This window comes from Vibrio sp. LB10LO1, from assembly GCF_010092875.1.
In the GTDB taxonomy this organism is placed as follows: domain Bacteria; phylum Pseudomonadota; class Gammaproteobacteria; order Enterobacterales; family Vibrionaceae; genus Vibrio; species Vibrio campbellii.
The window spans coordinates 1-55,034 of the sequence record NZ_JAADJW010000036.1 but is presented as its reverse complement, the minus strand read 5'-3'; the positions used below and the strand labels follow the sequence as shown (position 1 = coordinate 55,034).

General features: G+C 46.3%; 54 protein-coding genes, 1 tRNA gene, 1 rRNA gene, 1 pseudogene and 1 riboswitch. Of the genes and pseudogenes, 19 read left to right on the top strand and 38 right to left on the bottom strand.

Going from position 1 to position 55,034, the window contains the following annotated elements:
- Positions 1 to 664: 664 nt before the first annotated feature.
- Entirely contained in the window at positions 665 to 1,120 is a 456-nt protein-coding gene (locus GXP65_RS20555; protein ID WP_045401052.1) for an RNA-binding protein, read from the top strand.
- Here GXP65_RS20555 and murI read toward each other — a convergent pair.
- The 3 genes from murI to GXP65_RS20540 all read right to left on the bottom strand — a co-directional run bounded on the left by murI (position 1,083) and on the right by GXP65_RS20540 (position 4,570).
- Entirely contained in the window at positions 1,083 to 1,889 is an 807-nt protein-coding gene (gene murI / locus GXP65_RS20550) for a glutamate racemase (RefSeq protein ID WP_105064538.1), read from the bottom strand. The two genes, GXP65_RS20555 and murI, sit on opposite strands and share 38 nt — an antisense overlap.
- A gap of 40 nt (positions 1,890 to 1,929) precedes the next feature.
- Positions 1,930 to 2,613, bottom strand: coding sequence for an adenine nucleotide alpha hydrolase (locus GXP65_RS20545; protein WP_162093603.1), 684 nt, complete (start codon positions 2,611 to 2,613; stop codon positions 1,930 to 1,932).
- Between the two features lie 82 nt (positions 2,614 to 2,695).
- A complete protein-coding gene (locus tag GXP65_RS20540; protein ID WP_162093602.1) occupies positions 2,696 to 4,570 on the bottom strand; it encodes a TonB-dependent receptor in 1,875 nt (624 codons plus the stop codon).
- Positions 4,571 to 4,627: 57 nt separating this feature from the next.
- Positions 4,628 to 4,829, bottom strand: a riboswitch (cobalamin riboswitch).
- A gap of 184 nt (positions 4,830 to 5,013) precedes the next feature.
- On the opposite strand from GXP65_RS20540, the gene trmA reads away from it, so the two are divergent.
- A complete protein-coding gene (gene trmA, locus GXP65_RS20535) occupies positions 5,014 to 6,123 on the top strand; it encodes a tRNA (uridine(54)-C5)-methyltransferase TrmA (protein WP_005430906.1) in 1,110 nt (369 codons plus the stop codon).
- Between the two features lie 65 nt (positions 6,124 to 6,188).
- Here trmA and GXP65_RS20530 read toward each other — a convergent pair whose 3' ends face one another.
- Both GXP65_RS20530 and fabR read right to left on the bottom strand, forming a co-directional pair.
- Entirely contained in the window at positions 6,189 to 6,554 is a 366-nt protein-coding gene (locus GXP65_RS20530; protein ID WP_005430908.1) for a YijD family membrane protein, read from the bottom strand.
- Positions 6,554 to 7,195 (bottom strand): HTH-type transcriptional repressor FabR, encoded by a 642-nt coding sequence (gene fabR, locus GXP65_RS20525; RefSeq protein ID WP_005430912.1) that lies wholly within the window; start codon positions 7,193 to 7,195, stop codon positions 6,554 to 6,556. The genes GXP65_RS20530 and fabR overlap by 1 nt, the downstream gene beginning before the upstream one ends.
- Positions 7,196 to 7,456: 261 nt before the next feature.
- Here fabR and sthA point away from each other — a divergent pair, with 261 nt between their 5' ends.
- Positions 7,457 to 8,887 carry a Si-specific NAD(P)(+) transhydrogenase gene (gene sthA, locus GXP65_RS20520; RefSeq protein ID WP_012126563.1) on the top strand — a complete coding sequence of 477 codons (1,431 nt, stop codon included), beginning with the start codon at positions 7,457 to 7,459 and terminating at the stop codon, positions 8,885 to 8,887.
- A 68-nt stretch (positions 8,888 to 8,955) separates the two neighbouring features.
- On the opposite strand, the gene dinF is transcribed toward sthA, so the two are convergent.
- Both dinF and GXP65_RS20510 read right to left on the bottom strand, forming a co-directional pair.
- Positions 8,956 to 10,299, bottom strand: a complete 1,344-nt coding sequence (dinF, locus tag GXP65_RS20515) for an MATE family efflux transporter DinF (protein ID WP_045421310.1) — start codon at positions 10,297 to 10,299, stop codon at positions 8,956 to 8,958.
- A gap of 55 nt (positions 10,300 to 10,354) precedes the next feature.
- Complete coding sequence (locus GXP65_RS20510) at positions 10,355 to 11,149, bottom strand: class I SAM-dependent methyltransferase (RefSeq protein ID WP_162093601.1); 795 nt, start codon at positions 11,147 to 11,149, stop codon at positions 10,355 to 10,357.
- 34 nt (positions 11,150 to 11,183) lie between these two features.
- Here GXP65_RS20510 and GXP65_RS20505 point away from each other — a divergent pair, with 34 nt between their 5' ends.
- A complete protein-coding gene (locus GXP65_RS20505) occupies positions 11,184 to 11,399 on the top strand; it encodes a hypothetical protein (RefSeq protein WP_162093600.1) in 216 nt (71 codons plus the stop codon).
- On the opposite strand, the gene lexA is transcribed toward GXP65_RS20505, so the two are convergent.
- Positions 11,361 to 11,981, bottom strand: coding sequence for a transcriptional repressor LexA (lexA, locus tag GXP65_RS20500; protein ID WP_005438488.1), 621 nt, complete (start codon positions 11,979 to 11,981; stop codon positions 11,361 to 11,363). The genes GXP65_RS20505 and lexA overlap by 39 nt on opposite strands.
- Before the next feature lie 368 nt (positions 11,982 to 12,349).
- Between lexA and plsB the strand changes: the two genes are divergently transcribed.
- A complete protein-coding gene (plsB, locus tag GXP65_RS20495; RefSeq protein ID WP_045372298.1) occupies positions 12,350 to 14,776 on the top strand; it encodes a glycerol-3-phosphate 1-O-acyltransferase PlsB in 2,427 nt (808 codons plus the stop codon).
- An 88-nt stretch (positions 14,777 to 14,864) separates the two neighbouring features.
- On the opposite strand, the gene ubiA is transcribed toward plsB, so the two are convergent.
- Both ubiA and GXP65_RS20485 read right to left on the bottom strand, forming a co-directional pair.
- A complete protein-coding gene (ubiA, locus tag GXP65_RS20490; protein WP_162093599.1) occupies positions 14,865 to 15,719 on the bottom strand; it encodes a 4-hydroxybenzoate octaprenyltransferase in 855 nt (284 codons plus the stop codon).
- Positions 15,720 to 16,259 (bottom strand): chorismate lyase, encoded by a 540-nt coding sequence (locus tag GXP65_RS20485; RefSeq protein ID WP_045372302.1) that lies wholly within the window; start codon positions 16,257 to 16,259, stop codon positions 15,720 to 15,722.
- A 153-nt stretch (positions 16,260 to 16,412) separates the two neighbouring features.
- Here GXP65_RS20485 and GXP65_RS20480 point away from each other — a divergent pair, with 153 nt between their 5' ends.
- On the top strand, positions 16,413 to 16,823 hold the full coding sequence (locus tag GXP65_RS20480; protein ID WP_162093598.1) for a flagellar basal body-associated protein FliL: 411 nt from the start codon (positions 16,413 to 16,415) through the stop codon (positions 16,821 to 16,823).
- A 105-nt stretch (positions 16,824 to 16,928) separates the two neighbouring features.
- Here GXP65_RS20480 and glpG read toward each other — a convergent pair whose 3' ends face one another.
- The 6 genes from glpG to ftsY all read right to left on the bottom strand — a co-directional run bounded on the left by glpG (position 16,929) and on the right by ftsY (position 22,431).
- A complete protein-coding gene (glpG, locus tag GXP65_RS20475) occupies positions 16,929 to 17,771 on the bottom strand; it encodes a rhomboid family intramembrane serine protease GlpG (protein ID WP_005430922.1) in 843 nt (280 codons plus the stop codon).
- The gene (gene glpE, locus GXP65_RS20470; RefSeq protein ID WP_010650540.1) at positions 17,771 to 18,091 is read right to left on the bottom strand and encodes a thiosulfate sulfurtransferase GlpE; all 321 of its coding nucleotides are present in this window, start codon (positions 18,089 to 18,091) and stop codon (positions 17,771 to 17,773) included. The genes glpG and glpE overlap by 1 nt, the downstream gene beginning before the upstream one ends.
- A 413-nt stretch (positions 18,092 to 18,504) precedes the next feature.
- Complete coding sequence (gene rpoH / locus GXP65_RS20465; protein WP_005535656.1) at positions 18,505 to 19,362, bottom strand: RNA polymerase sigma factor RpoH; 858 nt, start codon at positions 19,360 to 19,362, stop codon at positions 18,505 to 18,507.
- Positions 19,363 to 19,537: 175 nt separating this feature from the next.
- The gene (gene ftsX, locus GXP65_RS20460) at positions 19,538 to 20,506 is read right to left on the bottom strand and encodes a permease-like cell division protein FtsX (RefSeq protein WP_005430346.1); all 969 of its coding nucleotides are present in this window, start codon (positions 20,504 to 20,506) and stop codon (positions 19,538 to 19,540) included.
- Entirely contained in the window at positions 20,496 to 21,170 is a 675-nt protein-coding gene (gene ftsE / locus GXP65_RS20455) for a cell division ATP-binding protein FtsE (protein WP_005535654.1), read from the bottom strand. Before ftsE ends, ftsX begins: the two co-directional genes overlap by 11 nt.
- Before the next feature lie 22 nt (positions 21,171 to 21,192).
- Positions 21,193 to 22,431 (bottom strand): signal recognition particle-docking protein FtsY, encoded by a 1,239-nt coding sequence (gene ftsY, locus GXP65_RS20450; protein ID WP_162093597.1) that lies wholly within the window; start codon positions 22,429 to 22,431, stop codon positions 21,193 to 21,195.
- Positions 22,432 to 22,654: 223 nt separating this feature from the next.
- Between ftsY and rsmD the strand changes: the two genes are divergently transcribed.
- Positions 22,655 to 23,254, top strand: coding sequence for a 16S rRNA (guanine(966)-N(2))-methyltransferase RsmD (rsmD, locus tag GXP65_RS20445; protein ID WP_005430362.1), 600 nt, complete (start codon positions 22,655 to 22,657; stop codon positions 23,252 to 23,254).
- A 25-nt stretch (positions 23,255 to 23,279) separates the two neighbouring features.
- Positions 23,280 to 23,546 (top strand): DUF1145 domain-containing protein, encoded by a 267-nt coding sequence (locus GXP65_RS20440; RefSeq protein ID WP_005438504.1) that lies wholly within the window; start codon positions 23,280 to 23,282, stop codon positions 23,544 to 23,546.
- 63 nt (positions 23,547 to 23,609) lie between these two features.
- Here the strand turns inward: GXP65_RS20440 and GXP65_RS20435 are convergent, their stop codons facing one another.
- The 4 genes from GXP65_RS20435 to GXP65_RS20420 all read right to left on the bottom strand — a co-directional run bounded on the left by GXP65_RS20435 (position 23,610) and on the right by GXP65_RS20420 (position 26,604).
- A complete protein-coding gene (locus GXP65_RS20435; protein ID WP_005430358.1) occupies positions 23,610 to 24,194 on the bottom strand; it encodes a YhgN family NAAT transporter in 585 nt (194 codons plus the stop codon).
- A 112-nt stretch (positions 24,195 to 24,306) separates the two neighbouring features.
- Positions 24,307 to 24,528, bottom strand: coding sequence for a YecH family metal-binding protein (locus GXP65_RS20430; protein WP_162093605.1), 222 nt, complete (start codon positions 24,526 to 24,528; stop codon positions 24,307 to 24,309).
- Positions 24,529 to 24,597: 69 nt separating this feature from the next.
- A complete protein-coding gene (locus GXP65_RS20425; RefSeq protein ID WP_005430337.1) occupies positions 24,598 to 25,218 on the bottom strand; it encodes a lysoplasmalogenase in 621 nt (206 codons plus the stop codon).
- 1,020 nt (positions 25,219 to 26,238) lie between these two features.
- Entirely contained in the window at positions 26,239 to 26,604 is a 366-nt protein-coding gene (locus GXP65_RS20420) for a hypothetical protein (protein WP_005430355.1), read from the bottom strand.
- Positions 26,605 to 26,845: 241 nt separating this feature from the next.
- On the opposite strand from GXP65_RS20420, the gene GXP65_RS20415 reads away from it, so the two are divergent.
- Positions 26,846 to 27,175: a DUF2500 domain-containing protein gene (locus tag GXP65_RS20415; protein WP_005430363.1), complete on the top strand. Its 330-nt coding sequence runs from the start codon at positions 26,846 to 26,848 to the stop codon at positions 27,173 to 27,175.
- Position 27,176: 1 nt separating this feature from the next.
- Here GXP65_RS20415 and GXP65_RS20410 read toward each other — a convergent pair whose 3' ends face one another.
- On the bottom strand, positions 27,177 to 28,190 hold the full coding sequence (locus GXP65_RS20410) for an acyltransferase (protein WP_162093596.1): 1,014 nt from the start codon (positions 28,188 to 28,190) through the stop codon (positions 27,177 to 27,179).
- A gap of 250 nt (positions 28,191 to 28,440) precedes the next feature.
- Here GXP65_RS20410 and GXP65_RS20405 point away from each other — a divergent pair, with 250 nt between their 5' ends.
- A complete protein-coding gene (locus tag GXP65_RS20405; protein ID WP_038890530.1) occupies positions 28,441 to 28,821 on the top strand; it encodes a cystatin domain-containing protein in 381 nt (126 codons plus the stop codon).
- An 89-nt stretch (positions 28,822 to 28,910) separates the two neighbouring features.
- Here the strand turns inward: GXP65_RS20405 and arsJ are convergent, their stop codons facing one another.
- The 6 genes from arsJ to rhtB all read right to left on the bottom strand — a co-directional run bounded on the left by arsJ (position 28,911) and on the right by rhtB (position 34,242).
- A complete protein-coding gene (gene arsJ, locus GXP65_RS20400) occupies positions 28,911 to 30,128 on the bottom strand; it encodes an organoarsenical effux MFS transporter ArsJ (protein WP_162093595.1) in 1,218 nt (405 codons plus the stop codon).
- A gap of 258 nt (positions 30,129 to 30,386) precedes the next feature.
- Positions 30,387 to 30,881 (bottom strand): cyclin-dependent kinase inhibitor 3 family protein, encoded by a 495-nt coding sequence (locus tag GXP65_RS20395; protein ID WP_162093594.1) that lies wholly within the window; start codon positions 30,879 to 30,881, stop codon positions 30,387 to 30,389.
- Positions 30,882 to 30,892: 11 nt separating this feature from the next.
- On the bottom strand, positions 30,893 to 31,894 hold the full coding sequence (locus GXP65_RS20390; RefSeq protein ID WP_162093593.1) for an ArsJ-associated glyceraldehyde-3-phosphate dehydrogenase: 1,002 nt from the start codon (positions 31,892 to 31,894) through the stop codon (positions 30,893 to 30,895).
- Positions 31,895 to 31,937: 43 nt separating this feature from the next.
- Complete coding sequence (locus GXP65_RS20385; protein ID WP_162093592.1) at positions 31,938 to 32,273, bottom strand: metalloregulator ArsR/SmtB family transcription factor; 336 nt, start codon at positions 32,271 to 32,273, stop codon at positions 31,938 to 31,940.
- Between the two features lie 102 nt (positions 32,274 to 32,375).
- Positions 32,376 to 33,599, bottom strand: coding sequence for an EAL and HDOD domain-containing protein (locus tag GXP65_RS20380; protein ID WP_162093591.1), 1,224 nt, complete (start codon positions 33,597 to 33,599; stop codon positions 32,376 to 32,378).
- Positions 33,600 to 33,627: 28 nt separating this feature from the next.
- Positions 33,628 to 34,242, bottom strand: coding sequence for a homoserine/homoserine lactone efflux protein (rhtB, locus tag GXP65_RS20375; RefSeq protein WP_005430372.1), 615 nt, complete (start codon positions 34,240 to 34,242; stop codon positions 33,628 to 33,630).
- A 65-nt stretch (positions 34,243 to 34,307) separates the two neighbouring features.
- Between rhtB and GXP65_RS20370 the strand changes: the two genes are divergently transcribed.
- Positions 34,308 to 35,297: an alpha/beta fold hydrolase gene (locus GXP65_RS20370; RefSeq protein ID WP_005533650.1), complete on the top strand. Its 990-nt coding sequence runs from the start codon at positions 34,308 to 34,310 to the stop codon at positions 35,295 to 35,297.
- 171 nt (positions 35,298 to 35,468) lie between these two features.
- Positions 35,469 to 36,293, top strand: coding sequence for a Cof-type HAD-IIB family hydrolase (locus GXP65_RS20365; protein ID WP_005438534.1), 825 nt, complete (start codon positions 35,469 to 35,471; stop codon positions 36,291 to 36,293).
- A 70-nt stretch (positions 36,294 to 36,363) separates the two neighbouring features.
- On the opposite strand, the gene GXP65_RS20360 is transcribed toward GXP65_RS20365, so the two are convergent.
- The gene (locus tag GXP65_RS20360) at positions 36,364 to 36,834 is read right to left on the bottom strand and encodes an EVE domain-containing protein (RefSeq protein WP_005452022.1); all 471 of its coding nucleotides are present in this window, start codon (positions 36,832 to 36,834) and stop codon (positions 36,364 to 36,366) included.
- 41 nt (positions 36,835 to 36,875) lie between these two features.
- On the opposite strand from GXP65_RS20360, the gene GXP65_RS20355 reads away from it, so the two are divergent.
- Together GXP65_RS20355 and GXP65_RS20350 are read left to right on the top strand one after the other, a co-directional pair.
- Complete coding sequence (locus GXP65_RS20355) at positions 36,876 to 38,426, top strand: hypothetical protein (protein WP_162093590.1); 1,551 nt, start codon at positions 36,876 to 36,878, stop codon at positions 38,424 to 38,426.
- Entirely contained in the window at positions 38,426 to 39,022 is a 597-nt protein-coding gene (locus tag GXP65_RS20350; RefSeq protein WP_162093589.1) for a tRNA-uridine aminocarboxypropyltransferase, read from the top strand. The genes GXP65_RS20355 and GXP65_RS20350 overlap by 1 nt, the downstream gene beginning before the upstream one ends.
- A gap of 107 nt (positions 39,023 to 39,129) precedes the next feature.
- Here the strand turns inward: GXP65_RS20350 and GXP65_RS20345 are convergent, their stop codons facing one another.
- From GXP65_RS20345 to GXP65_RS20315, 7 genes and pseudogenes are all read right to left on the bottom strand, one after another.
- Entirely contained in the window at positions 39,130 to 41,616 is a 2,487-nt protein-coding gene (locus GXP65_RS20345; RefSeq protein WP_162093588.1) for an EAL domain-containing protein, read from the bottom strand.
- A gap of 139 nt (positions 41,617 to 41,755) precedes the next feature.
- Positions 41,756 to 42,472, bottom strand: a complete 717-nt coding sequence (gene yigB / locus GXP65_RS20340) for a 5-amino-6-(5-phospho-D-ribitylamino)uracil phosphatase YigB (RefSeq protein WP_162093587.1) — start codon at positions 42,470 to 42,472, stop codon at positions 41,756 to 41,758.
- A 13-nt stretch (positions 42,473 to 42,485) separates the two neighbouring features.
- Positions 42,486 to 43,427 (bottom strand): tyrosine recombinase XerC, encoded by a 942-nt coding sequence (gene xerC, locus GXP65_RS20335; protein ID WP_005533635.1) that lies wholly within the window; start codon positions 43,425 to 43,427, stop codon positions 42,486 to 42,488.
- Positions 43,393 to 44,124 (bottom strand): DUF484 family protein, encoded by a 732-nt coding sequence (locus GXP65_RS20330; RefSeq protein ID WP_346265910.1) that lies wholly within the window; start codon positions 44,122 to 44,124, stop codon positions 43,393 to 43,395. Before GXP65_RS20330 ends, xerC begins: the two co-directional genes overlap by 35 nt.
- Positions 44,118 to 44,948 (bottom strand): diaminopimelate epimerase, encoded by an 831-nt coding sequence (gene dapF / locus GXP65_RS20325; RefSeq protein ID WP_012126593.1) that lies wholly within the window; start codon positions 44,946 to 44,948, stop codon positions 44,118 to 44,120. The genes GXP65_RS20330 and dapF overlap by 7 nt, the downstream gene beginning before the upstream one ends.
- A gap of 10 nt (positions 44,949 to 44,958) precedes the next feature.
- Positions 44,959 to 46,212 (bottom strand): diaminopimelate decarboxylase, encoded by a 1,254-nt coding sequence (gene lysA, locus GXP65_RS20320; protein WP_005452029.1) that lies wholly within the window; start codon positions 46,210 to 46,212, stop codon positions 44,959 to 44,961.
- Between the two features lie 61 nt (positions 46,213 to 46,273).
- Positions 46,274 to 46,485 (bottom strand): annotated as a pseudogene (locus GXP65_RS20315) (lipoprotein).
- On the opposite strand from GXP65_RS20315, the gene cyaY reads away from it, so the two are divergent.
- Positions 46,465 to 46,779 carry an iron donor protein CyaY gene (gene cyaY, locus GXP65_RS20310; RefSeq protein ID WP_009695951.1) on the top strand — a complete coding sequence of 105 codons (315 nt, stop codon included), beginning with the start codon at positions 46,465 to 46,467 and terminating at the stop codon, positions 46,777 to 46,779. The pseudogene GXP65_RS20315 and the gene cyaY overlap by 21 nt on opposite strands.
- A 74-nt stretch (positions 46,780 to 46,853) precedes the next feature.
- On the opposite strand, the gene GXP65_RS20305 is transcribed toward cyaY, so the two are convergent.
- Positions 46,854 to 49,382, bottom strand: coding sequence for a class I adenylate cyclase (locus tag GXP65_RS20305; RefSeq protein ID WP_162093586.1), 2,529 nt, complete (start codon positions 49,380 to 49,382; stop codon positions 46,854 to 46,856).
- Between the two features lie 348 nt (positions 49,383 to 49,730).
- Here GXP65_RS20305 and hemC point away from each other — a divergent pair, with 348 nt between their 5' ends.
- Genes hemC through GXP65_RS20285 form a run of 4 tightly spaced genes read left to right on the top strand, consistent with a single transcriptional unit; the run spans position 49,731 to position 53,780 of the window.
- Positions 49,731 to 50,669, top strand: a complete 939-nt coding sequence (hemC, locus tag GXP65_RS20300; protein ID WP_162093585.1) for a hydroxymethylbilane synthase — start codon at positions 49,731 to 49,733, stop codon at positions 50,667 to 50,669.
- 2 nt (positions 50,670 to 50,671) lie between these two features.
- Positions 50,672 to 51,400, top strand: a complete 729-nt coding sequence (locus GXP65_RS20295; RefSeq protein ID WP_012126597.1) for a uroporphyrinogen-III synthase — start codon at positions 50,672 to 50,674, stop codon at positions 51,398 to 51,400.
- 17 nt (positions 51,401 to 51,417) lie between these two features.
- Positions 51,418 to 52,599: a uroporphyrinogen-III C-methyltransferase gene (locus GXP65_RS20290; protein ID WP_162093584.1), complete on the top strand. Its 1,182-nt coding sequence runs from the start codon at positions 51,418 to 51,420 to the stop codon at positions 52,597 to 52,599.
- Complete coding sequence (locus GXP65_RS20285; protein ID WP_009695955.1) at positions 52,599 to 53,780, top strand: heme biosynthesis HemY N-terminal domain-containing protein; 1,182 nt, start codon at positions 52,599 to 52,601, stop codon at positions 53,778 to 53,780. The genes GXP65_RS20290 and GXP65_RS20285 overlap by 1 nt, the downstream gene beginning before the upstream one ends.
- Before the next feature lie 840 nt (positions 53,781 to 54,620).
- On the opposite strand, the gene GXP65_RS20280 is transcribed toward GXP65_RS20285, so the two are convergent.
- Together GXP65_RS20280 and rrf are read right to left on the bottom strand one after the other, a co-directional pair.
- A tRNA-Ser gene (locus GXP65_RS20280) sits at positions 54,621 to 54,711 on the bottom strand.
- An 84-nt stretch (positions 54,712 to 54,795) separates the two neighbouring features.
- Positions 54,796 to 54,912 (bottom strand): 5S ribosomal RNA (gene rrf / locus GXP65_RS20275).
- Positions 54,913 to 55,034: the final 122 nt, after the last annotated feature.

The following is a 55,034-nucleotide window of genomic DNA, read 5'->3' as shown; positions in this document are numbered from 1 at the left end:
TGTTAGGCCTGCCGCCAGCGTTCAATCTGAGCCATGATCAAACTCTTCAATTTAAAGTTTTTGATTCCCTAAATAAATAGGGAGAGGCTCAATGAATACTGACTTCAAAACTACTTATGTAATTTTAAAGCTATTATCGTCCCAACAGAACGATAATGAATTGACTGTGCCAAGTCCTAAGACTTGATTGGTCACTTCGTTTCATTGAAACCTAATTTGATACCGAGGTATCTAATTGGATTATCATCAACGAGTGCCCACACAGATTGATAGGTCTATATTGTTAAAGAGCTTTTCTAACTAACTTGCCGCTTCAGCGCCTCGTCGTTAGGGGTGCGTATCTTACGCTTTCCATTTTGAGAGTCAAGCATTTTTTTCAAATTCTTTTTTCTCTTTTTCCGACTCGCTGTGTGACTTTCGTCTCACTCCGTGTCGGTGGATGCGCAGTATAGGGAATCCAGAAATGAGCGCAACTCTTTTTTTGAAAAAAACTTACCAAGCGGTCACTAATCCATCAAATGCGTTATATCTGCATATTTCTTCGTCACATTTGAGACATATCACAGCAATTGGTTGGAAAAACACCAACCATATACGTAAGATCCATGTGTCTATTTTGTTAATAGGCAGACAATCTCTTTATCATCTATATGTAGTAATCAAAATGACGTCTAAAAAAAATCTGACTTTGTGTGCTGGGTTGGCGGTCATTGGGGGAGTCATCTTCTCTCAGTTACCTGTGCCACCTGCCTTGAGCTTTGTTATCGGTGTTATCGCTACTGCTTTTCTTTTTTCACTTTCTAGCAAAACACCTGTTCTTCAATCTTCGGATTCCGATCCTTCAACTAAAACGCTGTATGTCGGCAACCTTCCTTATAAGGCTAATGAGAGTCACGTTCGTGATTTGTTTGCTGAGTACGGACAGGTTTACGCGGTACGCTTAATGAAAGATAAGCGTACAGGTAAAAGAAGAGGGTTTGGTTTCGTAGTGATGGCAGCGGCAGATGCAAAACCTGCTATCGCTAAACTTAATGAGAAGGAATATATGGAGCGTACGCTTAAAGTGCGTATTGCAAACGACCCTAAACACCCGGAAGGCGGTAAACCTGAACAGGATTAAAGCCTAAGTTCGCCAAACAGGTATTCAGTGCATCTTCTTGCCAAGGAGGTGCACTGGCATAAATCTTCTTACTCCCCTCTTCTCTACTCGCTTGCTTCATGTCACTAAGCAATAATGCTTTCACACGACGCGCGATGGCTTCACCCGAATCAACTAACGTTACTTCTCCACCCAATGCTTGATGTATTTCTTCTTTGATTAGAGGGAAGTGAGTACAGCCCAGTACTGCGACATCTACTTTATTACGCAGTGGGAGAAGAATACTTTCCAGCTCTGAAAGAGAAATGCGTTCACCGCGCAACTTTTCTTCTGCCATATCCACTAGTCGAGTCGAGCCTAATAACTCGACAGGTTTACCTTGAGCAAAGTCGCGGATAAGTTCATGGGTATATTGACGAGTCACGGTCGCTGGCGTAGCAATTAGCCCAACGCCTTGAGAAGCAAGTAGTGATGCCGGCTTTATCGCAGGAACTACACCAACAACTGGGATAGATAGATTAGCACGCAGTGAAGGCAGCACTATGGTACTTGCGGTATTGCAGGCGATGACCACGATGTCAGCTTGATGCTCTTCGACCAACGCTGCCACCAGCTTATTAACACGAGTAATCAGCACATCTTGATCGAGTTCGCCATACGGGTAGGCTTCGTTATCGAACAGATACAAGTAATCCATATGTGGCAGAAGTCGGTGGATTTCTTGGAAGACCGATAACCCTCCGACACCGGAATCAAACACTAGGACTTTTTTCTTACTTGATGCTCGCACGAGTCTTACCTGCAAATTAGAGACTCGGCGATCATACTGGTTAGATTTGTTTTGGCAATGCTTTGGCTTGGTATCTTTGATGACTGAATCGCTCCCCTATTTCCACTTCAAGCATAGTCAATTCTATATGTCCTTGAAATGAAGGGGTTGATGTCACCAATGTATGGAATTCGCCATTTTCTCCGCAGGGATCAATATGACCGGGGAATGACTCTATTAGTGCTTTGTCATACCAACGTCCACACCACTCCGACTGCAATAATTCTCCATCGGTCGTTACCAGCATGGTTTGAATGCCACGATCGACAATTTCAGTTGCTAACACCCTGCTCTCTTCTCCTAGCAAAGGGAAGACACACTCCCAACCAGCAGGCTCAATATAGCTGCGTCGATAATCGGCAATACCATTACAGAACATATCGCCAAACGCGACAGCTTCAATGTTTAGTCCACTACTATGTAATGCATGAACGATAGTCGATTGATAAATGTCGTTACTCGGGAAGACTTCTGGTAGTTCGATAGTTATGAGCGGAAGACCAAGTAAGTCAGCCTGCATTTGCACGACCTCAAGCGGGGTTGCTTGGAAAGGCACTTCTTTATCAACGTAGGTGGTGTACAAGCCAACCACCCGATAAAGCGGATTCTCGTTTAGTCGCTCCAACGTTAGCGTAGAGTCTTTACCACTCGACCAGCTGACCACGACACGTTTTGCTTTTGTCATTAACTTTCCTCGTTACCTATTTCCACTCGGACCTGACTCACAATAAGAAAGACCGCCGATGTGGCGGTCTTATTAGATTTGATTAGAAGCGGTAGTCTGCCGAAACAAAGTACTGGCGCCCTGGTGTCGCGTAGCCCACGTACATCTCGTAATCTTTATCAAAAGCGTTGCTTAGCTTCGCGTTGATATCCCAGTTTTGGTTTACTGCGTAAGAAGCCGTAAAGTTCCATAGGCTGTAGCTCGGCAACCTTGTGCTGCCATTAAAGCGTTCACCTTGGTAAAGATATTGCGAGCCCAACGTCCATTGGTCAAACGTCGCGTAAGCGTTCCACTTAGCACCACGCTTAGAGCGGTAAGCGAGTTGCGTATCTTCTGCGCCAGATTTATCGACAGGGTCTTTATAATCTAGGTAGAACTCATGAGATACGATATCTGTATCGAGTTTCACTTCTAGTTCGACACCCTTGATCTCAGCTTCACCAACATTTTGCATGCCAGCGCCTTCCCAAATCAACATGTTCTCAATTTGGTTGTAGTAACCCGTTACCGTCCAATCAACAATCGATACAGCACCAGATAGCGACAGCTCGGTATTTTCTGATTCTTCTGGTTTTAGGTTTGGCATTTCGTAGCCTGGGTAATACAAATCAACAAAGCTCGGCGCACGGAAAGCAGTACCATGGCTCAGGGTTAACTCATAACCTTCGTAAAAACTCCAACCCGCCGCAGTTTGCCACGTGGTGTTGTTACCAAACTGATTGTTGTCGTCATTACGTACACTTGCTTCTAACGTCCATACGTCATAAGCGTATTGAGCAATGGCGCTTATACCAAAGTTGGTTCTTGGGTTCTTTTCTGGATCGTAACTCTGGGAAGGTCCCCAATCACTTGGCGCAATGTAGCCCTTAGCGAGCTTTTCTGTGCGGTAGTCCAAACCACCACCAACGCTCCACTCTTCGTTTACGCTGTACGAGTTCAACCAAATCGCATTGAACTGCTCAATAGCAACGTGATCGCCGGTTGATTTGCTTTGACCTGATTTATGGTCATAGTTGTCTTGTTGGCCGTAAGCCAGTTTCAATTCAGATGAGTAAACGTCTTTGTTGTATTCCAACGACAGATCGGCGCCTACATACTCTACTTCACCGGTTTTCTTCTCGTGCTTATCAACCGTGCCCCATGCAGGATTACCATAGCTACTGTTGTCGTAGTCGTACTCATTGTTGTAAGCACTCACCCCAACATAACCAGATAAGTTGTCAGAAAAGTTTTGTTGGTAACCTAACTTCAGGTTGAGCGTTTCAAAGCCGTGCTCATCGCCATCATTTACACCCGGCAACGGTTTCACATTAAAACCATCGGTTTTCTCGTAACCTAGAACACCTTTAAAGTGTTTACCGTCACCTACCGGCTTAGAGACAACAAACGTCCCTTTCTTATGGTTATCCGACCCATAACCTGCGGTCACACGGCTCGCATCACTATCAATGTTCGCTCGAGTAATAATGTTGATTACGCCAGAAATCGCTTCTGAGCCATAAATAGAAGCACGTGCACCACGAATGTAGTCGATACGTTCAATAGAATTGATTGGAAACTGATTAAAATCGACGCCGCCCATAATCGCACGAGGCATACGAACCCCATCGACTAAAACAAGAACTTGGGATGAACTACCACCTCGCACATAAATAGAGGCGGATTGGCCACGCCCACCGTACTGGGCAACTTCAACACTCGGTAGTGTACGGAACACATCAAACAGACTGTTTGCTTGCAGGCGCTCAATATCTTCTTTAGTGACCGTAACGGTTTGTGCGAGAACCGCACCATCAATTTGCTGGAATCGGTTTGCGGTAACCACAACCGTTTCGTCTGCAGAGGCTTCTTGGGCCTGTAAATAAAAGGTAGGTGAAAGCAGCGATACACACGTGATCGCAAGAAGTGTTTTTCTCATTGTATTGTCCTAAATCGCGTAATTCCTACCGAGCCCTACTCATATTGAGCAGTCCAGTGCTGTGGCTCAGTTGCTGGCAGGTATTCGGACTTAAGAGCGAGATTACATCACCTACTTGCTCGACTTCCCACATAAACTAATGCAGTGTCTTGTTGAGCGTTCGTTCTCCTTTACCGCTGCGCGTCAGTTCTGGATTTCCACCAGATTCCCATTTCAGCCATCTAGATTGCTAGATAGCACCAGCTTGGGGCAAATACTATTAAGCTATTGATTATTTGTCCAGCCAATATTACCCCTGACAATTGTAACGATTTGGTTCATTGGTGTATCAACTGACACAGAACACACTATCTTTAAATCAATTAGGGTACAAAACTGGACATCCTATTGAGATTGAATAAAATCTGCGCTCTTAAATTGAATGCACCATAAAAGGTAAGATCATGGCTACTCTTGATGTAAACCCACAACGCTACCAAGAACAACTGGCTGAAAAAGTCGAACGTCTGAACGATATGTTCGCGCCATACAACGTGCCAGAACTGGAAGTGTTTGAATCACCAGAGCAGCACTACCGCATGCGTGCTGAGTTCCGTGTTTGGCATGAAGGTGAAGACCTTTACTACATCATGTTCAACCAAGAAACTCGTGAGAAATACCGCGTTGACCAATTCCCAGCAGCAAGCCGTCTGATCAACGACCTGATGCCACTATTGGTTGAAGCGATGAAAGACAACGAATCGCTACGTCGTAAACTTTTCCAAGTGGACTTCCTATCAACGCTCAGCGGCGAGATTCTGGTTTCACTGCTTTACCATCGCCAACTTGATGAAGAGTGGATTGAAAACGCAAAAGCACTCAAGCAGCGTTTAAATGATGAAGGCTTCAACCTAAACATCATTGGTCGTGCTCGTAAGATGAAGATTGTCTTAGACCGCGACTACGTAATCGAGAAGCTAGACGTAAATGGCCAGAGCTACATCTACCAACAAGTTGAAAACAGCTTTACTCAGCCAAACGGCAAAGTCGCAGAGAAGATGTTGGAATGGGCGGTTGACTGTACTCAAGAAAGTACGGGTGACCTACTAGAACTTTACTGTGGTAACGGTAACTTCTCTCTGGCGTTGGCTCAAAACTTCGATCGCGTACTTGCAACAGAACTAGCGAAGCCATCTGTGGTTTCTGCGCAATACAACATTGCAGCGAACGAGATTGATAACGTACAAATCCTACGTCTATCAGCAGAAGAGTTTACTCAAGCAATCGAAGGTAAGCGTGAATTCCGTCGTCTACAAGATGCAGGCGTGGATCTGAAGAGCTACAACTGCAATACGATTTTTGTCGATCCGCCACGCTCTGGTATGGATGTCGACACTTGTAAAATGGTGCAAGGTTACGAGCGCATCATGTACATCTCTTGTAACCCAGATACTCTGAAAGAGAACTTGGACATTCTATGTGAAACCCACAATGTGACGCGTTTTGCTCTGTTTGACCAGTTCCCTTACACACACCACATGGAAGCAGGTGTACTGTTGGAACGTAAAGCGTAATCCACCAGCCTAAGGCATAAAAAAAGCGAGCTCAATGGCTCGCTTTTTTGTTGGATTCGTTTTGCTTATTCAGCGGTGGTCTTCTTTTCCATGAAACCCAGTTTCTTACCGATCCACGCTAGGAGAATCATTGAAACCAGAATCGCGAAGAAGTTAGAGCCTGCTTCTGGGTATTGCGCTTTGATAAACGCAGAGTGACCAAATGCACCCACGAAGAAACACGCCAGACCAACAAGTGGGATATCTTCTGATACTGGGTTGTTAAGATATTCTTGGTAAAGCGCTTGTACAGCTAGCACGAGTGCAATCAGAGGGAAGATGGAAAAAGACACTTCGCTCATGGTCAACCATGACAACAAAGCATCACCACACATACCTGCAACCAGTGCCAAAATCAGCGTTTTCTTTTCAGATTTATTTCCATTCGACATTATTCTATTCCGCCTTTTAATCGGTTACGTTCACGTTCTTTGCGATACCAATAGGCCCCTTTGGCTATCATTCGCAATTGCATGATCAATCGCTCGGCGAGTTCATCGCGCTCACGTCGATCTAAATCTAAAGCTTCTGCACCGGAGCTAAACACCAAAGTGACCGACGCCTCAGCTTGAGTAAACGCCTCTTCTTTGGTCATGCCCGTGCTCATTAAGTACTCAGTTAATTCTGCCGCAAAATGCTGAATTTCTCGAGCGACGGCAGTACGAAATTCAGAAGAAGTGCCAGAGCGCTCACGCAACAATAAGCGGAAAACGTTAGGACTACTTTCAATGAATTCCATGAAGGTTTCAACTGAAGTTCGAATCACACTGCCTTCTTTAACAATACGCTGACGCGCTTGGCGCATCAGTTGGCGTAACAATAAACCGCCTTCATCCACCATGGTTAAGCCCAGCTCATCCATATCTTTGAAGTGACGGTAAAAAGAAGTTGGTGCAATCCCTGCCTCTCGGGCAACCTCACGCAAGCTGAGATTGGAAAAGCTGCGATCCGCACTGAGTTGATTAAATGCCGCATCGATCAACGATCGACGTGTTTTTTCTTTTTGCTGCGCGCGGATTCCCATCGATTTCATTCTTTAACTTGCTCTTTTTCTATTGGGTACGAGAGCTTCAATATAACGCATATCGCCCCCACGTATAAAGCGACGTTATCTACCGATAAGCGGCGAGCACGTTACTATTGCCATGCATCCAATTGCAATATTCTCGCTTCAAATAGTAGACATGCAGCATGCCAATTAGTTCTTTTGGGCGATTCTGCGTGATCACTTCCACTCTCTAGCAGGCATGACATGTTCCCAATAGAGTAAATGAGTTAAAATCCCGCTACAGCAATGTTAAGCAAATATAACAAGGAAGACATCATGGCGCATGCTAATCACTATGACGTGATCGTAATTGGTAGTGGCCCGGGCGGTGAAGGGGCGGCAATGGGATTGACCAAAGCCGGACTGAATGTCGCTATCGTAGAGAAGGAAAGCAGTGTTGGTGGCGGTTGTACGCACTGGGGAACCATACCATCCAAAGCATTGCGTCACGCGGTTAGCCGTATCATCGAATTCAATAGCAACCCTCTATTCTGTCGTAATAACACCAGCCTTCATGCAACATTTTCTGACATTTTAGGTCATGCGAAATCGGTCATTGATAAGCAAACTCGACTTCGCCAGGGCTTTTATGACCGCAATTCATGCACACTGTTGTTTGGTACTGCGCGCTTTATCGATAACTACTCCATCGCGGTGATGCAAAGTGACGGTACAGAAGAAGTGTACTCAGCAGATAAATTTGTTATCGCTACGGGCTCTCGTCCATATCAACCAAATGATGTCGACTTCTTGCATGAACGCATCTACGACAGTGACTCTATCTTGAGCCTGAAACACGACCCTCGCCACATCATCATTTACGGCGCGGGCGTGATTGGTTGTGAATACGCCTCAATCTTCCGTGGTCTAGGTGTGAAGACCGACCTGATTAACACTCGCGACCGCCTGCTCTCTTTCTTAGATAACGAAGTCTCGGATGCATTGTCTTACCACTTCTGGAACAGTGGCGTGGTAATTCGTAACGATGAAACGTTCGAGAAAATCGAAGGCACCGAAGATGGTGTTATCGTGCATCTTCAATCTGGCAAGAAGATGAAAGCCGACTGCCTACTGTATGCCAACGGTAGAACGGGTAACACAGACAAACTCAACTTACCTGCGGTTGGACTTGAAGGTGATTCACGCGGACAGCTCAAAGTGGATGGTAACTACCGTACAGAGGTGGAACACATCTACGCCGTCGGTGATGTGATTGGCTACCCTAGCCTAGCGAGTGCAGCGTATGACCAAGGTCGTTTCGTGGCACAAGCCATCACTAAAGGACAAGCTGACGGTAATCTGATTGATGACATCCCAACGGGTATCTACACCATTCCAGAAATCAGCTCAGTGGGTAAAACCGAGCAAGAACTGACTGCAGCGAAAGTGCCTTACGAAGTGGGACGCTCTTCATTCAAACATCTCGCTCGTGCACAGATTGCAGGTAAAGACATCGGCAGTTTGAAAATCCTCTTCCATCGTGAAACCAAAGAGATTCTTGGTATTCATTGCTTTGGTGAGCGCGCCGCGGAAATCATCCACATCGGTCAGGCCATCATGGAACAAAAAGGTGAAGCCAATACGATTGAATACTTCGTCAATACCACCTTCAACTACCCGACGATGGCAGAAGCGTATCGCGTAGCGGCACTGAACGGTTTGAACCGATTATTCTAATTCAATTGGGTTGCCATGATCCAAAAGCAAAAACAGCAGGTTTCGACCTGCTGTTTTTTTATGTGTAACTAGGCAAGAAAGCTTCCCTTGCGCCATTGATAGAAGAAGATAGCGCCGAGTCCAATCCCTCGCATTGCCATGAAACTGGTCATCGCAAACCACAGCGCATGGTTTTGCCAACCAGAGAACAAAAAGAAAATCGCAAAGAAACAGCACGTCGCTACGAACATACTGTTTCGCATATCTTTACCTTTCGTGGCACCAACAAAAATACCATCGAACAGGAAGCACCACATCGAGGCCAATGGCATGACCACCAACCAAGGCAGATACACCGAAGCTTGCTGCTGCACCGCGTCAATCGACGTGATCATGGCGATCAAGTGCGATCCCGCCAAACCAAATACCACAGTCAAACCTAAACAAATGATCAGGCTCCAAAAGAAAGTACCAATCAACGAAGCACTGAGTTGCGCTCGGTCTTTGGCACCAATCGCTTTGCCTACCATGGCTTCCATGGCGTAAGCGAAACCGTCCATGCCATAGGAAATCATCATCAAGAAACTCATCAATACTGCATTGGCCGCAACCACATCATCACCAAAGCTCGCGCCTTGGAAAGTCATAAAGCTAAACGTAGCTTGTAAACATAACGAGCGTAAGAAGATGTCGCGATTGAGTTTTACGAACCGCCCTAGTCCATGTTGAGTATCGGTGAGAAGGCTCTTAGGCGATGGCAATTGACGGGCATGCCATGTTTTCCACACACACATCAAGCCAAACGCCATACCTGAGTAATCAGCTATCACCGACGCAAGCGCTGCGCCTTCGACTTTCCAGCCCAAACCAATCACAAACAGTAAATCGAGCGCGATGTTGGTCACGTTAGTGATGATCACCATCCACATTGGGGCTTTGGAGTTTTGTGTTCCGAGCAGCCAGCCTAGCAACACAAAGTTCATCAACGCTGCGGGGGCGCTCCATACACGAATAGAGAAATATTGCATGCCGTAGTGCTTCACCTCAGCACTGGCATCACTCCAACCAAATATCAGATCCGCGATTGGGTTATGGGCAATAAGAAAGACTAACGCAAACAGCAATGCCATGAGTGAGCCTTGCATAAACACTAAAGCAAGTTGTTTTCGGTCTTCACCGCCATAGGACTGCGCCGCTAATCCAGTAGTCGACATACGTAAGAAGCCAAGTAACCAGAATGTCACACTGATCATGGTACTACCAAGGGCAACACCGCCTAGATACCAAGCGTGTTCAAGGTGACCGATCACCGCAGCGTCAACCAAGCCCAAGAGTGGAACAGTAATATTCGACAGCACCATAGGGATAGCGAGCGCTAACACTTGGCGATGCACTTGAGGATTCGATAAAGGAGAGAAGATAGAGTTTGTCACAGGCACCTCGTTGTTTAGATCAGCGAGTGTACCTGAGTGTCCAATACCTATCCAATTACCACTTGATGTGAACGAGGACTGGCGTGAGGCGATGTTTCAACATTGGGATCTTATTTAGCCAACGTTGCCATGCTTTCCAGCGTGAGCAGAATCGGTCGAATGGCGAGAAAGCTTTCACCCATTGTGCCCATGGTAACCAATGCAGTACTTGTTGTGCTGGTGCTTCAAAACCATGTGCATACGTATCTGAGCCGAGCTTCTGACCCCATTTACTTTCGGTTAGATCACCCGCTAATACCATGCACACTTCTGCCGAAACAAAATGGCGCCCCAGAGTTTGGATAAAGGTTGCGACGCGTGATTCATCACAATCGAGTAAAGCCATCTCACACAGAATCAATACTGGTGCTTTTTCGGGAATGCGTAGTTCATCTAACCAATTCATGTCTTCTACGTTGCCGCAACGATGCTCGTAACGTTCATTTTTGTGGAACAATCGCTGACGCCAAACTAGATTCTCAGTGACATCCAGTTCAATCCAGTGACAACGACCATTGTCCAAACGGTAGAAGCGTGTATCTAAACCTGCACCAACGTTGATGATCCAAGCGTCTGAGTGTTGTTGAAGAAAGTGACTGACCTGCTGATCGCACAGCTGAGTTAAGGTCACGTGCAATAGTTGCTTCTGATCGACATCACCACTAATACAATCTGGTGCCATCTTGCAGCTCAAACACGCTTTTGCGGCAATTGGATCGTACACCAAACCATTGTCGACCATGCTTTCGCGGCTGCGCAAAAACAACGGTTTCAACAGATGATTGGGTACGTGATGTTGAGGCTTGGACATGGGCATTTCCTTACGCCGAAAAGAAAATGATTAAATGGATTTAGATGATAATAAATCTCAATATCACTTGCAAGTTTTACAGCATAAACAAAATTCTCAACCGTTGGCGAGCGTAATAAGTTTGAAGGGAATGAAAACAAAGATAGAAAGCTTAGAAAACACAAAGCCCAGCAGTGAGCTGGGCTTTATTAGAATGCTTGAAGCAAGAAACCTACATCCAATCAGTGTTGCGGATGATGCCAACCGCTAGACCTTCAATCGTCAGGTGTTGCGACGTTAGGTCAACTTGGATTGGTGAAAATTCTTCGTTTTCTGCATGCAGCAGAACCGTAGAACCTTTGCGCTCTAGACGCTTCACCGTCACATCATCATCAACACGTGCAACCACAACTTGACCGTCGCGTACATCTTGAGTTTTGTGCACGGCCAGCAAGTCGCCGTCCATAATACCGATGTCTTTCATACTTTCGCCGTTTACGCGAAGTAGGAAGTCTGCTTTTGGTTTGAACATCGCAGGATCCACTTGGTAGTGAGACTCCACATGCTCTTGAGCCAGAATCGGCTCACCAGCAGCAACTTGACCAATCAAAGGCAGACCTTGATCGTCGTTTGCCGCATCTTCAAGTAGGATTCGGATCCCGCGAGATGCGCCTGGAATAATTTCAATCGCTTGTTTACGAGCAAGCGCTTTTAGGTGTTCTTCTGCGGCATTCGCAGAGCGGAAGCCAAGCTCACGCGCAATCTCTGCACGAGTTGGTGGCATTCCGGTGTCTTCGATTTTGCTTTTAATCAAATCGAAGACTTGTTGTTGGCGTGGCGTTAACGGCTTCATATGTCACCTGTCTTTTTATACAGTTAACTGTGAGTATATCCAGTAAATGGACAAATGAAAACCCAATTGGTTGTTTTTTAATTTATTTGCGCCAGTTTCAGATCCTACCCACAAACCTTAAGCGAACATGCGTTTTAAACACGAAACAACCAATTCGTCTAATGAAGGCAACAACCTAGGGGTTAGACTAATTTCCGCTCAATAAAATTAAAAGGTTTGACCAGTTTCTGGTATCCTTGCTGCGCTTAAAATTTATCGCCTAGGCTTATTTCTATTGCCGTATCTATTTCCTTTCCTATAGAAGATGGGGAAGCGGACGCAGAAATAAGGTTAGGCTTGTTTGAATACCTATTGAGGCTGTGAACTTTATGTCTTCTGGACAATCATTTTCACGTTCATTACTAAAACTACCTTTATCGGTAATGGTAAAGGGCACCACAATTCCATCGAATCCGATTGACGATCTCAACATCGACCTAGCGAAACCGATTGTGTACGCCTTACCGTTCCGTTCGAACGTGGATTTGCTGACACTACAAAAACAAGCTTTGAGCCTTGGTCTACCAGACCCGCTTAGCCCGCTAGAAATCAATGGCAAAAAACTGACTCGTTACGTGTTTATTGCCTCTCGTCCGACCGTGATGAGCAATGATAACGACGTACCGAGTGAGTCTGTTTCTCTATTTACTGAATTACTTGAACTGCACAAACTCGACAGTGAGCTAGACGTGCAAATGATCCCAGCAACCGTGCTTTGGGGTCGTAAGCCAGGTAAAGAAGAAAACCACAAGCCGTACCTGCAACCAATGAATGGTCCGCAAAAAGCAAAAGCGGTAATGGCAGCAGGTCGTGACTGCTTGGTGCGCTTTAGCCCAGTGGTTTCACTGCGTTACATGGCAGATTCTCACGGTACCGACAGCGCTATTGCACACAAGCTAGCGCGCGTTGCACGTATCCACTTCTCTCGTCAGAAGCTTGCGGCATCAGGTCCAAACCTGCCTCAACGCCAAGTGCTGTTTGCACGCTTAATGAAATCGCCAGCGATTGAAAAAGCGATTGAAGACGAAGCGCAAAGTAAAAACATTTCTATCGAGAAAGCACGCAAAGAAGCCCATGACATCATGGATGAGATTGCAGCGGACTTCTCGTATGGCTTAGTGAAGAACGGCGATCGTATTCTTGGCTGGCTGTGGACCAAGCTGTACCAAGGTCTGCACATCAACAACGCTTCGACCGTTCGTCGCTTAGCGCAAGATGGTCATGAGATCGTGTACGTGCCGTGTCACCGCAGTCACATGGACTACCTACTGCTTTCTTACGTTCTATACCATGAAGGTATGGTGCCACCGCACATTGCTGCGGGTATTAACCTGAACTTCTTCCCGGCGGGTCCAATCTTCCGCCGTGGTGGTGCATTCTTTATTCGTCGTAGCTTTAAAGGCAACAAGCTGTACTCAACAATTTTCCGTGAGTACCTATCAGAGCTATTTGCTAAAGGTTACTCGGTTGAGTACTTCAGTGAAGGTGGTCGTTCACGTACTGGTCGTCTGCTTCAAGCGAAAACCGGTATGTTGGCAATGACGATTCAAGCCATGCTACGCGGTCTAAACCGTCCAGTAACGTTAGTGCCTGTTTACATCGGTTACGAGCACGTAATGGAAGTGGGTACTTACGCCAAAGAGCTTCGCGGTTCTCGCAAAGAGAAAGAGAACGCGGGTCTTGTTCTGCGTACTCTACGTAAGCTGCGCAACTTTGGCCTTGGTTACGTGAACTTCGGTGAGCCGATTCAGCTAAACCAATACCTGAATGAACACGCGCCAGAGTGGACCAAAGACATCGACCATATGGGCGGCAGCAAACCACAATGGATGAACCCTGTGGTGAACGGTCTGGCGAACAAGATGATGACGCACATTAACGATGCAGCTGCGACCAACGCTCTGACCCTATGTGCGACTGCACTATTGGCGTCTCGTCAGCGTGCATTATCTCGTGACTCTCTGATTAATCAGATCGAATGCTACCTGAAGCTACTTAAGAACAACCCATACTCAAGCACTTCAACGGTTCCAACAGAAACGGCTGAAGAGTTGGTAGATCACGCTATCTCACTTGATAAGTTTGTGATTGAAACTGACACTATGGGTGACATCATTTCACTGGATCGTAGCCAGTCGATTCTGATGACTTACTACCGCAACAACATCATTCACTTGTTTGCTCTCCCTTCACTGATTGCTCAGATGATTATTCGTCAGCGCAACGTGACTGTAGAGAAGATTCAAGCCAACGTCGCTCAAATCTACCCATTCCTGAAAAAAGAGCTGTTCCTAAGCTACAAAGAAGAAGAATTGAACGAGCTGGTCGTGAAGATCTTGAACGAGTTCATTGAGCAGAAGATGATTTGCCAAGATGGCGACAAGCTGGAAATTAACCAGTCAAACAACCAATCATTGGTTCTATTAGGTCGTACTATCACCGAAACACTGCAACGTTACTCTATCGCAATGAACCTACTTGTGGCAGACCAAGAGCTGGGTAAATCTGACCTTGAGCAGAAGAGCCAAGATATTGCGCAGCGTTTGGGACGTCTACACGGCATCAACGCGCCAGAGTTCTTCGACAAAGGTGTATTTGCTGCAATGTTCAATACGCTGAAAGAGCAACAATACTTAGACTGTGATGGTAACTGTGATCTTGAGAAAACACAGCAATTTGCCAAACTGCTTTTTGCTTTGCTCTACCCAGAAGTGAAATTGACCATCGAAGAGAGTATCCACCAGCTGCAAGCATAATTGGCTTAAGCTCGATATTCATCTCGACAAAAAACAAAAGGCATCCAACTGGATGCCTTTTTTCTATCTGAATGTTTGTACGAAGCCGTTACCAGAAAGCGATAAGAAGACCGATCGCAATCACCATGCCCACATAGTTATTGTTGAGGAAGGCTTTAAAACACAAATCGCGCTCTCGGTGGCGAATCAAGTGTTGCTGGTATACAAACAAAGAAGCCGCAACCAGAATCGTCCAGTAGTAGCTCTGTCCAAGTTCATAGTGTTGACCTAGCAGCACTAACATCGCCAAAGTAACTAACTGCAGAACACCAATCACTAGTTTGTCATAACGGCCAAACAAGATAGCCGTCGATTTGATACCAATCTTTAAGTCATCGTCTCGGTCAACCATCGCGTATTGAGTGTCGTAGGCAATGGTCCACAGCGCGTTAATCACAAACACAAACCACACAATCCAAGGCAGGTCGCCAGTTTGCGCAGCCCACGCCATCGGAATCGCCCAACTAAAAGCCAAACCCAAAAACAGCTGTGGCAAATGGGTGTAACGCTTCATAAATGGATAAATGAACGCTAAAAAGATACCAGCAAAGGAGAGCTTAATCGTCAGCGGGTTCATAGTCAGCACTAACAAGAACGAGCTGATACCCAGAACCAAAAACAGGCCGATCGCTTCTTTCGAGGTCACTTTACCCGATGGCAAAGGACGCTGTTTGGTGCGCTTTACATGCCCATCCACTTTGCGGTCAGCAAAATCGTTAATCACACAACCAGCACTACGCATTAAGAATACGCCTAACACAAACACGATGAGTACATTCCAACTTGGCATGCCTTGGGCGGCAATCACAAGTGCCCAAACCGTCGGCCACAATAACAACAGTGAGCCAATTGGGCGGTCCATTCGCATCAGTTGCCAATATGCTTTGGCTTTTTCTGCGGACATTTACACCTTCTCCTTAGCGTAAACAGGTGAATTTGGTAAGAATAACTCAGCAACCAGCATGGGTTTGTGATTCATCCACAGTCTTGAGCGTCGCGCTAAAAAGCGCCCCTGTGGCAAAGTAACCCATCCCATTTGCAGAGCATCGCGTTCAACGTTATCGGCGCTGAACACAGTTAAACCCAGCGGGATATCTCCTTGCTGAGCTAAGTCATATTGTTGATCGACCAAGGTTGAACGAGGAATGAGCGTGCGGCCAATGACCCAATCCGTATTGTCGCCACATAAAATCACCTCTCTCAGTAGGCAATCTTGCTCAGACAATAGCTGGCTCTCATCCTGTTTTAACGTCTTGGCAGTGACGATCTGATTGTGCAGCAATTCCACCGTTAAGTGTTGGCAATGCTGGCCTAAACGACGTGACAAAGAGCCCTGTTCTTCAAGCCAATGCTGAGCGAATTCGTTAGGGAATTCAAAATCTTCGGGGTTTTGCCACTCTACTTCCAATAAAGAAGCAAGATAGAGTGATGTCGGCTGATTCATACTAGTATTCAATTGGAGGCTTTATGCGTACAATAAAGCAACAACTTACCGTCTTATTGAAACTGTAAGTTCCGTTATTTGTTATAGACGGTCTATTGTAACAAGACTGAAGCGATTCGAATATCGCGATCCAGAGAAAGAAAAGTTAGAAATATGTACAAACGTTATATAGCCCAAATTATTTTCGCGCTAAGTCTACTTGCTTCAGCACCAAGTTGGGCAGAATCAGAAGAAGCTGCACCTAAATTAGCCTATTTTACGCTCGAACCCGATTTGACCACGAACTTTTACACCAAGGGCAACAAATTAGGTTATGTGCAAGTACGTATGGACATCATGGTGATGAGCCAACAAGACCTTACCGTTATCGAGCACCACCAGCCGCTGATCCGCGATGCGGTGATTGAGCTTCTGGGTAAGCAAACTGAAGATACGATTAAGTCTTTGTCTGGTCGTGAAGATCTGCGCAAAACCTTGGTGAAAGAGCTCAATGAAACCTTGTTGCCAGAGACTGGCAAAACCATCATTGCTGATTTGCTGTTTACCAAATACCTTTACCAGTAGTGTGGACAGCTAAAGCTGACGAGCGGCCCCAAGACGAAAGAAAGACAGATAAACAAAAGACCGCCGATTGGCGGTCTTTTTTGTTGGTATCCGTACGTCATCCACTTATGAAGCTTGTTGGTATTTCTGTTTACCAGAATCAAACAGTGCAATCGCCATACCTGAAAGCAAGCCCACTAAGTGCGCCGTGTTGGCAATCGCCATAAATGGCTGAACAAAACCAAGCACTAGCCACACTAACATAAAGCCAATGATCGGTTTCGGTAGGGTCAAACCAAGATGTGGGCAACGGTAACCAAGGATCCACAAGTAACCAAGCAAGGCATAAACCACACCAGATAAACCACCAAAGTTCGCACCTTCCACATAGAACTGGCCCGCACCGGATAGCGCGGCAGAAATCAGGAAAATTTGCAGTAACTTGCCGGAGCTTAAACGTCGCTCGATATCACCACCCAATTGCCACCACCACAATAGGTTGAACACGATGTGGGTAACGGAGAAGTGCAGCAATGCATGGCTGATCCAGCGCCAAAGTTGCCACTGTTGCCCTTCGAAAGCTGGGAAATGCAGCAGAGCAAACACGCCATCACCAAAACCGAACATCTGCAAAAAGTAGATAACCGTACAAACAGCCATGATCAGTAAGGTCACTGGCCCAGCTTTGGCCTTCACCATGCCCATGATACTCGGGCTGGAGTAATGAAATTTGCTCTTACGCGAATCGGCAACGTCCCACGAGGCGGCGCTGTATTTCGAAGCAGATGGATTGGCCAAGAACTGTTTAAGCTCAGCTTCGACTTCAATCTCATGCTGCGCGTCCGTCAGCCAAAGAGCAAATTGCCCCTCGCCTTCCGGCATCATTTGAATATCAATGTGGCGTGATGCCATGTAATCAATAAAAGCTTGCGCCATACGTGGATTATTTAACGTTACCAATCTCTTCATTAACTTCTCACTATCGGTAGTTCTGCTCGCTGCCAGGCTTCAAAGCCGCCATCCACACTGTACACCTGTTCGAAGCCTTGGTTAACCAAATATTGTGCCGCACCTTGGCTACTGATGCCGTGATAGCACATCACTAGGATTGGTTGTTCGAATTCCACATCGTTCATGAAAGAAACGATCGAATCGTTGGTCAAATGGAAAGCGGATTCTGCATGCGCGACAGCAAAAGATTGAGGATCACGAATATCTACAAGCTTGGCTTCACTCTGCTCGAGCAATGCTTGAGCACCCTGTACATCGATGTGTTGAAACTGGTCCATTTACTTTCTCTAAGTCGTTTTTCGTTATTGACGCCATTGTAACCTATCCAAAGCCAAACTTAGACACAGAGATAGTCAGGGCATTGAACGCTGTACATATTCGCACCATTTGTGGATAAATCTGTGGATTGCGTTGATAAAGTGTATTTGGATCCTTTGATCCACAATATGTAGTGATGATCTTGATCTAACTGTGTGTATATTCACAACTATCCCCAAGAGTAAAACTGCCTCAAAGCCTTATTTTGTCCGGCTTTCGAACAGTTGATGAATAATTACTTCACAGAGTTATACACAGGTAGCACAGATAAATTAGATCGCAAACGCTATCGATTTTCGATCGAAAATAAAAAAGCCGAGATCACATGATCTCGGCTTTCTATGAAAATCTTACTTTAGATTAGAAGCGAAAGTTAGAACTCACCAACAGCAAGTTTCAGTTTCTTCATCGCATTCTTTTCTAGTTGACGAATACGCTCAGCAGAAACACCAAACTCATCAGCTAAGTCTTGCAGTGTCGCTTTGTCGTCGTCTAACCAACGAGAGCGAACAATACGCTGGCTGCGCTCATCTAGACTTGCTAGCGCATGACCAAGACGGTTATTGGTGTGCGTTTCCCAGTTTGCCGCTTCAATGTTATCCGCTACATCAGACGATTTGTCTTCTAGGTAAAACATTGGGGCGGTGTACGAGTTTGAATTGTCGTCATCGTCCATTGGCATATCGAACGTAGAGTCCACTGCCGCTAAACGTGATTCCATCTCACGTACTTCTGAAGGCTCAACACCTAACTCACGAGCAACGGTTTCTACTTCACCGTTGTTGAACCAGCCTAGACGCTTCTTCGACTTACGTAGGTTGAAGAACAACTTACGTTGCGCTTTGGTGGTCGCAATCTTAACGATGCGCCAGTTACGCAGTACGTATTCATGGATCTCAGCTTTGATCCAGTGAACAGCGAAAGACACCAAACGTACACCCACTTCAGGGTTGAAACGCTTAACCGCTTTCATTAGACCGATGTTGCCCTCTTGTACTAGGTCTGCCATTGGCAAGCCGTAGCCTGAGTAGCCACGAGCAACGTGAACAACGAATCGTAGGTGTGACAAGATCAGGCCTTTCGCCGCGTCTATCTCACCTTTGTAGTGTAATCGTTCTGCCAGCCCACGCTCTTCTTCTGGTGTCAGCATTGGGTAGCTGTTTACAGAACGGATATAGCTATCAAGGCTATCTTGCGTGACTAGAGCCATCGGATACGCTTCTTTTGTCATTCAATTCCTCATCAATCTCTGATCTGGAGCATTACATTGCAATTTAGCTTGGCCATCTTGAACTCAAAATGAACAAGTTTCAAGAAGGGCGAGTAATTATCCATAAACAAATTGTCTAAACAAGAGATAAAAATTAGCTTGTGCTAATAAATTCCAACTATAAGACCTTTATCACCTAAACTGGTTCAATTTCTTTCAGGTGACGCTGCGCGGATACTCGTGCGGCGATACAGCCCAGTAAACTACCAGTGATAATTAATAGCAGAGATTCATCCCAACTCAGGCCAATTAAACGGAATTGGCTATCGTAAAGCGAGGCTAGCTGCTCAACAGCATTGTTCATCACAACCGTGATCAACGCCGTAACCAGCCATGCGATGCACGCTCCCAACACACCAAACCACATGCCAGTGTAAAGGTAAGGACGCAGAATGAAGCTATCGGTCGCACCAATCAGCTTCATGGTTTGAATCTCTTCTTTGTTCGCCAGCACATTAAAGCGCAATGTATTGCCGACGATTAAAAATACAGCACCTAACATCAGTATTGTCAGGGTGATGACAATAATGCCAGCAAGGGTTTTGATGGCATCAAGGCGTGCTAGCCAGTCTTCATCAAGCCTCACGTCGGTCACATCTTGTTGCTCACGAACTTGCTTGGCAATCGACTGAATGTCGCTCTTCACCTCAGAATCAGGTGTAATTACCAATACACCTGGTAGTGCGTAACCACTCAACAAGCTCAACGCTTGGTCAAAGCCGGCGTATTGGCTTAAATCAGATAGACCTTGTTGCGGCGAAATATATTCCACCTCTTTGACTAAAGGCCAAGTCTCAATTTGGTCTTTTAACACCATCACGCGAGCATCGGGCATGCCTTCTACTAAGTAAGCACTAACTTGCGACGGTGATGCGACATCTTGCGCAGCACTCGCCACGTTCTTACCCAGCAAGTACAAGCATGCCGGCATCGCTAATGCCACCGAAATTACGGCTAGGGTTAGAATGTTACCGAGAGGACGACGCCATAACGCGCCGAAAGAAGATTTTGCTTGTTTTGCATGGACAGAGAAAAAACCATCGGTATTTGCACGCTTGGCACTGCGACCTTTCCCTTTTTTCTGGGTGCGCTTGTTACCTACCATAGTCTTCTACCTCACTTAGGAAGCCTTGGTTCAATTCAAAATGGCGATATTGTGGGCGAGTGTTCACTAACCCGATATCGTGCGTCGCAAGAAGGATCGTTACGCCAGCACGGTTAAATTCTTCAAACAGTCGTAACACACGGTTAGACAGTTCAGGATCTAGGTTACCAGTCGGCTCATCCGCCACCAGTAAGGTTGGTCGGTTTACGACTGCACGCGCAATACCAACGCGTTGTTGCTCACCACCCGACAGTTGGCTTGGCAAACAACGGGCTTTATCCAGCAAGCCCGTTTTATCTAACGCCGCAGAAACACGGCGTTTGATTTCGTTTTCAGAAATCGATTCAATGCGCATCGGTAGTGCAACGTTGTCGAATACACTGCGATCCATTAAGAGACGGTGATCTTGAAAAACAATCCCGATGTTGCGGCGCAAAAACGGAATGTCTTTGTTTGAGATACGAGTAATGTCATGACCATTGAAGTGGATTTTGCCATCCGTTGGTCGCTCTATCGCGCATATCAGTTTCAACAAGGTACTTTTACCTGCCCCGGAATGCCCGCCTAAAAACGCCATTTCTCCGCGTCGAAGGTGAAAGTCGACTTTCTGTAAGGCTTGTCGACCACCTCGGTAAGCTTTGCTCACTTGCTGAAATTTGATCACCGTTGATTTCCTCTAACTCTTGTTACTCTTCACGACTAAACAGAGCGTCAATGAACTCTTGAGTTTCAAATGGACGCAAGTCTTCGATGCCTTCGCCTACACCAATGTAGCGAATTGGAATTTCGAACTGATCAGCGATAGCGAAGATCACGCCACCTTTCGCTGTACCATCCAGCTTAGTCAATGTAATCCCGGTTAGAGGGGCAACATCACTGAAAAGTTTCGCTTGGCTAATCGCATTTTGGCCTGTGCCCGCGTCTAGCGTTAGCATGATCTCGTGTGGCGCAGAGTCATCAATCTTCTTCATCACACGTACAATCTTACGTAGCTCTTCCATTAGGTTGGCTTTGTTTTGTAGACGACCCGCAGTATCGGCAATCACAACATCGACGCCACGCGCTTTTGCCGCTTCAATCGCATCATAGATAACCGAGGCACTGTCTGCGCCAGTGTGCTGAGCAATCACAGGAACGTTGTTACGCTCGCCCCACACTTGTAGCTGCTCAACCGCTGCCGCACGGAAAGTATCGCCCGCCGCAAGCATGACTTTCTTACCTTGGTTTTGGAATTGCTTAGCCAGCTTACCGATTGTAGTGGTTTTCCCCACACCGTTCACGCCGACCATCAAGATAACGTAAGGGGTTTTGCTGCTGTCGATTTCGAGAGGCTGTTCTACTTTCGCAAGAATTTCTGCCATCTCTTCTTTCAGCAGACCGTAAAGTGCTTCGCCATCTTTAAGATCGCCACGAGAGGCTTTTTCAGTCAGGTTGTTGATGATTTTTGTTGTGGTTTCCATGCCCACATCAGCAATCAGCAGTTGTTCTTCTAGCTCTTCGAAAAGGTCATCGTCGATCTTCTTACCGCTGAACAAACCAAAGAAACCCGCACCGATGTTCGCCTTGGTTCGGCTTAGGCTGCGCTTAAGGCGAGCAAAGAAGCTCTCAGTTGGCTTTTCTTGTTCTTGAACTCGAGGCGCAACGGCTACTTGTGGCTCTTCTGCTTCTGCTTCTGCTTCTGCTTCTGCTTCTGCTTCTGCTTCTGCTTCTGCTTCTGCTGGGGCAGCCTCGGCTTTCTCCGGCTCAGCTTCAACCGTTGCTTTTTCTTCTGCTTGCTCGGCAACTTCTTCTGTGGGTTGTTGCTCGGCGGCAGGAGCTTCCGCTGCTTCTTCTTTTACTGACTCTTCAGTTGTCGGTTTTTGGCTTTGCTCTTCATCACCAAAACCTAGCCACGAAAGTAATCCGCGCTTCTTTTTTTCCGTCATCTGGGGCTATCCTAGATTGTCTTCTTATCTATTAATGACTCTTTTCTGACAAGAATATTAACTTTACAGAAAAGGCGAATGACAAAGTTGTGAAAACTTTCCAATTAGGTGAATCTAATCTTATTAGTGTTACACTCTGTCATCTTGAATATTCTGGGCTGTATCCAAGCTCAAAGCTTGGGCGATTGGGTATAGTATCACTTTATTAGCGGTCAAAAAATCTATGGTAAGACGTCGCCAGCAAAACTCATCACAAAAAAAGCCAACAACAGGCTTTGTACGCATTATTAGTGGTTTATGGAGAGGCAGAAAGCTCCCTGTTCATGATGCAGAAGGCCTACGCCCAACCACGGATCGCGTAAAAGAAACCCTGTTTAACTGGTTAGCTCAAGATGTGCCGCAGGCGAAGTGTCTCGACTTGTTCGCCGGCTCAGGAGGTTTAGGCTTTGAATCCGCTTCGCGCCAAGCCGATCAAGTGACGATGATTGAACTAAACCCACAAGCATTTCAGCAACTGCAAAAGAATGTCGCGTCTTTGAATGCCAACAACATTCAAGTCGTGAACACCGATGCGATCAGCTTTTTACAGCAACCGGGTACGCCTCACCACGTAGTATTCATCGATCCGCCGTTTCGCAAAGGATTATTGGATGAAACCGTGACCTTGCTGGAGCAAAACGGCTGGCTTGCTGAAGATGCGATGATTTATATTGAAACTGAAAAAGAGCTGAACATTGCTGGGCTACCAGAAAACTGGCACCTGCACCGCGAGAAAACCGCAGGTCAAGTGAGTTACCGCTTGTACGAACGCTCACCTGCTTAAAGCCTCAATTTAAAAGGATAGTTAAATGAAAGCATTATTGATACTGGCTAAAGCGGCCATCGCCTTTGTCTGGTTCGTATTGATCCTCAACTTCTTTATGCCATTCCCGGGCAAAGCAGCGATTGCGTTGTACATCATGACCGCTTTCTTGTTCATCATGCACGGTTTGCAAATGGCGATCTTCATCGGCGCGTTTGGTGACAAGATTAAGATGAGCGCATGGGAAAAGTACTCAATTTTGATTTTTGGTATTTTCGCTCTGCTCGATATTCGTCGTAAGCACATGATGTAACTGACAGATAAACGAAAGCCGCTCACGAAAGCGGCTTTTTTGTATCATTCGATAGGCAAAGACTTAACCCATGTAGCTCTTCACACCATCTAGGAACATCTGGGTAGAAATCATTACCAACAGCAACCCCATCAAACGCTCAATCGCTTTCAGGCCGCGCTCTCCCAAAATGCGGTGGAAGAAACTGTAAAACATCAAAATGAAGAAAGTGGCGCCCCAAGCAATCAACACCGCGGCAGACAGCTCCATAATCTTGTCTGGATGCTGAGAAGAGAGCAAAAGCAGCGCAGCAATCACCGAAGGCCCGGCAATCATAGGGATGGCCATCGGCACAATAAACGGCTCTTCACCCGCAGCAAGCCCAGTAATACTGCCTGCGCTCGGGAAAATCATCTTAATCGCGATGATAAATAGGATGATACCGCCAGAAATACTCAAGGTCTCAGGTTGAACATGAAGGAAGCTCATGATGCTCTGCCCTGCGAATAAGAACAGCATCAGAATCATCAAGGCAAATACTAGCTCACGGATCAGTACTTTTCGGCGACGCTTCGCATCTAAGTGTTTGAGAATGGACAACACAATCGGCAAGTTGCCGAGCGGATCCATAATAAGAAACAGCATGGTCGCTGCAGAAAGAATGTCCATGTTCTGACCTCGACGGAAAAATTGGCGGCCAGTATAGCAAAGTGATTGAGTGAAGATATGACTGAAGGCGAAATGAGTTTATCGCCTTCATAAATAATCAGTTAGCCGCGATTTAGTGATTGCAAACACGCACCATATTTACGACAAACTGACCTTCCAGTTCGCGTACTTTTTCGCGCTTTAGCAAAAACTCTAGCAATGCATCTAAGTCTAGATCATTCAGCTTACAGGTATAAAAGCGTGCCTCAGAACCAAAATGAGCCGCAAGCTCATCACGATTCATTGGGGTTTCACGAAGTAGGTTCAGTAAGTTATGAGCATGAATTTCAGTCATCATCGACTCCAGTCATCAAATTGAATTCGTCCAGTTTACTTAAAACCTGACCGCTTACTTTGACCTAAGTTAGTAAATGATAGAGGCAACAATTAATGCATGAGCTAAAAAGTAACTGCCGCTCACCCAAACATAGGCGCGTTTCATCGGCTTACGATAACCATGTATCGCATAGGCCAAGGCGGAGTAAATCATCACGACAGTTCCGCTAAACCCAAGCGCATTGGCAAAATTAGGCACTTGTAACCACACCTCACCCGCAGCCCACGCCAACTGGACCAGCATAATCCCCATGATCACGACCGGGAAGACCATCGAATCCAATTGCGGCAATAAGAGGAAGAACGCCACAATACTCGCGGCTAGCAGCAGAGCTAATAGCCACCAAACAATGTCACCATTGAGCTGAACCCAGAACGATTTGCTATAGCAGATTTGTGCCAGTAGATAACCAGCAAAATAGAGAGGCTTACGAGACTTAAAAGAATGGAGCGTATCAGCAAACATCGATACCACTAGACCACCAACGATCCAATAGGTGTGAGGTGCAGAGGAGCCCTCAGTCAGTGCTAAAATCAGCAATAAAAGCAGAGTAAAGATTTTAAATGTCAGAGACTGCGTTGGATTGGACTGTTTTGCCCCCAACACGGAATACATCCCCGATAGCCCTATCGCTAACCAACTCCACATGCCGATACACCTTTCACGTAATCTCGCCGCTAGTCTAGGTAGACCAATCTTGATGTAAAGGCATAATCCATGAAAGTTGGATCTTGATAGCGAATCGCAACATTTTGTAGACGTAACTTAGTCAATTACTGATTAGGTTTTTTCTCACAACCATTGAGCTCAGCTATCTCACTCTCGATGTTATCGATAATCTCATCAAAAGCACCAACCATTATAAATTGAAAAACAAACCGTCAATTTGTTCGACATACAACCACTGTGGGCAAATTATCAACACAAAAACCAAATCCACCTCCTCAGACCTCTAAAACAGCTAAAACAGGCACCTCATGACAATACAAATGTCTGCTAAGCCAGCGATAAGATAGAGTAAAAATTCAAACAACCAGACATAAGTAACTGATATAGCTAAACATACTGACAAAAAAGCACAAAAAAATAAACTTAGATAACTTAGCTAAAATCTAAACCCTTTTGAGACCGAGATTTTCTCATCAGATAGGAAAAGGCGAACTAAATAGACGTCCATCTACATCAGCCTCATTAGCACAAAACCAACTTTTCTCAACTTTTGAGAAATTCAGCAAAAATAGCCCACCAACCATAACACTGAAACAAGAAACACTATTCCAGCATAAAATTACTCATATTTAACACCTTAAAATCAATAACTTAAAATAAAAAAGAAGAGAAAAGCAACAAGTCGAACACTTAAAGAACAGCACAAAAAACACAGTTTTATTAGTCAATTTAGGGTTAAAACGCCCAAGTTAAGTTCGAGTTTTGAAAACTTTTCCTCTTTGAAGTTGATCAAAGCTCAAAAACAGTGCTATATTATTTACATCGAGTTCATCAATGATTTTAGGGGTAGTGTTATGATTTCTTCTTCTCAAAAACAAGGGCTGGTAATGATTGCAGTGGTTGTTGGTTTAATGACACTGCCAATGATGTACTAAGTTACTGTTTAAAATAAAAAAGGGACGCTTTCGCGTCCCTTTTTTATTATTCAAATTGTGTGTTCTACAAATGCTTAACCAGAATGTCCCAATGCATGTAGTAGAAGCCAAGTGCAGCAAGCGTAATCAAGGCCATTAACAAAATCGCTGCTCGCCAAATAAAGCGGGAACTCCTCGGCGTCAGTTCCTTTTCGCAGGCATCACATGCCGCCAAGAAACCTTTTCGATCGTCCAACTTGTAATCCTCTTCGTGAACAACCTTATTCCGCACAGTTGCGATAAATCGCAGTTTAGCAACAACATCATGCGGCAAGCGCTCTTCACAACTGGTGATCAGTTGATGTAACCCTTTCCCTTCTGCGTGGTATTGCGTTCGCAGAAGTTTTTCGATCGTTCGGGTACGCATGACTACTTTCTCAATATCTGACATCGTAACCCTCCTTACTTGATCCTTCCTTCGTCCGTTGTTTCATTCTTCTATAAATTTAGAACTTTTTCGAGCCAAAAGGTGCAAATTTCCTTTTAAATTGTGCTCTTGAACGCATATAAAATGTGAAGTGCGCCGAATAAAATCTAAGACACTTTTACTAGATCACGAATAATTTATCTCAACTCATAGTTTAATCAGGGAGTTCTGTAAAATAGGCGCCAATGAAACATTGGAGGTTATCATGCCAATCTCACTTATTTTGGCTCTGTTCGCTCTGATTGCGCTTGGCGCATGGGCATTTTTCCGCTTCTACAGCAAACATTACTTTGGTGAGGATGCACCTGAGCAGAGTGCTCAAGTGACCATCTTAGACAAGCAAGCGATAGAAGTACCGGATGCCGAGCCTGGCCAAGACGATCAAGAATATTGGATTTATGTACAACGCGGCTCAATTGGGCCCAAGCGCGAATTTCAAATCGGTGTGCACTATTACCACGCGCTGAACCCAGGTGATAAAGGCACATTGACCTATCGTGGCGATAAGTTTCTGCACTTCGCCCTAAACCGCTAATTTACGGCAACAACCAGCGAGTCTTGGCGGACTTAGAGAACAGATAGCTCATCGCCAAGGCTCCAGCACCACTCACTACAATCCACACCGGAATCACCCATGCTGGATGACCTTGATACCAACCGAACGCTTTCATCGGCCACAAGAAAATTGGGTGAAGAAGATAAATACCCAAACTGTGCTGGCTAATAAAACTCACCACTTTCTGTGCTTTGGGCGCTAGGCCTTCTCCAAAGTAACGACACAGCATAAAAATCATCGACGCGGCGAGAATCACGTTCAATGTTTTGTATGAGAACCAACGCCCCACTGTGTACTTGTCCGCTTCCAAACTGTTGCTCACCACCATAGTAAAGGTCACAGCCAGAGCCACCAGCCCTAATGCCGTAAACCCCGTAACGACTGAACGATTAAGTGGGACTTTCTGAAACAATACATAACCGAGTGGTAAATACCCCATATAAAGCCAGTATCGATTGCTCCACGGTCCATCAATTTTGAATAAGAATAAAGTGCTGGTGAGTAACCAAACCGCCAAGTATGCATAGAGGACACTGTCGTCACAATTGCGGACTACCCATTGAAACAACGGAATCACAAAATAGAGCGGAATAAAGTAATAGAAGAATCCAAGATGGTAGTAAGTTGCATGATGCGGACTGTTGCTCACCACTTCTTCAACGGTGGAAAAATCAAAGCCTTGTGCCGTCCAGCCTGACAAATACGCATAAAACATCGACCAAACCAAAAAAGGCACCAACACTTTACCTAAACGCCGTTTGACGTAGTACTTGGCATCAAAAGGACGTGTATCACTGAGCATCAAAGCTCCCGTGATCAAAATGAATACCGGCACCGCCCAACGGGTCACACTGTTCACACCGACCGCCGTTGCCCATTGGTCAAATGGAATCACGCCCAACTCATTACGATATGGCGCTAACACGTGAATAGCGATCACTGCCACTGCAGCAACACAACGTAATAAGTCGAAAAACAGAACCCTTTCTCTCATACCCTTTCCTAATTTGCGTAACTTCACGTCTATAGCATAGGGCAATTTTCATCCGGTTAAATAGTTAACAATCTGTTTTTGCTTATTTTTAACTCAACGATGACGCACCAATATCATTGATTTGCAAAATGGTTGATGACAAATCCTATTGTACAAATGGGATCACTAGCCCTAAGCTTTCTCGGATATGAAACAGATCTAACCGTTTCATTCCTTTAGGATGCTGGACAGATTATTAAGAGAGGTCTTTATGAAGAAAACATTATTAGCGTCACTGGTTTGTGTAGTGGCTTTAGCTGGATGTAATCAAAAGGAAGAGGCCGTGGCACCAACACAATCGCAACCGGAAGCGAACCCTATCTGTAGCGCTGAAAACCTTGCTGGCGGCTGGTCACAAGGTGAAGTCACACCTGAAGCTCAGCAAGCACTCGACTTTGTACTTGGTCAGATGAATACCGCGGCTAAGCTAAAAGAGATCTTAAGCGTACGCACTCAAGTAGTGAATGGCCTTAACTACGCGATTGAATTCGAAATGGACAATGGTGAAGTTTGGAACACCATCGTTTACCGCTCACTGAAAGGTGATATGGAAATGACGCAGCCAGCACAACAAGGCCGCATTTGCCCATAGGCAAGACTTGCTGATTTGCGATACTGAATCGTAAAAACAAAAATGGCTCCCAAAGCGGAGCCATTTTTTATTCTGAATCGTAAGTCGATTTAAGCCGTCGCCACATTGGCCTTTGGTAGCTTGATAGAAATGACCGTTGTCAGCGCTAAGAAAGCAAAGGACACCCACAAACATGCAGCAAGCCCTGCTTCTTGGTAAATCCAACCAGACAGAACCGTACCGATCAAACGTCCCATCGCATTCGCCATATAGTAGAAGCCGACATCCAGTGATACTCCATCGCCTTTCGCATAACTAACGATCAGGTAAGAGTGCAGAGATGAGTTCACCGCAAACACTGCGCCAAAAATCATCAGGCCCACGACAATAACAAGCTCTGGCTGCCAGCCGATTTGCACGCCATAAGCAATCGCACCAGTGATGACAGCAAGGATACCCGCCCAAATCAGAGCCGCGCTGCCATCTGGCACTCGACCTTGAGCTTTGCCAGTAATACGAGGCGCAAAACCTTGAACGAATCCGTAAGCAATCACCCAAGCCGCAAGGAAGCCTCCTACCATCAGATGATCCCAACCAAACACGCTGCCAAGATAAATCGGCAGTGCAACAACAAACCACACATCACGCGCGCCAAATAGGAACATACGTGCAGCGGAAAGAATGTTCACCGATTCTGACTTAGAGAAAATTTGACGGAACTTAGGTTTGCTCTTCGCCTTACCCATATCCGCTTCTAGCCAGATCAAGCTGCATACAAACACAACAGCCAGTACACTTGCCATGATGACCATCGAAGTTTGGAAGCCAAACGCCGATAGCAGCAAACCACCAACGAAGAAACCCGCACCTTTCAGCGCATTCTTCGAGCCTGTTAAGATCGCAACCCACTTATAAAGTGCACCTTGCTGCTCGTCTGGCACCAAAGTTTTGATCGCGCTCTTGGCACTCATCTTATTTAAGTCTTTGGCAATACCTGAAATTGCCTGCGCCGCCATTACCCAAGAGATGGTCAACCAAGCATTGGGCACTGCCAACATCAGCAAGGCAAAAATCTGCATCCCTAAGCCGACGTTCATGGTTTTGTTCAAACCAAGTCGAGCACCTAGCCAGCCACCAACCAAGTTGGTCACTACGCCAAAAAATTCATAGAAAAGGAACAGCGAAGCAATGGCTAAGCTTGAGTAGCCTAAGTCATGGAAGTAAAGCACCACCAGCATACGGAGTGCACCATCCGTCACAGTGAAGTTCCAATAGTTGAACGTCACCAGCATATACTGACGGATACTTTTGCTTAGTTTTGAAATCATAACGACCTCAGATGTACAGCGTTTAGAGCATTTAGATCATGATGTTCCAAATGCTCTATGAACTGAACACCAGCATTGAGCCATCTCAATACTGGCGTTAAATTGTGAAACAGGAACTGATGAAACAACCAAACATTACTTGTTAATAAACAATAAGTTAAGCACAATCCCAGTAAGCAAGAATCACATAAATTGGGAAGCCATTACGGCATAAAGAGAGCTTTTGGATCATGATGTTCCAAAAGCTCTATAAGCTGATCAAACGTTTTGAGCTACACGTTCGATGTACTCAACTTGTACTGGCTTTGTGAAGGCACCAGGGCGCAGCGCTTGCACTTCACGTACGATGTCTTCTAGCGGCCAATCTTTCTCTAGCAGTAGGTGCGCAGCAAACAAACCTGTGCGACCAGAGCCACCCATACAGTGCATTGCAACTTTGCCACCTTGAGCAAGAATCGCGTGCAGTTCAGGACTCGCTTGTTGCCACTTTGCAGCAAACTCTTCGCTCGGAGCACAGTCATCTTCGATCTCAATTTGGAACCATTTCATGCCTAACTGTTGGGTTAATTCGCCCAATGCAGACACGTCTTTGGACGCTAGTTCAGCATTATCAAGGGCAGTAACAATCGCTTCTACGCCTTGCGCTTTTATCTGTTCTAGCGAAGCTTGCAGTTCAACACCTTTGGTACCAGGACATGGAGTCAGTACCAAAGCGCCCGTTTCTAAATCTAATTGCCATGTAGGATGAGACATCTTAAAACTCCTTATGCCATACCAACGTTACGAACCAATTCCGCAGTACGCGTCGCGTAACCCATTTCGTTATCGTACCAAGCGTAAATCTTCACCATACGAGAACCCACTACCATGGTTGATTGTGCATCAACGATAGTTGAACGTTGGTCGCCTTTGTAATCAATAGAAACCAATGGACGCTCTTCAAAACCAAGGATGCCGTTTAGCTCGCCTTCAGAAGCTTCTTTCAGTAGTGCGTTAACCTCTTCTGCCGTGGTATCACGTTTCACATCAAAAATGATGTCTGTCAGCGATGCGTTTGCTAGAGGAACACGAACCGCGTGACCGTTAATCTTGTCTTTCAACTCTGGGAAGATTTCAACAATCGCTTTTGCACTGCCCGTTGTGGTCGGGATTAGGCTCATGCCACATGCACGTGCACGACGTAGGTCTTTGTGCGGCGCATCCAGAATCGTTTGTGTGTTAGTTAAATCGTGAATCGTTGTGAATGACGATTGTTCAATGCCCAGTTTCTCGTGAATCACTTTCACTACTGGTGCAATACAGTTCGTTGTACAAGACGCTGCGGTTACGATGCGGTGCTGCGCTGGGTCGAAGATGTGGTCGTTCACACCCACTACGATGTTAGCTACGCCGTCTTCTTTTACTGGTGCGCTAACAACAACACGTTTTACGCCTTGTTCTAGGTATTTGTTTAGGAATGAGGTTTTGCGATGAACGCCCGTTGCTTCAATCACAACATCACATTGACCCCAGTTCACAGCATCGATATCACGCTCTTGTGAAGTCGTGATGCGCTTACCATTGATCACCATGTCTGTGCCTTCAACTTGCACTGCATGGTTCCAACGACCTTGAACTGAATCGAACTCAAGTAAGTGGCCAAGCGTCGCTGCATCACCCGCTACATCGTTGATGTGTACGAACTCTAGCTCTGGCCAATCAAACGCTGCGCGTAATGCCAAGCGACCAATACGACCGAAGCCGTTAATACCTACTTTAATCGTCATAATCTTCTACCTTTTTAAACCTATAAACTGGTAACACTTACTATTAGCAGCAAGCTGCACGAACTTTATCGTGAAATCGTGAAATGTCTTCTTGGTACTCTTTCTTCAAACAGTTCGAGGCCACCAAGTCATCAATCAATTTTTGCATCCATCCCGGTAATTGATCGGACAGCTCGTAGTACACCCATTGCCCCTGACGTCTATCAACTAAAATACCATTCGATCTTAGCTGGGCCAGATGGCGAGAAATCTTGGGCTGGCTTTGTTGTAATGCATGAGCCAAATCACCAACACAGGTTTCCCCTTCACGAACCACCAACATTAAGCAGCGCACACGAGTCTCGTCGGAAAGAAGTTTGAAGAACTGATGTGGAAGCATAAATACATACCTATATATGGATATGCATATATAGTTATTTAAAACTGAGATGCCGTCAAGCGATCGCGCTCGACTGTAATAAAAGTTTAATATTTGATCAGATTAGGCGCCAGAAAAGGTCTGGCTCCAGCGAACGGCTTCGCCAAGTTCAGACTTCACGTCATCGACAGAAAGACCGAGTTGCTGGGAGAATTGCTCCACACCCGCCCAGTCTGCACGCTCGTAGCACTCTTCAATTGCCAGTAACGCGCCGTATTCACCTTGGCGATGCAACAAAGCTTGCTGCACGGAAGGACTTAACGGTAACTGGCCAACTAAAGATTCGACAGACAAATCGAGCATGGCATCGAGAATCGACAACAAGCCAACCATAAAACCCTGCTCGTTGAGATGCGAAAGAGGTTGATAGCGCGACATGGCTTCGCAGAATTGAGCGCGTTGCAGAGATAAGTTGTACAACTCACGTGGCTTGCTACTGGAGATATAAGACGCTACCACTAGTGAGACAAACATTTTGAGCTTCTCTTGCCCAAGGTAAATCAAAGCTTGGCGGAATGAAGTAATGGTCACTTCTAATGTGGTCGATTGCGTGTTCACAAAACGCAGTAACTTGTACGACAGCGTGACATCTTGAGTAATGATGTTTTCAATCCGGTCGAAGTCAGGATCGGGAACACACACTTCTCTAAATAACTTGAGCGCCAACACTTGCTCGGGGCTGACGTATTTAGTCTGCATCACTTCGGGCTTACTGAAGAAGTAGCCTTGGAAGAATTTAAAGCCCGCCTCTTTGGTCGCTTCAAACTCGGCTTCAGTTTCGACTCGCTCGGCTAAGAAATGATACTTGGTGCGCTTTTTGGTGTGCTGCTTAACCAATTCACATGCTTTCTCAAGCCCCATTGCCATGATATCGAGTTTTACAATGTGGACATAAGGCAAGAAGCGACGCCATTCATCAGTCAAAGTGAAGTCATCGAGCGCAATCAAATAGCCTTCACGGTAAAGTTCGCGAATGGCTTCAAGCAGTTCATCGGTCGGTTGGCAGGTTTCGAGTACCTCAACCACGATTTTGTTTTTCGGCAAACTTCTTGGTAGCCGACGCAACAAACTTTGTTGAGGGAAATTGATGAAGCATCGTGACGATGCAATCAGAGGATTGGTTCCGACAGAGAGAAAATTCTCTACAATCAATCGGTATGTCGCCCTGTTTGAATCGATGTGTGCAGGATAGGCATTACTTTCACCATCGCGGAACAACAACTCATATCCCAGCGTCTGTCTTTTACGATTAAAGATAGGCTGGCGGGCGACATACGCATTTTTCATTCGAAATTATTGTGATTTTTATAATTTGTTACTTAGCTGCCGCTAATAATGCACCACATCCCATGAACATTGAACCGAATACTTTATTAATTTTGCCCATGATCTTATCTGAGCGAATAAAGCGACCCATTTGAGCGGCCAAACTGGTGTAACCCAGCATCACAAACGCATCAATGGTCACTGTGGTCACACCCAAAACCAACAGCTGAGTCAGCTGGTCTTTCGCTGGATCGATAAACTGTGGAAACAGTGCCACCAAGAAGACGATCGATTTTGGGTTTGTCAGGTTAATAAGAATGGCTTTGTACAACAGAGAAGTGCCTGACATGGCTTTGTGGCTTTCGGTTGCAACTAAACCAGACGTATCACGCCACTTTTGAATGCCAAGCCACACAAGGTAAGCCGCACCCACCCACTTAATCACGGTAAATGCCGTTGCCGATTGCGCCACCAACGCGCCAATGCCAGCACCAACCAGAGCAATATGAATCGCCAAACCGATTTGTAAACCAACGATAGCACCTAATGACTTGCGCGTGCCGTAACTCAAACCATTACTGATTGAGTTGACGGTACCAGATCCCGGAGCCAGACTAAAAACGATTGCTGTTACCACATAGGCTAACCAAACGTGGGTATCCATTGCATTTCCTCAATAATTCTTCGATGATACATCGCGTAAACAACGTATCTTCAGGTAATCGACTAATGGCTATTAACCATTCACCTTTGACTTATACTCAAGAGACTTTATTTGAGCAAGCAATAGGTGGTCCGATCGCAGCACTTTGGCAAGAACGCCAAGAAGGCTTTGTAAAAGGGACAGAGAAAAAGAAAATCTACTGGTGCAAACTCACCAATCCTGAGCACACAAAAGCCGTGCTGATCGTCAACGGTCGCATTGAAGCTTCCTGGAAATACCAAGAACTGTTCTATGACCTATATCGACAAGGTTATGACGTGTATTCGTTTGACCACCGAGGACAAGGTTTATCAGATCGCCTAATTCCAGACTCAGACATGGGTCACGTCTATGACTTTAATGACTACATTGAAGATATGGAATTGGTGCTGCAGCAGCTTGATTTAAGCGGATACCAACAGCGTTTTATCATTGCCCACTCTATGGGCGGTGCGATCGCCACGCGCTACCTGCAAACGCATCCAGAACACAACTTTGATGGTTTGATTCTGAGTTCCCCAATGTTTGGTATCAACCTACCGTGGTATCTCAGCCCTATCGCGATTCCGGTCAGCCAAATCTTAGCGGCAGTCTCGACAAAGCCAAGCTACGCGCCGGGTCATAAAGAATACTACCCAAAACCGTTTGAAGATAACCCACTTAGCCAAAGCTACGATCGTTATCATTGGTTCCGTGGTTTATACCGTGACAAACCCGAGCTGCAAGTCGGTGGGCCAAGCACCCGCTGGGTTTGGCAAGGTTTAATGGCTGCCAAGCAATGTATTTTGCTGACACGCCAAATTAAAGTTCCGGTTTTATTGGTTCAGTCAGGCAACGATCGCATCGTGAGTAACGCCGCGCAGCAACGCTTTATCGATAAGCTAAGTAAGACCAACCCTAATGCCAGCCTAGTTTCGATTGCTGGTGCAGAGCACGAAATTTTGTTCGAAAAAGACCAGTATCGTAACCAAGCTCTGGACGCTATCTTTTCCTTTATGCGTGCTCAAAGCGCATAAAATGAATTAAAGAGGAAATACGAGGTCTGCGATTTACCCTCTTTTTCCTCCTTATTTTGGCGTAAACTTCATCATGTTCCCCGCACTCGGAGCAGTACGACCTAGTCAATCTACTGCGCTCCGTGTGCAATCAACCTGTTCTACTCAATCCGAACCGTTTACGAGGGCTTCATGAGCACATCGCTACCTTGCAAAGAGATCACTAAAATCGTTGCCTCAGATCTGGATGGCACTTTACTCGCACCAAACCACCAGCTAAGCGCTTACTCGAAAGAGACGCTCAAAGCGCTGCATGAACAAGGCTACACATTTGTCTTTGCAACGGGTCGCCACCACGTAGACGTCGCAAGCATTCGTCGCACGGTAGGTATTCCGGCTTACATGATCACTTCAAACGGCGCTCGTGTGCACGACCAAAATGATCAAGAGATGTACAGCCAGAACGTACCGGAAGATTTGGTTCAACCAGTGATCGACACGATCAAAACGGATCCTGAAATACTTATCCACATGTATCAAAACGACGACTGGTTGCTGAACAAAGACGACGAACAACTGCGTGATTTCCATGAAGAGTTCACTTACAAGTTGTACGACCAAGACAATGCGCCAACAGACGGCATTGCAAAAGTGTTCTTCACCCACCCAGCACAAGACCATGAACACCTTGTTACCTTCGAAACGAAGCTGCGTGAACAATTTGGCGATCGACTAAACATCGCATTCTCAACACCTTGGTGTCTGGAAGTAATGAGTGCGGGTGTTTCTAAAGGTGACGCTCTAAAAGCAGTGGCAGAATCAATTGGTTTGACACTAGAAAACACCATTGCGTTTGGTGACGGCATGAACGACGTAGAAATGCTATCCATGGCGGGTAAAGGTTTGGTGATGGGCACCTCTCACGAGAAAGTGATGAAAGCACTACCAAACAATGAAGTGATCGGCAGCAACGCCGACGATGCGGTTGCACACTACCTGCAAGATCATCTGCTATAACCTGTATTAGCTATCAACAGCAGGTTATCGGCAAAATCACAAAGGGCTGCACTATGCAGCCCTTTTTCTTTTATCTTTGACTCGGCAACTTCTCTTTACCGAGGATTGCTTGCCACTCTTCTTCGCTCACCGGCATGATCGATAAGCGATTGCCGCGTTTCACTAATGGCATGTTTTCTAGCTCTGGCATCGCCTTCATGACTGACAACGGAATCAAGCGTTCAGTCTTACGCACAAACTCAATATCCACCATTATCCAACGCGGATTTTCTGGGTCGGATTTCGGGTCGTAATAATCACTCTCTAGGTCAAACTGGAAATGATCGGGATATGCTTCACGGGTCACTTTGGCAATACCAGCCACTCCTACGTTCTTGCAAGAGGAATGGTAAATCAGCACCAAGTCGCCCAATTTGACTTGGTCACGCATCATATTACGCGCCTGATAATTACGAACTCCCTCCCAACATGAAACCTTTTGGGTCCGAAGCGTGTCAATAGAAAAGGTATCTGGTTCTGTTTTAAATAACCAATATGCCATAATGCCATCCGATGCAGATTGAGTAATGAGGAAGATATAACATGAAGGCTTTGAAAAACCCAGTGGCATTAGCCACACTGCTGGTCCTTCAAGCATGTAGCATGCAACCACAGCAGTCTGATGCAGACGCACCAACAACTCCGCCTGCGTCCTTAGATAAGCCAGAAACCATCTTACCTCAAACCTTTATGCTGCGTGGTGAAGTCGTGATTGGGCATGAAAGCCAGTACATCACTCCTTGTGGCAGCGACAAACAGTACTGGCTGCAACTGTCACCACAACAGGTGCAAAGAGCCATCGCATTAACCAATCAGCCTTATCAGACCATGTATGGAGAAGTGATTGGTCACCTCAATCCACCTGGTGTTGACGGTTTCTCTGCAGATTTCGACGCAAACTTCGTGGTAGAACAAGTAAACTTCCTCACCACAGAAAACCCGCAACGCTGCAAACAAACCAGTAAACCAACACGAGTCTTTGGTAACGAGCCATCTTGGTCAGCCAGCTTTGAAGGCAACTCTCTCAAGTTCCAGCAAATGGGCAAATCGACACAAACACTCGAAATTGAAAGCAGCAAACTGCAACCTCGTCAGCGAACATACCAACTGAATGACGGCGAGCTGCGTATGACCGAGAACTTGTGTTCTGACACCATGAGCAACTCTCTCTACGGCTGGAAGGCAACACTGGAGCATGGCGATAAAACCTATCAAGGTTGTGGTATGACAGCCAACGTAGATTCAACATTAGAATGGGTGAACACTTACGTCGCGACGTCGACCCAATCGCAAGGCTTCGAAGTGCAGATGACACTTAACAGCGACCACAGTGCCATCACCAAATACAGCTACTCAGACGGACAACCGCCATTGATTGAACGCGGCTACTGGCAACAACTAAGCCCATCGCAAGTCCAAGTATTGATGACTCACCACCAGCAACAACGCTTAATGACCGAGCGCCTGTTTACTCGCGAAGGCAGCCAGCTGAAAGCAGTCAAAGAGAAAGTAGGCAATTTGGTTTATCCCATTGCCGATGGCGGTTTAGTGCTATACCCAGCAACAGTGCGTAACTCAGGCACAGAACAACCAGCAGCCGAGCGCAACCACGATCCAATTGGCGCAGCTGATGTTCCTTCTAGTGCGGACTTCAACTCAAAAGTGGACGCTGCGGTACGTAACTACTTCTTCATTCACCAAACCAACCCTAGTAACAACCAATACCGTTGGCTGACCTACGATCTGAATGGCGATGGTGATGAAGAATTACTGGTGCAACTTGATTGGTGTGGTTCTGGCGGCTGTACTCTGCTGGTATTCGAAAACCACGAGAAAGAATGGCGTTTCAACAGCCGTATGACGCTAGTGCAAAGTCCAATCATGCTCGGTCAACAAACTTCACACGGTTGGCGAGATCTGATTTTCAATGTGAGCGGCGGCGGTGCAACACCTGGTCAACACGTGATGCAATACTCTGGCGTAAGTTACCCAATCAACCCAAGCTTGGCGCCAAAAGCGAGCAAAGAACAAGTCAGCGGCGTGCGTCTGTTCTCAGATGGTATCAGCCCTGTCCGTGATGGAGTGCGCTTGTAATGGCGCAGCCTTGTCCACATTGTGGCTTCCAGTTCAACTGCATCTGTTCACTGCTGCCTAAGTTAAGCAGTGAACACTCGCTGATACTGTTGATGCACCCTAATGAACTGACGCGCGATACCAACACTGGCAAACTGCTCGCCCAGTGCCAACTGAATGTCACTCAAGTCGTTTGGGACCGAAAAACGCCACCAGCTGAGTTATTAGAAACGCTCGCTAATCCAAGCCTGCTGCCGGTACTGCTATTCCCAAGTGAAGAGAGCCTAACGCTTGAACAAGTGCAGCAACAAAGTAATCAGCAAAACAGACAACCGCTGTACATCATTGTTGATGCAACTTGGCAAGAAGCGCGCAAAATGATCAATAAAAGCCGATGGCTAAAGGGCATCGCGATGATGGGCTTAGCCACTCAAGCCGATTCCCAGTATCAACTGCGTCGCAATCAACAAGAAGGCAACTTATGTACCTTTGAAGTTGCTGCTCAATTGCTGGGACAACTTGGTGAAGAGCAAAACCAGCAACAGATGCTAGCGTTCTTCGAGCAATACCTTCCTCGTTTCCAAGCCGAGAAAAGTGGTCACGAGCTCAAAGCCTAGTGCCTATCAAAACAAAAAACGCAGCTTTAACGCTGCGTTTTTTATCGGCTGCTGTTTCACGTGAAACAAAACTCTAGAGCACTTAAGCACAATTAGAGCAAAGCACATTAAAACAAACGTGTCGGTTCACCTAAGTAATAACCTTGCAGATAGTCCACCCCCATGTCCTGAGCAATATCGCACACCTCTTTGTTGTGCACGAACTCCGCGACAGTCTTCGCATTAAATACCTGACACAAACGCACCAACTGCGAGGCAATCTTGCGCTGCTTTTGGTCTTTGTCGATGTAGCGAATCAAACTGCCATCGAGCTTAATCACTTCCGGCTCTAACTTGAGGATCTCATCAATATTGGAGTAACCCGACCCAAAGTCGTCAACAATGATCCGAGCGCCTAGGCTTCTAAAGTGACTGCACACCTCTATCATTCGTCCGTAATCTTTGATTTGCTCTGATTCCAACACTTCTAAACCAATCCGTCTTGGGTCGTTAAGTTGGGTAATGGCATGTTCAAGCAACATCAAGGTTTTATCGCTGAGTAAATCCTGAGGTGACAAGTTAATTGAGAAGTCACCTTGTTTGTCCTTCATGTAATTCAGCGTGGAACGGATCATGTGACGACTCAAACGTGTGTACAAATGCGTATCAGAAATGATGGGTAAGAAACGCCCCGGCGCAATGATGCTGCCATCCTCTTCGATGATACGCACTAAACACTCTTGGCTCGCGGGGCGATGGTTGTAAGCGTGCACAATTGGCTGACTGTAGGTAATGATGTTCTGTTTGAGGATGGCACGACTCACACAGCTCAACCAACCCAGCTGCTCTTTTCGCACATCTTCATTGACCTCAATATCTTTAGCATTACAGATATGAGTATTACTTCGCACCCCAGCTCTTCGCGCTTCAATGCCTTTGAGGAGCAATTCATCCGGCGATGCGGTTGGAAAATCACGACGGCTAACTAAGCCACCACACAATGAAATCGAAAGGTAATCAATGTCTCGTAGGCCACTTGGCTCAAAGTTGGTTTGCTCAACCGCATCAGCAAAGCGAGTAAAGTGTTGCTTGATCGCTTCACTGCTAGTGTCGGCTTTAAATAAGAACGCCCACTCACCCACACCAATACTATACAGTTGCAGCGCGGCAGGTTTACCAAGACGTTTACGTAGGCGGTTGCTAAAGTGCATCGACAAGTCTTTCAATAGTTGGTCGCCAACGCGATAGCCATACTTTTCGTTGATATGGCTGAAGTTAAGCAGCTTAAGTGTCAGTAGGTGCTCTTCAGCATTAATAGTGATTAAGCGCTCTTGCAACGCAACGCGATTTTGTAATCCTGTACGGCTATCTCGACGAAAACTCTGTTCTAGCTTCTTGGCTTGGCGGTCGAGCTGATAGCCCATGTGTGCATTCATGTTATTCAGGTCGCCAATCGCATTACGTATCAGGCTAAATAACGGTGAAATCGAAGCGGTCATTTCCTGTGTGGGCAAGTTGAGCTCGTCAACTTCGTCCCCTTCACGCATCGCAAGGTAAGTCAGGCTGTGGTGCAGAATTTCTTGATGATCATTCCCACCATGCAGTTCACCCATGCAGTAACTACCGGCCGTACTAGAGATATCAGCAAAGGCACGGACTTCATCGCTGCTATCAATATAATCGAGTCGTGATGCGCAGTTATAAATCATCACCGCTTCAGGCTGGTGCATAGCAAGCTCTACCACCCCATGGCGCACTTGCTCAAGCGTTAACGAAGGATGGTTGTAACAGAACTGAACTTCATCACCCAAACACCAAGGACGGTCGAAACTCATGCTGCCATCGGGATGAATCTCGGTCACCGCACACACCTCTTTGCGCCCAATGGATTCGCGATAAAGTGGGAAATTCAGCAGCTGATTAAGCGTCAGGTCGTGCCCATCAGCAAGGTAGTGCTTGTAAACATCGAGTGCTTTACGCTCTCCCAAGCTATACAAGCGCGTCCCTTTGGCATGAGTCACCTTATGGGGCATACCAATCGGGTTCCACTCGGAATACGCGTTGGTCCATACCTTTAAGCTTTCACTATGTAAAGCAACCGCTACAACCGCTTCATCATAAACTTGGTCTTGATGCAGGACCCAGCAACCATCATCAATGGCTTGAGCCAAACCGCCAGAAACCATTGGGCCTTCGGTATTAAATACGCGATACACGGGGTAGTCACGTCGTTCGATTTGGACAGAAAAGCTAATAATGGCTTTGGAGCTATCTTGCAGTTCTAAGGCTTGTTTGAGGTCGTAGCCATCAATATCTGGCGAGAAGGAATAATGCTGAACCGCAGAAGTGAGTGTGGTTTGTTCAAACTCCATCACACATACTAAGCAGCCATGGTTGATGATCTCACCTTCTAGAATAACGTGGCGCGTGCTATGGCCGATAATGTGGGTATCAGGCAGTCTTTCTAGAATTGCTCGAGCGAGTGCCGTTGCAGTATCGCGTGATTGTGTGGATAGCAGTTGCACCAGATAACGTTTATCCGCACAACACTGAGAAGTGACTAAAAAGTCATTAAGCTGATCCACATTTTGAACCAGTTGAGAGAATGCTCGCATTTACCCTACCACTGCCGTCATCAAGCCAAAATACATGAAAAGTGCTTTTATTATTTTACTGTTATGAGAGTAATTTACGTGGCTTTACGTGGCTTTGCTAGGGTCAGAATGAAGATTGAATGGATTAATGCGAAAGTGATTACAAAAGCGTAAGCAACGACTGCAAGTTATTGATTTCAACATCAGGTAAGGTTCGTATTTTTGCCTGATTAATGACATTTTTATTCATATCATTAAACCAGCATGCGGCAAAACCCGAGAGTTTTGCACCTTGAACATCCGTCACCAGGTGATCGCCAACATGAAGAATGTGCTCACTTGGTAAGTCCAGAAACTGCTGCGCTTTGGTGAACATATCCGACGCAGGTTTCGCGCTGCCATCCGGCCCTGCTTTCAGCACTTGTTGGAAATAAGGTTTGAGCCCTATTCTATCTAAATCCACATTACCGTTAGTTATGGCCACCAGCGGGATTTCTTGCCCCAGTTGAGAAAGTACATCGAGGCTTTGCTGTGGTACTTCAAAGCGGTTACGCCAATCTAAAGCAACCTCTAGCGCGGCTTGCGCGGCAGAATGTGCTGCATCGTCATCGTAACCAACTTGGGAGAAGGCTTGCTTAAGTTGCACTAAGCGCCACACAGTGACATCACTCTTCAGCTCAGGTTGTTGCTGTAGAACACGTTGCTTGAGTGCAAACCAATCGGCTTTATCCATGTGAGCGATCACCGGATGATGGTGTTTAAGCCAAGATAGCAACTCACGCTCCATACGAACTATCACTGGGTAGTTGTCATAGAGAGTGTCATCAAGGTCAAACGTCATCGCCTTTACAGGCGCGATACGGCGGTAGAATTTCATGGGATTCCTTGGGTTAGTCCGACTTGTCGTCGTTTCTCTTACGCGCTCTCGGGTGTGCCTGATCATAAGCTTGCGCTAAATGTTGGAAATCCAAGTGGGTGTAGATTTGGGTGGTCGAGATATTTTCGTGCCCCAATAGCTCTTGCACTGCACGTAGGTTGTTGCTCGATTCCAGCATGTGCGTTGCAAACGAGTGACGCAGTTTGTGCGGACTGATGTGGCTCGCTACCGACTGTTTCTGCCCCCACTCCGCCATACGCTTTTGCACACTGCGGTGTGAGATTCGCGTACCCAGCTTGGAAACAAACAGTGCAGGTTCACCCGGTGCGGCTAGATCACCACGCACACGCAACCACTTGCCAACCCATTCGGTTGCCATACCAGAGAACGGCACTTTACGTTCTTTGTCACCTTTACCAATCACTCGTAATTCGCCACTGCGTAGCTGAACGTCACGCACATCGACGCTCACCAGTTCTGCCAAACGCAGACCAGCGCCGTACATCAGTTCCATCATGGCACGATCGCGCACCGCTAACGGGTCGTCCTCGTTCACTTCGAGCAATTGGTTTACTTCATCCACATCGAGGTTTTTCGGCAGTGGGCGTTGCTTACGTGGCGCCGAAACCCCTTTGGCTGGGTTCGCTGACATTTCTCCACGTAGGATCAGGAAATCGAAAAAGCTGCGTAGAGAAGATAAGCGCGTCGCTAAGCTGCTGGCTTTCATGCCTTCACGCATGCCTTTACCTGCCAGTTGACGCACCCAACCCGCATCGACTTGCGACCAATCTTTCAAACCCATCTCAGCCAAGTGGTGAGCCATGGTTTCCAATTGTTGTTTGTAGTTGCGTTGGGTGTGCAGGCTAAGCCCCTTTTCGCTTCGCAGGAATTCGTAGAAGCGTTCAAGAGGCTTTTGAAGACTATTTGGCAGAGGAGTGTTGGGAGTTGTCGTCATCGTGACTTTGCCATACCAATGTTTGAGCGAGATGTGCCACTACTAAGGATAGGTGACGCAAAAACAAGGTATCCATATCTGGTTGGAAATGACCGCCATCCTCGCTAGAAAATGCCAGTACGCCAAGCGTCTGTTTTTTCACAAGCGGTAACACCACATAGGAACCCATTTCTGGAACGTCCATATCCCCAAACAACGCTTCGCGATCCACTTTACGCAGACGACCTAAGTACGCCTCTTTGCCGTTTAAGTGGTTAGTAGCAAAACGTTGGTAGCTTTCCTTACTCAATTGAGTCGCAGCATCACACTGGCTCAATAGACGCACATACGCCTTCAAACCAAGGTCTTTGGCTTTCAGTTCAATGGCGTTGACAACTTGCTTGAAGTCACCACACTTAAGGATTTGCCCTTGCAGATCCATGAACTCGTAGAAGGTGCGATCGTTATTCGCCGCCAAAGACATTAGAGTAGTGATTTCTTCTTCTAGCTCTTCTATACGCTGGCGCTGGCGGTTCATTTGAATGTGAACCAAAGAAACCGTACCTAAATCTGTGTGTGGCAAAGATAGGCGATCGACCAACTCTGGACGCTGAACAAAAAAGTCTGGGTGGTCTTTTAAATATTGCGCCACCACTTCAGCAGTCAGCGCATCCGCTTCAACTTCTGAGATTTGGTTTTCTTGCTCTTCAACTAGCACGACAATTGACCATCAAACACGTGAGTTGCAGGACCAGTCATAAACAGCGGTTTGCCTGGACCTTGCCAAGAGATGCGTAGGTCACCACCAGGAAGTGAAACTTTCACGTTTTCATCCAATAGACCTTGCAGGATGCCCACCGCAACTGCGCCACAGGCACCGCTGCCGCAAGCTTGTGTTTCACCCGCACCACGCTCATACACGCGTAGGCGGATGTGATTGCGATTCACAACTTGCATAAAGCCCGCGTTCACACGCTCAGGGAAGCGTTCGTGTGATTCTAATAGCGGTCCGAGTGTTTCCACTTCTGCAGTATCCACATCGTCGACCACAGTCACCACGTGCGGGTTACCCATGCTCACTGCGCCACAGAACAGGGTCTTATCGCCTGCACGCATGATGTAGGTTTTCTCTTTCTGCTTCGCTTTGAAAGGGATCTTGTTCGGCTCGAATTCAGGTACGCCCATGTTCACCGTGACTTCACCATCATCTTCAACATCAAGAATCATCTTACCTTTCTTGGTGCTAACGCTGATGCTGTACCTATTCGTCAAACCTTTCAAACGGACGAAACGCGCGAAACAGCGAGCGCCATTACCACACTGCTCAACTTCACTACCATCGGCATTAAAAATGCGGTAGTGGAAATCGGTTTCTGGATCATAAGGCGCTTCAACCACGAGCAATTGGTCAAAACCGACGCCCGTGTGACGATCCGCCAAACGACGGATCAAATCTTGCGAGAAAAACACGTTCTGGGTAATGCAGTCGACGACCATAAAGTCGTTGCCCAAACCGTGCATTTTGGAAAAGTGGAAATGCATTTGTTGTGTGTTACTCCGGTAGAATCTGTTCCAGCTGCCACAAACTGGTCAGCTCCTCACGCTGGCGAACAAGGTGGCTTTGGTTGCCATCCACCATCACTTCCGCCGCTCGGGTACGAGTATTGTAGTTCGAAGACATCACAAAACCATAGGCGCCAGCAGAGCGAACCGCGAGTAGATCACCTTCTTGCAGTACTAGTGCTCGATCTTTGCCCAAGAAATCGCCCGTTTCACAGATAGGTCCGACTAAATCGTAAGTCTGTGCTTCACCTTCGCGTGGTGAAACTGGGACAATATCTTGCCATGCTTGATACAGCGCAGGACGCATTAAGTCGTTCATCGCCGCATCGATAATCGCAAAGTTTTTGTGCTCAGTGTGTTTTAGGAATTCCACACGCGTCAGCAAGATACCAGCGTTAGCTGCAATTGCACGACCTGGTTCGAAAATCAGTTCAAGATCTTGATGGTTCTCAAGACGACCTAACAGTGCTTTCGCGTAATCAGAAGGCTGTGGTGGCAATTCATCACGATATACCACACCCAGACCACCACCAACGTCCAGATGACGGATGTTGATGCCTTGTGCTTTCAGATCATCAATCAGAGCCAAGAGGCGATCTGTCGCGTCGATGAACGGTTCAATCTCAGTCAACTGAGAACCAATGTGGCAGTCGATACCTTGCACGTTGAGATTTGGTAGGCTCTGAGCAAATTTATATACTGCCGGAGCACGGTCAAAAGCGATACCAAACTTGTTGTCGCGCAGACCAGTCGAGATGTAAGGGTGTGTTTTTGCGTCTACGTCAGGGTTAATTCGTAGAGAAATCGGTGCAACCACACCTAACTCACCTGCGACTTTGTTCAAGCGCTCAAGTTCAGGTTCTGATTCCACGTTGAAGCATTTGATGCCCAGCTCCAGTGCGCGTTTCATCTCTGCTGGCGTTTTACCAACACCCGAGAACACCACCTTCTTCGCATCACCGCCAGCCGCGATAACGCGTTCAAGCTCACCACCCGATACAATATCGAAACCTGAACCCAAACGAGCCAGTGCATTCAATACGCCAAGGTTAGAGTTTGCTTTTACTGCGTAACAAACAAGATGAGGATGCTGACCCACAGCGCTATCAAACGCATTCCAGTGACGCTCTAGCGTTGCTCGTGAGTAAACATAAAGAGGAGTGCCATGTTGCTCGGCGAGAGCTTGGAGTGAGACGTCTTCGGCCCAAAGCTGGCCATCATCCTGATAGTTGAAGTAATCCAAAATTTGCTTCCCTTAATTAATTCGACTGCTAAACCCTGTTTTCACCCGAAGGTGTGGCTGATTATTGTGACTGCTCGTTTTGTTGAGCGTCATCTGGGATATAAAGTGAACCTGATTGACCACAACCAGCAAGGGTCGCTGCAACCATCACAAACAACACCGTAAGTAATTTTTTCATTTTGCATATCGTGATTATTAAACCAATGCCCCCTATAATCGCACCACACTCAGGAAAAGCAATAGGATAGACGGATGAACGATACTGAATTTCATCAACTGGTGGATGCGCAGATGCAACTCATCGAAGAATCCATCGATGATTCAGGTGCAGACATTGATTACGAAGTCACTGGCAACGTAATGACATTAGAGTTTGAAGACCGCAGCCAAATCATCATTAACCGCCAAGAGCCAATGCATGAGATCTGGTTAGCATCGAAGTCTGGTGGCTTCCACTTCAAGCTAGTCGATAGCAAATGGACTTGCTCTAAAACGGGCATGGAACTGTTTGCAATGGTGAAAGAAGAATGTGAAAAACACGCTGGCGAAACGATCGATTGGGCATAAGCCAAATGGGTCTTCGTGGCGACCAGTCACCTAAACGACAAAAGAGCACCAAGGTGCTCTTTTTGTTGTTCGTTTTACGCATTAACCGCTTTGGTTGGGCGAGTCGGCGTACAGCCATCATTGCGGTAAGGGATAATGTAGGTATTCCCTTCCTCCGGATGAATAATTTGGTAGTACTGCGGCAAGTTAAAGTTAATAAACTTCGACGATACACGACTGTCGTCTTTCACCGAGGTGTAGAAGCTGTTCACTGACGCAATCATTTCATCTTTAGAGCCACTGAATTGATGGTAAACCTCAACTTGGTTTGACTCATCCAATACATAGATATTGAAACCATCGTCAGTATCTTCAAAGAAGAACTGCACCAAACCTTCACTGGCAAAGCCATCCACTACTTCTGGTAGTTGGTACTCTTGCTCACGATCCAGCATCAACAGCGGTGAACCTTTCAGCTTATTGGTTGAAATGCTGCGGTAGAAATCGACCGAGTTTTCTAGCTTCTGAACCGATACGCCACGACGCTCAAAGAACAAGCCGTAAGTTTGGTTAGCAAGACGCATGGCTTTAAAGCGACGGCGTTTCTCTTGTTCAACCGGCTTCAAACGTAAGTCGATACACTCTGCCAATAGCTGGTAAACCATATTGCGCATCACGCCACGCATGTTCTTCGCGTAGCAGAACACATCCACCGACTCTGGCGGAATCGCATCTTGGTGCATTTTGCCAAGGATGGTCTTCAACGCATCTAGCATCGCGGTTTCGCCTTTGAAGTGCAGGGTACGCACTTCGTGCCATGAGTTGCGATAAACCAAATCAACACTGCCGACCAAATTAATTTGCTCAGGACCAAAACTGAAGATATCGGTGTTCTTCACATCCACTTTAAGTGAACGACCAGACAACTCTGCGGTTGGGTCATTTTCAAAGTTGATGAACATCGCCATCTGACTAATTTCGCACGGACTGCCCAACGCTTGCATCGATGGACGACGCTTACGTAACGAGAAGGTGTTACGTAGGTCACTCACCATTTGGTAGAACTTATCGATGTCTAACTGCGCTTCACGCACCACCGCGTGCAAACGCGTCGACTCGGTAATCAAACCGTTGAAGAACGCCCAAGAAACCAACTTACTTAGGTACTCATGGTGCTCAAGACAAGGTTGACCAAGAATGCGGTGCGCAATCAGTGGTTGCTTGTACAAGTACCAACCTGATTTGTTCACCCCACCTTCTTTTACTTCAATGAAGCTCAAGTCGGGTTCGTGCAAATCTGGCGAGATCTGAGGGTTAAGCAAGGTAACTTTCCCCGGCAGCACTTCAAATGCTGCGTACAGCTTACGGGCAAGAATGCTAATATCTTGCGGGCTGATCGCCGAGGTAATGTCATTACGACGCGCAAACTGAATCAAGTTACGGTAGCTTTGCATCAAAGCATCCAGCAGTGCATGGTGCACTACTTTCACTTGTTCTACTTTCCAGTTACGGCGATCGTCGAGCTCCGCCAATACCGCTTCATCCCAATCCCATTTCGCAATCATGTCGCTCAAAGCTTCACGACGCCAAGCTACAGAGCCTACATCAGGTTCACGAGACAGCTTTTCATGGGTTTTAAGGTAGAAACAACGACGAACTAAATCCAAACGCGTGTCGTCTTGGATTCGCTCTAGGTAACGCGTTACTTTCTCTAGCATCAAGTAGTACGCATCCATGCCGTACAAGTCCGGCTCGTGGGCAAAGAAGCGACGCTTGGTGTCGATACTAAGAAGTTGTGTGTGCGGGTATTCCCACGAGTAAGCTTCAAGCAAAATCGCTTTCAACACGGATTTGTAAGGGGAATCGATACTCTTGTACAGCTGCCACAAGTTCGAGCCGAAGTACTCTTCAGCAGGAATGCGGTTAAGCTGACCAAAGTTGATCCACTCATCACAGTTGATGTAGCCATCTTTACAAAGCTGTGCAACGTACTCGTCGTAACACTCTTCCATTTCTGGTGGCACGATTTGCCACAACAAACGCTGTCCAGCTAGACGTACCGCAGAACGGTAGAACTCATCCAGCAATAATAAATGCTGAGAAGAACCACAGTTATCGCCGGTCATCTCTTCTGAACGGTTGCTACGAAAACGCTCTTCATCCATTAAGAAGAAGTTCGCTTCTACACCTTGGCTTTGTGCCCAGTCGGTGATCAGCAAGCATTTATTGGTCAGCAGTTCACGTTGGTCGTTATCCATCCCTGGTGAGATACACACCCAAATATCCAAATCACTTGAGGTACTTTGACCAATAGAAGAGGTACTGCCCATGGTGTACAAACCTAAGATCGCAGGTTGCTCTGCTGTCTTAAGCGCTTGACCAATCGTCAGTTGAGTATCATCAAGGAATCGTTGTTGGAGTTCGTTCAGCTCTAGACCATACACACCATAAGGGACGTCTGCATCGTAGTAGCCGGGAATAACAGGATGGTTGTAGTTCAACAAGGCAGGTATCAAGTGGAAGACTTGCTGGCTTTGCGAATCCATAAGCGCCAGCGCACGGTCGATCCGTTGCTGGTTCAGGTTATCTAATCGCTGAATAAGTTTTTGGGTGTAAGCCTGCAAGGGAAGTTCCTTGGTTGAACAATCACGAAAATCTGCTGATGTTTTAAACCAAAACGGCTTAAAAACGTGATCAATTTAACACTTTCATCAGGGTTGGTAAAGATTTCCACCTGCAAATAGTTGTGGTCTAAAAACCCCACACTAGTCGCAAAAATTGATAGCGCAGTAGTGTCGCTTGTATTCGCCTATAACTAATAATAGTCCTTAGTCTAAATGAGAATCCAGTCACACTATTTCCATAACGTTATGTAATTCCATTCATGACGCTCAGAGAAGACTAACTAACATTAAGATTTTCACGCGTTGAGTGGTAGGATTAGGCAAAACTAAAACAGCATTGAGAAGACCATGACACAATCTACGCCAATTCGCATTGCAACTCGAAAAAGCCCTCTTGCACTATGGCAAGCACACTTTGTAAAAGACGCACTTCAAGCCGCTCATCCAGGTTTGGAAGTAGAACTCGTCACTATGGTGACCAAAGGCGACATCATTTTGGATACGCCGCTAGCCAAAGTTGGTGGTAAAGGCTTGTTCGTTAAAGAGCTAGAAGTGGCAATGCTTGAAGGTCGTGCAGACCTTGCGGTGCACTCAATGAAAGATGTACCAGTAGACTTCCCTGAAGGTCTTGGCTTGGTGACGATTTGTGAGCGTGAAGACCCACGCGATGCCTTCGTTTCTAACACTTACAAAAACATTGATGAACTGCCACAAGGCGCAGTTGTAGGTACTTGTAGCCTGCGTCGCCAGTGTCAGTTAAAAGAATACCGCCCAGACTTAGTTATCAAAGAGCTGCGTGGCAACGTAGGTACTCGTCTAGGAAAACTAGATGCAGGTGAATACGACGCGATCATTCTTGCTGCAGCAGGTCTGAAACGCCTTGAGCTAGAAGAGCGCATCCGTAGCTTTATCGAGCCAGAGCAATCACTGCCAGCAGTAGGTCAAGGTGCGGTAGGTATTGAATGCCGTGTGGATGACGAGCGTCTACTTAAGCTGCTTGAGCCACTAAACCACCAAGATACGGCAGATCGCGTACGCTGTGAGCGCGCGATGAACCTCACCCTTGAAGGCGGTTGTCAGGTGCCAATCGGCAGTTACTCACTGCTTGATGGCGACAACATCTGGCTTCGCGCACTAGTTGGTGAACCTGACGGCAGCCTAATTGTGCGTGGTGAAATTCGTGGTCACCGCAACGATGCCGAAGCACTCGGTGTTCAACTGGCTAATGAGCTACTTGAAAACGGTGCGCGCGACATCCTAACCAAACTGTACGCAGACCACGAATAATCATGGCAGTGTTGGTCACTCGTCCGGGAGAGCAAGGCGCGGCGCTTTGCTCTCTGCTCGAAAGGCACGGCAAAACTGCAATTCATCATCCTCTGATCGACATCGTTGCCGATCTCAGCGACACACAACTCTCCAAATACATTGAAACCGCTCAAATCATCATTGCTGTTAGCCAGCATGCGGTGCAATGCGCGGAGCAAATCTTGCAGAACCACGCTAAATCATGGTCTAAGCAGGCTGTATACCTTGCCGTTGGTCAAAAAACCGCACACTATTTAAGCAAATGTACCCAACAAAAAGTACACTATCCACAAGTCAGTGATAGTGAGCACTTGTTGCAGCTACCCGAGCTAAACAATGTAGAAAAACAAACAGTTCTGATCCTCCGTGGCAACGGCGGTAGAGAGCTGATAAAAGATGCATTGGTGAGACGTGGAGCAAAAGTTCACTATAGTGAGACTTATAAGAGAGAATTTATCCCATTCGATCCAGTAAGCTGTGTCTCACTATGGAAAACCCAACAAATCGACCAGATTATCGTCACCAGTGGTGAACAACTGGATTATTTGTGCAGCCAATTGACGTCAGAGCAATTGACTTGGCTTAATCAACAAGAGTTGTATATCCCCAGTCAGCGAATCGCTGACATCGCAATTCAACGGGGCTTCACTCAGGTCAGGTGCACAGGAAGCGCATCCAACCAAGAATTACTGGCTGCTCTCCAGCCCTAGCTACACAGGATATAGGCATGACAAGTAAAAATAACGACCAAAAGAATAACGATAAAAACCTTTCCGAAGAAACCACATCGGCACCGCTAGCTGAAAAAGACACGCCTAAGAAGGAATCTGAGCCAACCAAGCCAGAACAACCAAACAAAGTTGAATTTGAAGAGAAGCAAGGCAAACGCGGCGTCAAGCTGGGTACTGTCGCTATCGTCTTATCACTGATTTTTGGTGGCGGTCTCACTTACAAAATGCTTGAGCAGCAATCTGAATACCAAACTCAGATCGCTCAGCTGCAAAGCCAACTGGAGCAAGCTCAATCAGCAATGAAGCAAGAGCTTAGCCAACTAAAAGAAGAAACCATTGAAAAAGCGACCACCGTCACTCACAAAGCAGAAGTGGTACTGGGTCAGCAACAAAAGAGCATCGAAAGCCTGCAACTGGCAGTCGCTGATGTGAAAGGTCGTCGTCCAAACGACTGGTTACTGGCAGAAGCTGACTACCTAGTAAAACTGGCAGGTCGTAAATTGTTCTTAGAGCACGATGTAGAAAGTGCTACTCAATTGATGGAAAGCGCGGATCAACGTATCGCAGCGCTGAACGACCCAAGCTTGGTCGGTCTGCGTAAAGCCATGGCAAACGACATTACTAAGCTACGTGTTGTTCCTTTAGTAGACCGTGATGGCTTGGTATTGCGCCTCACTGCACTACAACAGCAAGTAGACAAACTGCCACTTGCGAATGCTTTACTACCAGAAGCGGCTGCGGTAGAGAAACAACAAGTGTCTGAAGACATTGCAAACTGGCAAGATAACCTGATGACGTCACTAAAAGACTTCTCAGAAAACTTCATCACCTTTCGCACTCGTGACGGCAACGTAATTCCTCTATTGTCACCACAACAACACTTCTACTTGAAAGAAAACATCAAAGCGAAGTTAGAGACGGCAATTAAAGCGGTTTACCAAGAGCAAGGCGAAATCTACACCACCTCTTTGGAGACAGCAGACAAATGGGCAATGGCATTCTTCAACCAAGACGACAACTCGGTGAAAGAATTCAACAAAACACTGAGCCAACTGAGCAAGCAAGACATTCAAGTTGAATACCCTGCGAAGCTAGAAAGCCAAAACCAACTCTCTGACGTGATTCGTGAGCGCCTACGTCGTGAAGTGACCACAATGACAGGTACGGAGGATAAGTAATGGTTCGTCTTATTTTCCTATTTGTTGTTCTTGGTGCCGGTCTGTTCGTTGGCACTCAATTCTCAGGTCAGCAAGGTTATGTCCTGATCTCAATTGCCAACAAAACCATTGAGATGAGTGTAACCACTCTAGTGATCTTCGTGATTGCTGCCTTGGCGGCGCTGTTCTTCCTAGAATACGTGGTCAAGAAAGTGGTTTACGCAAGCTCAAGCACATGGAATTACTTTAGTGTGCGCAAAATGCGTCGCTCTCGTCGCTACACCAACGAAGGCATCATCAAGCTACTTGAAGGTGACTGGAAAGGCGCAGAGAAGAAAGTAACACGCTGGGCAAACCACCACGATATGCCTCTTCTGTGTTACTTAGTGGCTTCAGAAGCTGCGCAAGGTCAAGGTGACAAAGCCAAGCGTGACCAGTACCTAGAACTGGCAAGCCAGCAAGAAAACGCGCACCTAGCGGTAGAGTTGACTCGCGCGAAACAGTTCATTCGTGATAACGAATTCGAATCTGCATTCGATACACTGCAAGCACTGAAAGGTCAGTACGCGAATAACTCGATCGTTCTTAACCTGCTGAAAACCACTTACATGCAGCTTAAGCTATGGCAACCGCTGATCGATCTGATGCCTCAGCTAAGCAAAGCAAAACTGGTAACGGAAGAAGAGCAAGCGGAACTGATTCAGAAAGCACAATGCGGCTTGCTACACGAAGTGGCTCAGCAGCAAGGCAGTGAAGGTCTTATCTCACACTGGAACGGGCTGCCACGTAAGGTAAAACAAGACGCTCATTTGATCGGCTGTTTTGCTCACGAGCTCATCTCACGTAAAGCAGATAACGAGGCATTCACAGTAATCAAAGAAGCACTGAAGAAGAGCCCAACACCAGAGCTGTACCAGTTACTGCCAGAGCTAAACTTACCGGATAGCCACCCAGTCATCGTATTCTTGGAAGGTGTCTTGAAGCGTGAACCAGAAAACGCAGCGGCGCAAAGTGCATTAGCGCACTTCTTCTTCCGCCAAGAAAAATGGCAAGAAGCACAAGAGCACTTCGAGGTTGCGCTAAAACTTCGTTCAGACGTTTCTGACTATGCTTACCTAGCAGACACACTAGAGAAGCAAAACCTAACAAAAGCGGCTCACGAGGTCTCTCGTAAAGCGCTAACGCTAGTTCAAAACAACTAAGCGACCCAGAAAGCAGAAAGCCGACAGTTTACTGTCGGCTTTTTTATTGCCTGCAATTTTTCATGCCCTATCATCGTACGACTGACTCCCCCAAGAGCAGAGTTCCCTCTACTGACTGCACCTGATTAGAAATAATCATCAAAGCTTATGTCGTTCATTCCAAGCTGCTCTTCTTCGTGTCACTAAGAAGCACGTGAAGCAACCGCGATCACTTTCTGCAAGACATAGCGATTGGCTTTAAATGGTTAGGAGGGAAAACCTCCTTCAGAGCACAGTAAAGCGTAGTGATGACCAAAGAAGTAACTAGGAGTAATGTTATGCACTTATTCGATGTGAGAGCCCCATACAGCGCTGGGTAGCGTTTGTTATAAAAGATAAAGTAAAGGACAGCAAGTATCAGAAGGTACTCAGAAGCTCTAATACACATTGAATACCACAGCGAGTAGAAACGCTCTTTTGTTAAAAGAAACACTGCGTCGATATAGAGAGGAATGATAAGGGGAAACTCAATCACTTTCGCTAGACGGCGCTTCTATAACCCTTCAAGGCAAAGAAAATAGAAAGCCTCAAGGTAGGGCTAAACCCTGGGCAACTTATTGAGTGGAGAGCAGAAGCGCTAGTTTGGAACTGCACTCGGTTAGGAAGTCACTTCATTTATTTGCCAGCACTAGAAACGACGAAAGCCCATTGGTTTCTCAACAGGCTTTCTTTGTAATGACTGAGTTCGAGGACGACTAACCCTAAGTCGCGACTGACTTGAGATTTAATGCAAATCCCGTCTAATTCTCAAACGTCAGAAATGAAAAAAGCCTCGCTATTTCTAGCGAGGCTTCTTAATAGTGGCGGAGAGATAGGGATTTGAACCCTAGATACGCTATTAACGTATGCCGGTTTTCAAGACCGGTGCTTTCAACCACTCAGCCATCTCTCCACAAATTGTTACTAAAATTTAGTCTTACACTAATGATGCTAATTCTTAGTTTTGCCTTTAGATCTATCTAAAAGCGATATTAAAGCCTGGCGATGTCCTACTCTCACATGGGGAAGCCCCACACTACCATCGGCGCTAATTCGTTTCACTTCTGAGTTCGGAATGGAAATCAGGTGGGTCCAAATCGCTATGGTCGCCAAGCAAATTCTTGCTTTTACTTTCAGCTTTTTCTAAAAACTGAAGGCAAAAAATCTGGAAAGCTGTTTTCAGTTCTTACACATTCAATTCGTTCTTGCTTTGAGTCCATCAAAACCCCTTGGGTG

Excerpts from the sequence above, each read along its gene's own strand:
- GXP65_RS20555 (WP_045401052.1), top strand. The coding sequence starts at position 665 with ATGACGTCTAAAAAAAATCTGACTTTGTGTGCTGGGTTGGCGGTCATT.
- GXP65_RS20545 (WP_162093603.1), bottom strand. The coding sequence starts at position 2,613 with ATGACAAAAGCAAAACGTGTCGTGGTCAGCTGGTCGAGTGGTAAAGAC.
- GXP65_RS20540 (WP_162093602.1), bottom strand. The coding sequence starts at position 4,570 with ATGAGAAAAACACTTCTTGCGATCACGTGTGTATCGCTGCTTTCACCT.
- trmA (WP_005430906.1), top strand. The coding sequence starts at position 5,014 with ATGGCTACTCTTGATGTAAACCCACAACGCTACCAAGAACAACTGGCT.
- GXP65_RS20530 (WP_005430908.1), bottom strand. The coding sequence starts at position 6,554 with ATGTCGAATGGAAATAAATCTGAAAAGAAAACGCTGATTTTGGCACTG.
- fabR (WP_005430912.1), bottom strand. The coding sequence starts at position 7,195 with ATGAAATCGATGGGAATCCGCGCGCAGCAAAAAGAAAAAACACGTCGA.
- sthA (WP_012126563.1), top strand. The coding sequence starts at position 7,457 with ATGTTAAGCAAATATAACAAGGAAGACATCATGGCGCATGCTAATCAC.
- GXP65_RS20510 (WP_162093601.1), bottom strand. The coding sequence starts at position 11,149 with ATGTCCAAGCCTCAACATCACGTACCCAATCATCTGTTGAAACCGTTG.
- GXP65_RS20505 (WP_162093600.1), top strand. The coding sequence starts at position 11,184 with ATGGATTTAGATGATAATAAATCTCAATATCACTTGCAAGTTTTACAG.
- lexA (WP_005438488.1), bottom strand. The coding sequence starts at position 11,981 with ATGAAGCCGTTAACGCCACGCCAACAACAAGTCTTCGATTTGATTAAA.
- plsB (WP_045372298.1), top strand. The coding sequence starts at position 12,350 with ATGTCTTCTGGACAATCATTTTCACGTTCATTACTAAAACTACCTTTA.
- ubiA (WP_162093599.1), bottom strand. The coding sequence starts at position 15,719 with ATGTCCGCAGAAAAAGCCAAAGCATATTGGCAACTGATGCGAATGGAC.
- GXP65_RS20485 (WP_045372302.1), bottom strand. The coding sequence starts at position 16,259 with ATGAATCAGCCGACATCACTCTATCTTGCTTCTTTATTGGAAGTAGAG.
- GXP65_RS20480 (WP_162093598.1), top strand. The coding sequence starts at position 16,413 with ATGTACAAACGTTATATAGCCCAAATTATTTTCGCGCTAAGTCTACTT.
- glpG (WP_005430922.1), bottom strand. The coding sequence starts at position 17,771 with ATGAAGAGATTGGTAACGTTAAATAATCCACGTATGGCGCAAGCTTTT.
- glpE (WP_010650540.1), bottom strand. The coding sequence starts at position 18,091 with ATGGACCAGTTTCAACACATCGATGTACAGGGTGCTCAAGCATTGCTC.
- rpoH (WP_005535656.1), bottom strand. The coding sequence starts at position 19,362 with ATGACAAAAGAAGCGTATCCGATGGCTCTAGTCACGCAAGATAGCCTT.
- ftsX (WP_005430346.1), bottom strand. The coding sequence starts at position 20,506 with ATGGTAGGTAACAAGCGCACCCAGAAAAAAGGGAAAGGTCGCAGTGCC.
- ftsY (WP_162093597.1), bottom strand. The coding sequence starts at position 22,431 with ATGACGGAAAAAAAGAAGCGCGGATTACTTTCGTGGCTAGGTTTTGGT.
- rsmD (WP_005430362.1), top strand. The coding sequence starts at position 22,655 with ATGGTAAGACGTCGCCAGCAAAACTCATCACAAAAAAAGCCAACAACA.
- GXP65_RS20440 (WP_005438504.1), top strand. The coding sequence starts at position 23,280 with ATGAAAGCATTATTGATACTGGCTAAAGCGGCCATCGCCTTTGTCTGG.
- GXP65_RS20435 (WP_005430358.1), bottom strand. The coding sequence starts at position 24,194 with ATGGACATTCTTTCTGCAGCGACCATGCTGTTTCTTATTATGGATCCG.
- GXP65_RS20430 (WP_162093605.1), bottom strand. The coding sequence starts at position 24,528 with ATGACTGAAATTCATGCTCATAACTTACTGAACCTACTTCGTGAAACC.
- GXP65_RS20425 (WP_005430337.1), bottom strand. The coding sequence starts at position 25,218 with ATGTGGAGTTGGTTAGCGATAGGGCTATCGGGGATGTATTCCGTGTTG.
- GXP65_RS20420 (WP_005430355.1), bottom strand. The coding sequence starts at position 26,604 with ATGTCAGATATTGAGAAAGTAGTCATGCGTACCCGAACGATCGAAAAA.
- GXP65_RS20415 (WP_005430363.1), top strand. The coding sequence starts at position 26,846 with ATGCCAATCTCACTTATTTTGGCTCTGTTCGCTCTGATTGCGCTTGGC.
- GXP65_RS20410 (WP_162093596.1), bottom strand. The coding sequence starts at position 28,190 with ATGAGAGAAAGGGTTCTGTTTTTCGACTTATTACGTTGTGTTGCTGCA.
- GXP65_RS20405 (WP_038890530.1), top strand. The coding sequence starts at position 28,441 with ATGAAGAAAACATTATTAGCGTCACTGGTTTGTGTAGTGGCTTTAGCT.
- arsJ (WP_162093595.1), bottom strand. The coding sequence starts at position 30,128 with ATGATTTCAAAACTAAGCAAAAGTATCCGTCAGTATATGCTGGTGACG.
- GXP65_RS20395 (WP_162093594.1), bottom strand. The coding sequence starts at position 30,881 with ATGTCTCATCCTACATGGCAATTAGATTTAGAAACGGGCGCTTTGGTA.
- GXP65_RS20390 (WP_162093593.1), bottom strand. The coding sequence starts at position 31,894 with ATGACGATTAAAGTAGGTATTAACGGCTTCGGTCGTATTGGTCGCTTG.
- GXP65_RS20385 (WP_162093592.1), bottom strand. The coding sequence starts at position 32,273 with ATGCTTCCACATCAGTTCTTCAAACTTCTTTCCGACGAGACTCGTGTG.
- GXP65_RS20380 (WP_162093591.1), bottom strand. The coding sequence starts at position 33,599 with ATGAAAAATGCGTATGTCGCCCGCCAGCCTATCTTTAATCGTAAAAGA.
- rhtB (WP_005430372.1), bottom strand. The coding sequence starts at position 34,242 with ATGGATACCCACGTTTGGTTAGCCTATGTGGTAACAGCAATCGTTTTT.
- GXP65_RS20370 (WP_005533650.1), top strand. The coding sequence starts at position 34,308 with ATGGCTATTAACCATTCACCTTTGACTTATACTCAAGAGACTTTATTT.
- GXP65_RS20365 (WP_005438534.1), top strand. The coding sequence starts at position 35,469 with ATGAGCACATCGCTACCTTGCAAAGAGATCACTAAAATCGTTGCCTCA.
- GXP65_RS20360 (WP_005452022.1), bottom strand. The coding sequence starts at position 36,834 with ATGGCATATTGGTTATTTAAAACAGAACCAGATACCTTTTCTATTGAC.
- GXP65_RS20355 (WP_162093590.1), top strand. The coding sequence starts at position 36,876 with ATGAAGGCTTTGAAAAACCCAGTGGCATTAGCCACACTGCTGGTCCTT.
- GXP65_RS20350 (WP_162093589.1), top strand. The coding sequence starts at position 38,426 with ATGGCGCAGCCTTGTCCACATTGTGGCTTCCAGTTCAACTGCATCTGT.
- GXP65_RS20345 (WP_162093588.1), bottom strand. The coding sequence starts at position 41,616 with ATGCGAGCATTCTCTCAACTGGTTCAAAATGTGGATCAGCTTAATGAC.
- yigB (WP_162093587.1), bottom strand. The coding sequence starts at position 42,472 with ATGAAATTCTACCGCCGTATCGCGCCTGTAAAGGCGATGACGTTTGAC.
- xerC (WP_005533635.1), bottom strand. The coding sequence starts at position 43,427 with ATGACGACAACTCCCAACACTCCTCTGCCAAATAGTCTTCAAAAGCCT.
- dapF (WP_012126593.1), bottom strand. The coding sequence starts at position 44,948 with ATGCATTTCCACTTTTCCAAAATGCACGGTTTGGGCAACGACTTTATG.
- cyaY (WP_009695951.1), top strand. The coding sequence starts at position 46,465 with ATGAACGATACTGAATTTCATCAACTGGTGGATGCGCAGATGCAACTC.
- hemC (WP_162093585.1), top strand. The coding sequence starts at position 49,731 with ATGACACAATCTACGCCAATTCGCATTGCAACTCGAAAAAGCCCTCTT.
- GXP65_RS20295 (WP_012126597.1), top strand. The coding sequence starts at position 50,672 with ATGGCAGTGTTGGTCACTCGTCCGGGAGAGCAAGGCGCGGCGCTTTGC.
- GXP65_RS20290 (WP_162093584.1), top strand. The coding sequence starts at position 51,418 with ATGACAAGTAAAAATAACGACCAAAAGAATAACGATAAAAACCTTTCC.
- GXP65_RS20285 (WP_009695955.1), top strand. The coding sequence starts at position 52,599 with ATGGTTCGTCTTATTTTCCTATTTGTTGTTCTTGGTGCCGGTCTGTTC.